The 48639-nt window shown below is 39.8% G+C and carries 49 protein-coding genes, 1 pseudogene, 3 riboswitches and 1 other annotated feature; of the genes and pseudogenes, 9 read left to right on the forward strand and 41 right to left on the reverse strand.

Going from position 1 to position 48639, the window contains the following annotated elements:
* Nucleotides 1–144: 144 nt before the first annotated feature.
* The 25 genes from C9J34_RS09985 to C9J34_RS10110 form a co-directional block, all read right to left on the reverse strand.
* Entirely contained in the window at nucleotides 145–1356 is a 1212-nt protein-coding gene (locus C9J34_RS09985) for a CbiX/SirB N-terminal domain-containing protein (RefSeq protein ID WP_107839720.1), read from the reverse strand.
* On the reverse strand, nucleotides 1353–2042 hold the full coding sequence (locus C9J34_RS09990; RefSeq protein WP_107839721.1) for a precorrin-3B methylase: 690 nt from the start codon (nucleotides 2040–2042) through the stop codon (nucleotides 1353–1355). The genes C9J34_RS09985 and C9J34_RS09990 overlap by 4 nt, the downstream gene beginning before the upstream one ends.
* Before the next feature lie 21 nt (nucleotides 2043–2063).
* Nucleotides 2064–3044: an ABC transporter substrate-binding protein gene (locus tag C9J34_RS09995; protein ID WP_107839722.1), complete on the reverse strand. Its 981-nt coding sequence runs from the start codon at nucleotides 3042–3044 to the stop codon at nucleotides 2064–2066.
* 3 nt (nucleotides 3045–3047) lie between these two features.
* Nucleotides 3048–3833: a heme ABC transporter ATP-binding protein gene (locus C9J34_RS10000; protein ID WP_107839723.1), complete on the reverse strand. Its 786-nt coding sequence runs from the start codon at nucleotides 3831–3833 to the stop codon at nucleotides 3048–3050.
* Nucleotides 3833–4885, reverse strand: coding sequence for a FecCD family ABC transporter permease (locus tag C9J34_RS10005; protein WP_107839724.1), 1053 nt, complete (start codon nucleotides 4883–4885; stop codon nucleotides 3833–3835). The genes C9J34_RS10000 and C9J34_RS10005 overlap by 1 nt, the downstream gene beginning before the upstream one ends.
* The gene (locus tag C9J34_RS10010; RefSeq protein WP_107839725.1) at nucleotides 4882–5721 is read right to left on the reverse strand and encodes a class I SAM-dependent methyltransferase; all 840 of its coding nucleotides are present in this window, start codon (nucleotides 5719–5721) and stop codon (nucleotides 4882–4884) included. The genes C9J34_RS10005 and C9J34_RS10010 overlap by 4 nt, the downstream gene beginning before the upstream one ends.
* A gap of 248 nt (nucleotides 5722–5969) precedes the next feature.
* Nucleotides 5970–6151: riboswitch (cobalamin riboswitch) on the reverse strand.
* Nucleotides 6147–7655: a cobyric acid synthase gene (locus C9J34_RS10015; protein ID WP_107839726.1), complete on the reverse strand. Its 1509-nt coding sequence runs from the start codon at nucleotides 7653–7655 to the stop codon at nucleotides 6147–6149. (Overlaps the previous riboswitch by 5 nt.)
* Nucleotides 7655–8194, reverse strand: a complete 540-nt coding sequence (locus C9J34_RS10020; protein WP_107839727.1) for a cob(I)yrinic acid a,c-diamide adenosyltransferase — start codon at nucleotides 8192–8194, stop codon at nucleotides 7655–7657. Before C9J34_RS10020 ends, C9J34_RS10015 begins: the two co-directional genes overlap by 1 nt.
* A gap of 200 nt (nucleotides 8195–8394) precedes the next feature.
* Nucleotides 8395–8958 carry a nitroreductase family protein gene (locus C9J34_RS10025; RefSeq protein WP_107839728.1) on the reverse strand — a complete coding sequence of 188 codons (564 nt, stop codon included), beginning with the start codon at nucleotides 8956–8958 and terminating at the stop codon, nucleotides 8395–8397.
* Nucleotides 8955–9719 carry a uroporphyrinogen-III C-methyltransferase gene (gene cobA / locus C9J34_RS10030; RefSeq protein ID WP_107839729.1) on the reverse strand — a complete coding sequence of 255 codons (765 nt, stop codon included), beginning with the start codon at nucleotides 9717–9719 and terminating at the stop codon, nucleotides 8955–8957. Before cobA ends, C9J34_RS10025 begins: the two co-directional genes overlap by 4 nt.
* The gene (locus tag C9J34_RS10035; protein WP_107839730.1) at nucleotides 9716–10354 is read right to left on the reverse strand and encodes a precorrin-2 dehydrogenase/sirohydrochlorin ferrochelatase family protein; all 639 of its coding nucleotides are present in this window, start codon (nucleotides 10352–10354) and stop codon (nucleotides 9716–9718) included. Before C9J34_RS10035 ends, cobA begins: the two co-directional genes overlap by 4 nt.
* Nucleotides 10351–11709: a cobyrinic acid a,c-diamide synthase CobB gene (locus tag C9J34_RS10040; protein ID WP_107839731.1), complete on the reverse strand. Its 1359-nt coding sequence runs from the start codon at nucleotides 11707–11709 to the stop codon at nucleotides 10351–10353. Before C9J34_RS10040 ends, C9J34_RS10035 begins: the two co-directional genes overlap by 4 nt.
* 11 nt (nucleotides 11710–11720) lie before the next feature.
* Nucleotides 11721–12842: a cobalt-precorrin 5A hydrolase gene (locus tag C9J34_RS10045; protein ID WP_107839732.1), complete on the reverse strand. Its 1122-nt coding sequence runs from the start codon at nucleotides 12840–12842 to the stop codon at nucleotides 11721–11723.
* Nucleotides 12835–13617, reverse strand: coding sequence for a precorrin-4 C(11)-methyltransferase (cobM, locus tag C9J34_RS10050; protein ID WP_107839733.1), 783 nt, complete (start codon nucleotides 13615–13617; stop codon nucleotides 12835–12837). Before cobM ends, C9J34_RS10045 begins: the two co-directional genes overlap by 8 nt.
* Complete coding sequence (gene cobI / locus C9J34_RS10055; RefSeq protein WP_107839734.1) at nucleotides 13617–14324, reverse strand: precorrin-2 C(20)-methyltransferase; 708 nt, start codon at nucleotides 14322–14324, stop codon at nucleotides 13617–13619. Before cobI ends, cobM begins: the two co-directional genes overlap by 1 nt.
* Before the next feature lies 1 nt (nucleotide 14325).
* On the reverse strand, nucleotides 14326–15513 hold the full coding sequence (gene cbiE, locus C9J34_RS10060) for a precorrin-6y C5,15-methyltransferase (decarboxylating) subunit CbiE (RefSeq protein WP_107839735.1): 1188 nt from the start codon (nucleotides 15511–15513) through the stop codon (nucleotides 14326–14328).
* On the reverse strand, nucleotides 15488–16618 hold the full coding sequence (locus C9J34_RS10065) for a cobalt-precorrin-5B (C(1))-methyltransferase (protein ID WP_107839736.1): 1131 nt from the start codon (nucleotides 16616–16618) through the stop codon (nucleotides 15488–15490). Before C9J34_RS10065 ends, cbiE begins: the two co-directional genes overlap by 26 nt.
* Nucleotides 16605–17282, reverse strand: a complete 678-nt coding sequence (locus C9J34_RS10070; RefSeq protein ID WP_107839737.1) for a precorrin-8X methylmutase — start codon at nucleotides 17280–17282, stop codon at nucleotides 16605–16607. The genes C9J34_RS10065 and C9J34_RS10070 overlap by 14 nt, the downstream gene beginning before the upstream one ends.
* Complete coding sequence (cobK, locus tag C9J34_RS10075; protein ID WP_107839738.1) at nucleotides 17269–18042, reverse strand: precorrin-6A reductase; 774 nt, start codon at nucleotides 18040–18042, stop codon at nucleotides 17269–17271. Before cobK ends, C9J34_RS10070 begins: the two co-directional genes overlap by 14 nt.
* A gap of 11 nt (nucleotides 18043–18053) precedes the next feature.
* Complete coding sequence (gene cobJ / locus C9J34_RS10080; protein ID WP_107839739.1) at nucleotides 18054–19694, reverse strand: precorrin-3B C(17)-methyltransferase; 1641 nt, start codon at nucleotides 19692–19694, stop codon at nucleotides 18054–18056.
* A gap of 133 nt (nucleotides 19695–19827) precedes the next feature.
* Nucleotides 19828–20005, reverse strand: a riboswitch (cobalamin riboswitch).
* 159 nt (nucleotides 20006–20164) lie between these two features.
* Nucleotides 20165–21148, reverse strand: coding sequence for a zinc-dependent alcohol dehydrogenase family protein (locus C9J34_RS10085; RefSeq protein ID WP_107839740.1), 984 nt, complete (start codon nucleotides 21146–21148; stop codon nucleotides 20165–20167).
* 1066 nt (nucleotides 21149–22214) lie between these two features.
* Nucleotides 22215–23357 carry an MFS transporter gene (locus C9J34_RS10100; RefSeq protein ID WP_107839743.1) on the reverse strand — a complete coding sequence of 381 codons (1143 nt, stop codon included), beginning with the start codon at nucleotides 23355–23357 and terminating at the stop codon, nucleotides 22215–22217.
* Nucleotides 23358–23420: 63 nt separating this feature from the next.
* Nucleotides 23421–24017, reverse strand: a complete 597-nt coding sequence (locus C9J34_RS10105) for a TetR/AcrR family transcriptional regulator (protein WP_107839744.1) — start codon at nucleotides 24015–24017, stop codon at nucleotides 23421–23423.
* Between the two features lie 189 nt (nucleotides 24018–24206).
* The gene (locus C9J34_RS21935) at nucleotides 24207–24365 is read right to left on the reverse strand and encodes a hypothetical protein (RefSeq protein ID WP_193768960.1); all 159 of its coding nucleotides are present in this window, start codon (nucleotides 24363–24365) and stop codon (nucleotides 24207–24209) included.
* 267 nt (nucleotides 24366–24632) lie between these two features.
* Entirely contained in the window at nucleotides 24633–25088 is a 456-nt protein-coding gene (locus C9J34_RS10110; RefSeq protein ID WP_107839745.1) for a VOC family protein, read from the reverse strand.
* A gap of 77 nt (nucleotides 25089–25165) precedes the next feature.
* Here C9J34_RS10110 and C9J34_RS10115 point away from each other — a divergent pair, with 77 nt between their 5' ends.
* A complete protein-coding gene (locus C9J34_RS10115; RefSeq protein WP_107839746.1) occupies nucleotides 25166–26074 on the forward strand; it encodes a helix-turn-helix transcriptional regulator in 909 nt (302 codons plus the stop codon).
* Between the two features lie 60 nt (nucleotides 26075–26134).
* On the opposite strand, the gene C9J34_RS10120 is transcribed toward C9J34_RS10115, so the two are convergent.
* Nucleotides 26135–26704 (reverse strand): YdeI/OmpD-associated family protein, encoded by a 570-nt coding sequence (locus C9J34_RS10120; RefSeq protein ID WP_107839747.1) that lies wholly within the window; start codon nucleotides 26702–26704, stop codon nucleotides 26135–26137.
* 222 nt (nucleotides 26705–26926) lie between these two features.
* On the opposite strand from C9J34_RS10120, the gene C9J34_RS10125 reads away from it, so the two are divergent.
* Nucleotides 26927–28297, forward strand: a complete 1371-nt coding sequence (locus C9J34_RS10125; protein ID WP_107839748.1) for a nucleoside-diphosphate sugar epimerase — start codon at nucleotides 26927–26929, stop codon at nucleotides 28295–28297.
* A gap of 76 nt (nucleotides 28298–28373) precedes the next feature.
* Here C9J34_RS10125 and C9J34_RS10130 read toward each other — a convergent pair whose 3' ends face one another.
* A complete protein-coding gene (locus C9J34_RS10130; protein ID WP_107839749.1) occupies nucleotides 28374–29699 on the reverse strand; it encodes an aminotransferase-like domain-containing protein in 1326 nt (441 codons plus the stop codon).
* A 144-nt stretch (nucleotides 29700–29843) separates the two neighbouring features.
* Between C9J34_RS10130 and C9J34_RS10135 the strand changes: the two genes are divergently transcribed.
* A complete protein-coding gene (locus C9J34_RS10135; RefSeq protein ID WP_107839750.1) occupies nucleotides 29844–30743 on the forward strand; it encodes a DMT family transporter in 900 nt (299 codons plus the stop codon).
* A 182-nt stretch (nucleotides 30744–30925) separates the two neighbouring features.
* On the opposite strand, the gene C9J34_RS10140 is transcribed toward C9J34_RS10135, so the two are convergent.
* On the reverse strand, nucleotides 30926–32620 hold the full coding sequence (locus C9J34_RS10140) for a putative bifunctional diguanylate cyclase/phosphodiesterase (RefSeq protein WP_107839751.1): 1695 nt from the start codon (nucleotides 32618–32620) through the stop codon (nucleotides 30926–30928).
* 473 nt (nucleotides 32621–33093) lie between these two features.
* Between C9J34_RS10140 and C9J34_RS10145 the strand changes: the two genes are divergently transcribed.
* On the forward strand, nucleotides 33094–33249 hold the full coding sequence (locus tag C9J34_RS10145) for a transcriptional regulator (protein WP_107839752.1): 156 nt from the start codon (nucleotides 33094–33096) through the stop codon (nucleotides 33247–33249).
* Between the two features lie 74 nt (nucleotides 33250–33323).
* On the opposite strand, the gene C9J34_RS10150 is transcribed toward C9J34_RS10145, so the two are convergent.
* Nucleotides 33324–34271: a tyrosine recombinase XerC gene (locus tag C9J34_RS10150; protein WP_107839753.1), complete on the reverse strand. Its 948-nt coding sequence runs from the start codon at nucleotides 34269–34271 to the stop codon at nucleotides 33324–33326.
* Between the two features lie 7 nt (nucleotides 34272–34278).
* Nucleotides 34279–35454: an MFS transporter gene (locus tag C9J34_RS10155; RefSeq protein WP_107839754.1), complete on the reverse strand. Its 1176-nt coding sequence runs from the start codon at nucleotides 35452–35454 to the stop codon at nucleotides 34279–34281.
* A gap of 55 nt (nucleotides 35455–35509) precedes the next feature.
* Nucleotides 35510–35755 (reverse strand) — a binding site (T-box leader).
* A 164-nt stretch (nucleotides 35756–35919) separates the two neighbouring features.
* Between C9J34_RS10155 and C9J34_RS10160 the strand changes: the two genes are divergently transcribed.
* Nucleotides 35920–36396 carry a GNAT family N-acetyltransferase gene (locus tag C9J34_RS10160; RefSeq protein ID WP_107839755.1) on the forward strand — a complete coding sequence of 159 codons (477 nt, stop codon included), beginning with the start codon at nucleotides 35920–35922 and terminating at the stop codon, nucleotides 36394–36396.
* Between the two features lie 104 nt (nucleotides 36397–36500).
* Here C9J34_RS10160 and C9J34_RS10165 read toward each other — a convergent pair whose 3' ends face one another.
* The 4 genes from C9J34_RS10165 to C9J34_RS10180 form a co-directional block, all read right to left on the reverse strand.
* The gene (locus C9J34_RS10165; RefSeq protein ID WP_193768961.1) at nucleotides 36501–36959 is read right to left on the reverse strand and encodes a DinB family protein; all 459 of its coding nucleotides are present in this window, start codon (nucleotides 36957–36959) and stop codon (nucleotides 36501–36503) included.
* A 370-nt stretch (nucleotides 36960–37329) separates the two neighbouring features.
* On the reverse strand, nucleotides 37330–39045 hold the full coding sequence (locus tag C9J34_RS10170) for a SulP family inorganic anion transporter (RefSeq protein ID WP_107839757.1): 1716 nt from the start codon (nucleotides 39043–39045) through the stop codon (nucleotides 37330–37332).
* A gap of 24 nt (nucleotides 39046–39069) precedes the next feature.
* Nucleotides 39070–39396 (reverse strand): ArsR/SmtB family transcription factor, encoded by a 327-nt coding sequence (locus tag C9J34_RS10175; protein ID WP_107839758.1) that lies wholly within the window; start codon nucleotides 39394–39396, stop codon nucleotides 39070–39072.
* Nucleotides 39397–39570: 174 nt separating this feature from the next.
* On the reverse strand, nucleotides 39571–40713 hold the full coding sequence (locus C9J34_RS10180; protein ID WP_107839759.1) for a 3-phenylpropionate MFS transporter: 1143 nt from the start codon (nucleotides 40711–40713) through the stop codon (nucleotides 39571–39573).
* 82 nt (nucleotides 40714–40795) lie between these two features.
* Between C9J34_RS10180 and yeiL the strand changes: the two genes are divergently transcribed.
* The gene (gene yeiL / locus C9J34_RS10185; protein WP_107839760.1) at nucleotides 40796–41464 is read left to right on the forward strand and encodes a transcriptional regulator YeiL; all 669 of its coding nucleotides are present in this window, start codon (nucleotides 40796–40798) and stop codon (nucleotides 41462–41464) included.
* A 143-nt stretch (nucleotides 41465–41607) separates the two neighbouring features.
* Here yeiL and C9J34_RS10190 read toward each other — a convergent pair whose 3' ends face one another.
* The 6 genes and pseudogenes from C9J34_RS10190 to C9J34_RS10210 form a co-directional block, all read right to left on the reverse strand.
* Nucleotides 41608–41919 (reverse strand): DMT family transporter, encoded by a 312-nt coding sequence (locus C9J34_RS10190; RefSeq protein ID WP_107839761.1) that lies wholly within the window; start codon nucleotides 41917–41919, stop codon nucleotides 41608–41610.
* Nucleotides 41919–42251 (reverse strand): DMT family transporter, encoded by a 333-nt coding sequence (locus tag C9J34_RS10195; protein WP_107839762.1) that lies wholly within the window; start codon nucleotides 42249–42251, stop codon nucleotides 41919–41921. The genes C9J34_RS10190 and C9J34_RS10195 overlap by 1 nt, the downstream gene beginning before the upstream one ends.
* A 46-nt stretch (nucleotides 42252–42297) precedes the next feature.
* Nucleotides 42298–42408, reverse strand: a riboswitch (guanidine-I (ykkC/yxkD leader).
* A gap of 38 nt (nucleotides 42409–42446) precedes the next feature.
* Entirely contained in the window at nucleotides 42447–42839 is a 393-nt protein-coding gene (locus tag C9J34_RS10200; protein ID WP_107839763.1) for a hypothetical protein, read from the reverse strand.
* Nucleotides 42840–42953: a hypothetical protein gene (locus C9J34_RS22845; protein ID WP_420799124.1), complete on the reverse strand. Its 114-nt coding sequence runs from the start codon at nucleotides 42951–42953 to the stop codon at nucleotides 42840–42842.
* An 11-nt stretch (nucleotides 42954–42964) separates the two neighbouring features.
* A pseudogene (locus C9J34_RS22375) lies at nucleotides 42965–43105 on the reverse strand (aminoglycoside 6-adenylyltransferase); the annotation flags it as partial.
* A 31-nt stretch (nucleotides 43106–43136) separates the two neighbouring features.
* A complete protein-coding gene (locus C9J34_RS10210) occupies nucleotides 43137–44012 on the reverse strand; it encodes a tyrosine-type recombinase/integrase (protein WP_107839765.1) in 876 nt (291 codons plus the stop codon).
* 307 nt (nucleotides 44013–44319) lie between these two features.
* Between C9J34_RS10210 and C9J34_RS10215 the strand changes: the two genes are divergently transcribed.
* Nucleotides 44320–45117 (forward strand): enoyl-CoA hydratase/isomerase family protein, encoded by a 798-nt coding sequence (locus tag C9J34_RS10215; RefSeq protein ID WP_107839766.1) that lies wholly within the window; start codon nucleotides 44320–44322, stop codon nucleotides 45115–45117.
* Here the strand turns inward: C9J34_RS10215 and C9J34_RS10220 are convergent.
* Entirely contained in the window at nucleotides 45114–45926 is an 813-nt protein-coding gene (locus tag C9J34_RS10220; protein ID WP_107839767.1) for a hypothetical protein, read from the reverse strand. The two genes, C9J34_RS10215 and C9J34_RS10220, sit on opposite strands and share 4 nt — an antisense overlap.
* A gap of 175 nt (nucleotides 45927–46101) precedes the next feature.
* Between C9J34_RS10220 and C9J34_RS10225 the strand changes: the two genes are divergently transcribed.
* Together C9J34_RS10225 and C9J34_RS10230 are read left to right on the forward strand one after the other, a co-directional pair.
* Nucleotides 46102–47088, forward strand: a complete 987-nt coding sequence (locus tag C9J34_RS10225; RefSeq protein ID WP_107839768.1) for an S-layer homology domain-containing protein — start codon at nucleotides 46102–46104, stop codon at nucleotides 47086–47088.
* A 168-nt stretch (nucleotides 47089–47256) separates the two neighbouring features.
* Entirely contained in the window at nucleotides 47257–48426 is a 1170-nt protein-coding gene (locus C9J34_RS10230) for an aminotransferase class I/II-fold pyridoxal phosphate-dependent enzyme (protein WP_107839769.1), read from the forward strand.
* Nucleotides 48427–48639 lie beyond the last annotated feature (213 nt).

The following is a 48639-nucleotide window of genomic DNA, read 5'->3' on the forward strand; positions in this document are numbered from 1 at the left end:
CTTTAGTTTAAAGTGAGCGGTTTTGACTTGTCTACTTTAATGGGAGTATATCAACCTGTGTTTTCGCTCATCAAAGACACAAATGCGCTCATTAAACCCAAATTTTCGCTCAGCGGAGACAGGAATTCGCTCAACCAGTCCCCCTTAATGCTGGTGATGCACTGGTCCGTGAATTCTTGCATACTCGCGGTAGTTTTCAAGGTCTTGCATACCTGTTGATGTGCCGTTGATTGCTTGCTCTGCCCGCTCCACTAATACATGCTGCAATTCAGGGTGATAACCAAAGTAGCCAGCAATGTCAATGGCTACATCTGGATACACTTCGCCAAACTGCTCGCGCATCTTTTTCATACGCTCCATGAGTATGCCTGTGAACAGGAAGTACGGTAGCATGACAATGCGTTTCGCTCCTGATTTAACACAATGCTCAATCCCATCTGGTACAGTAGGTGTTGTGACGCCCATAAAGGCACACTCTACCGATTTGACATGCAATTTTTCTGCTAATAGCTGGGTGATTTTATAAAAATCAGCCTTCGCTCCCGCATCACTGCTTCCACGTGCAATAAATAAGATAGTTGTATCGGGATGTTGGCCTGCTGTATCAAAGCCGATTTCCTCTAAGCGAGCCAATAAAATCTTGAAAATTTTGTCGTGAATGCCGATTGTTTGCCCATACGTGAATGTAATATGTGGGAAATGCTCGCGTGCATGCTCGATTTCCGCTGGGATGTGCAGCTTTGAATGCCCTGCGTGTAGCAAAATAATTGGCACAACATGCACCTCTTCTGCCCCTTTTTCCACACAGTTTTCAATGCCTTCCTCAATATCTGGTGCAGCAAACTCTAAAAAGCATGTTTCAACTAAAAAGCTGGGGTCAATTAAATAGCGTGTGCGCTCGACAAATTGGCGTACTTCTTCGTTTCCTGCTTCTAATTTACTGCCATGCCCAACGAATAAAATCGCCTTTTTAACTTTTTCTCCCGCCTTTTTCTTGCGTTTATATTTATGGATGCCTTGAATCGTTTCACGCTTGTCATTATGTTCAAACGTACCTTCAGCACCGAGGCGGTAAATAATATTTTCTTCCTCGACTTCCTCATGGACAACGGCACGCGCCACCTCATCATTTGGCACATGATACCACGTTGCATCTGGATAAGAAATGACAACACATTTATCTTTGCAGCGACCGTTACAGCGCGTTCTTGATGTATGAATTACCTCATCTAGCTTGTGCTCCGCAATTTCACGGCGGATGGCCTGTGTCACTTCCTCACCACCTGCACTTAGACATGTCGCACCATTACAAATCAACAAATGGCGCTGCGTTTTTTGTAAATTCCATGTTGTCATATCGCATTCCCCCTATATTGTTCGAGCCACGCTTGAAAGAATTGCTGACGCTTGGCAAATTTATAAAACTCTTCATTGTCTTTAGCATTTGTATTATAAAAATTGAGTAAAGCGATGAGCAAGCCTGTGATATCTTGTGCAGGCACCTTTTTTGCCACAAGCTTGCCAGGTTTCGCGTGTCTGCCCATTGGTACTGCTCCTACCCAAATATCAACCTGCTCTTGATAATAAACGAGCGCAATATCGTCATATACCGCATTGTAGCAAGCAGATGCACAGGCATTAAAGCCGATGCGTAGGCGATACTTTGTCGCAAGCCCTTCTACTTCCGTAAACAATTGTTCTGCAAGGTCTTTGGCATGTAATTCCTCACCATCACAAAAATCACACCATTTAAATGTCGCCACATTGCCTGCTGGGTAAATATATAAATCTACCTCTTGAAATGCCGCCGTCACCTCTTCTACACGTGCTGTTTCCACAGACACCAAGAGGCGATGGGCAGCTGAATATTTAATCGCCCCTGTTTCGCCTGCAAGCTGAGCAATCGTTAACAGTTGTTGCGCGGTAAAATGCTTATTGACAATACCTGGTGCAACAGATAGACAAGTATAATCACCTTGTTCTTTTAATGTAGCAAAGGTTTTCGTTGGCATCGTTGTAAACATCTTTTGCACTTGATTCATACAGCTCCCCCCTCATTTTTATTATTTAAAGCTGTTTGGATAGAACCCTTTTGCTAAAATCTCGATTGCTTCTGCAGCACGTACCCCTTCTGAAGCTGCGGATAATGGTAAAATCACAAAGTGTTCATTTTGTACAGCTGGTGTTGTGCTAAGTGCAGGGTCTTGCTTTAAGAAGTTGATTTTTTCTTCCGCCGTTGTTGCGCCATAATCAATCACAACAATCACCTCTGGTTGACGGTCTACCGCATCTTCTTTTGATACTGTTGCCCAACCACTTTCAACATCACCAAAAATATTTTCTCCACCAGCAATTGTTACAAGCTCATTCATAAAGTTTTGTGCTGCTGTAAAGACATCTTGCTCTCCGCTGTCAAATACTAATACTTTCAATGGCTCTTGGTCTGTAGGAAGCTGTGCTGTAATCGCTTCTACATCTGCTGTCATCTGTGCAACTAATGCTTCTCCACGTTCTTCAATACGGAAGATTTTTGCAATGTTACGGATGTCGATGAAAATATTTTCTAGTTTTGGTCCTAACATTGAAGAAGATGTTTGTAAATACGTGTGAATGCCTAATTCAGATAACTCCTCTGGTGTTCCTACACCTTTTTCACCAAAGGCACTTTTCCAACCACCATATAAAAAGTCCGCTTCTGCATCGATTACTTGTTCCTTTGATGGATACTGATCTGCTAATACAGGCACTTTGGCATAAGCTTCTTGTAATGGTGCATAAATTTCATCATCTAAATAAGCTGTTCCAACCATTGAATCTTCTAAGCCAAGTGCTAACATCACTTCCGTTACATGTTGGTTTAACGAAATTGCTCGCTTTGGTGCTTCCGTATATTCTTGTACTGTGTCATTATTTTCAATTGTAATTACTTGTTGTTCATTTTGTTTTGGTGTTTCTTCTTTTGTTGCTGGTTTTTCCTCGGTTGTGCCGCATGCTGCTAACACAAGTAGCATCGCTGTTATCCATAATAATTTTAACTTTTTCATCGTTTATTCTCCTTTTGATTGCCATTGTTCTGATAAAAAGAACAATTGTGGTTTTTTTGTTGCGGGATGAATCGAAATTTCCGCTGTTACTTGAAATACTTTTGCTAATAGTGCAGGTGTTAATACGTCCTGCGGTGTGCCGACTGCACATAATTCGCCATCTTTTAACACGTAAATGGTGTCACAATAGGTCGCGGCTAAATTTAAATCGTGCAGTGCTGCAACGACGGTAATCGGCAATTGACGGATTAAATCCATTAATTGCAATTGATGCTGAATATCCAAATGATTCGTTGGTTCGTCTAAAATTAATACTTGTGCTTGCTGTGCCAATGCTCTTGCAATGACAACGCGCTTTTTCTCACCTCCTGATAATGTGCTAAATTGGCGATCTGCTAAATGGGTAATACCTGTTTTCATTAGTGCTTGCTCAACAATTTGTTCATCTTCCGCCGTATCCATTTCAAACAGCCCTTTATGTGGTGTTCTGCCCATTGCGACAAGATCCTGTACTGTGAATTCAAAGAGTATAGGGGTTTCCTGTCCAACAACAGCTAACTTTTTAGCCATTTGCTTTTCGTTTTGTGCCCAAACATCTTGCTCAAATAGCAATACTTGCCCTCCAGCAGGCTTTAAAAAACGATACATGCTTTTGAGCAACGTTGATTTGCCACTGCCATTTGGCCCCACTAAGCCAATCAGTTGCCCTTCTTGCATTTGCAGGGAAAGCTGTTCGATAATTTTCTTGTCGCCAATTGCGACAGATACATCTTCTAAACGAAAAACCATTAGCTTCCCCCCTCACCAAATGTGTATTTTTGCTTGCGCAACATCCAAATGAAAAATGGACAGCCACAAAGTGCTGTTAGTATCCCAATTGGCATTTCCTCTGGTGCAATGACAATGCGGGCAAACGCATCTGCCCATACTAAAAAGATGGCCCCAATCACAGCACTCACTGGCAATACTTGACGATAATTCGAGCCGACCAGCATACGCACAATATGTGGAATAATTAAACCGATAAAGCCGATTGAACCACTAACTGCTACTAACACACCTGTCAACAGTGACACCATCACAATAATCAGCAGGCGGAATTTTTCAATGGATATGCCTAATGTAGAAGCGGATTCCTCTCCAAGCAACAAAATATTTAAGTAACGTGCATAAACACGCAAAACAGTATAAACGATGGCTAATACAAGAATCGGCAGCCAAATATTGCTCCATTTTGCACCAGCTAAACTGCCAAGCATCCAGTGCAATACCGCTTTCATACCGCCTTCCTGCTTACTCATCATCAGCATAAAATTACTAATCGCAGATAAAACGAGTGATACCGCAATACCTGCCAACAATAAGCGAATGACCGATAAGCGCCCATTTACTCGTGCCAGGAAAAAGACAACAATTACCGATAGCATCGCACCTAAAAACGCAGCAAAGGATAGCGCATAAATACCGAAAAAGGAAAATGCACCAAGTAAAATCACAGAGGTAGCGCCAACAGTTGCTCCTGAGGACACGCCAAGTATGTAAGGGTCTGCAATCGAATTACGTACGATGGCTTGAATCGCTGCACCACTAATTGCCAAGCCTGCTCCGACAGTGGCCGCTAGCAAGACTCTTGGTACACGTATTTGCCAAATAATTACTTCTTGTGAGCGACTATAGCTGCTTGTGAAAAAGGAATCGAGCCCTAGCTTCGAAAAAATTACTTGCCAAATCGTTGTGGGCGTAATTGCCACAGAGCCAACCATAACGGCGGCTGTCATTGAAGCGAGTAGCACTAGCAGCAAAATTACAACAAGTAAAGCGACATTTTTTGGTTGCCTCATTTTGTTTCTACCATCACTTTCTGTACAGGTGTCCATGTAATAATCGCCGCATAAAACGTATGCGAATAACTATATACGCCGTTTTCTTCAACAATAAATGGCGCTAGTGCTGCCTCTACATGTTCCATATTAAATTGTGCATCCAATATTTTTTTGTTTTGCGCTGTTAACAGCGCTTCTTTGCTGTCATAACGATAGGTGCGTTCTAACGGAATCATTTGACAATCCGCATAAATCCCTAGCTGGTAGAGCATATTGACAATTTCAATATAATCGCGTCGTGGAAACTTAATTGCATAGCCATATGTATCATGCAAGATATTGTAATGCGGTTGAATCGGCCCCGTTGTCATCCCAATAATTGCTTTTTTGCGAGCAAGCTCATTCATTTTTACTAATGTTGCATTCATATGGTACATGCGATAAAAACAATTCACACCAAGCACCACATCATGCTGTGCTAAAGCAAGTTGCTCAAACTTGCCATGACATAGTTTGACGCGCTTCGTTGTGTGCTGCTTTAAATACGCTAAGACGCTTTCTGAGCTATCCACACATGTGACACTTGCCACATAGCTTTCTAAAGGAAACGTATAATTGCCCCAGCCTGGTCCTATTTCCAACACTTCATCTGCTGGTGTGAGATGTGCTTGCATCGCTTGAAAAATAGTTTCAGCATAGGCATCGGTTTGCTTCGGCTTTTTCTTCGCCATCGATGCTGCCCAAAAGGCTTCCTCTAGCGCATCGTCCACCATGCGCTCAGGCATTTTCCCGTGCCAATCATGCATCCCCTCTTGCCACAATTGCTCAAAATTTATGACCAAAGGACCTTTCATTCGTAAGCCCCCTTTCTTTTTCTTCAAAATAAAAAGGTGTTAGAAAGAAAAACTTTCCAACACCTCTAGTAATTATGTTAAGGCATAATTGTGTCCAGATTTTTTTCGAACAAGCGCTGTGCAAGCCTCTCTTCAAAATCTGTGACATCCGCCAGAGGCTTTCTTTTGATTCAATTGCTGCATCAAAAGAAAAGTTTGCACAATGAATCCATGTCCATTGTTCAAAGCCCCCCATAATCCCGTAGGTGTTTGTTTTACTTGATGAGGCAGGTCTCCTGACTTATCTTCATCGCGCATTAGCTCTTCCCGATTGCTCAGTGAGTTATCCTAATTCGCTCCAAATTACAGTGGCGGGTACCGTGGCGAAATCGCATCGCACTTCCCTTTTAAGCAGCAAGCAACTTGCCGCACCTCATCACATCTCTTTATTTAATTGTATTTGTCTCATGTAAAATCGTATAAAGCTTGTCCATATCAAGATGTGCGCGCACATGCTGATCCAGTCGCTCGTAGGCTTCATCGCGAAGCTCAGCATCTGTTTTAATAGCTAACGCTAAAGGAGCTAATCCTTTTTGCACGCGTAGTTCATTAATCAAACGTCGTGTTAGGTGGCGATTATGGAAAATTCCATGTAAATACGTGCCAATTACTTGCCCATCAGCCGTTATCGCTCCATCCAGTCGCCCATCAGCCATTTTCACAAAAGGGGTTGCCCCTTCCTTTAACGTCGTACGTCCTAAATGGATTTCATAGCCTGTCACTTCTTCATTTGTCGCCAAAATAATACCTGCCACTTGCACCGTTTGCTTTTCAGGGAAAAACACGGTTTCAATCGGTAGAAGACCAAGACCTTGTGCCGTGCTGCCATCTCCTTCTATGCCTTCTGTATCAATTAATACTTCACCAAGCATTTGATAGCCACCACAAATGCCGACAATTTTCGTACCTGCTTGATACAGTGCAACAATCGCAGCATCTAAGCCTGTTTGCTTCAACCATTGTAGATCGTCAATCGTATTTTTTGTTCCCGGTAGAATCAGCAAATCAGGATTGCCTAGCTCCGTCACGGATTTGACGATGCGTACACCAACACCGGGCTCTTCAAATAATGGGTCAATATCTGTGAAATTCGAAATGCGCGGTAGCTGAATCATCGCAACGTCTAGCGCAAATTCCCCTGGTTTTGGCTTTTTCAAACGCAAAGAGGATAAGGCCAAAGAGTCCTCGGCATCGATTTCAATAGCCAAATAGGGAATAACGCCTAATACAGGGATACCTGTTTCCTGCTCCAGCCATTCTAAGCCATCATCTAATAGCTCTTTCATGCCACGAAATTTATTAATGACAAACCCTTTGACACGCGCACGTTCCGCATCATCTAGTAGAGCTAATGTGCCGATAATCGAGGCAAACACACCACCACGGTCAATATCTGCCACTAAAATGACTGCGGCATCCGCTAAATGGGCCATGCGCATATTAGCAATATCGCGTGCCTTTAAATTGATTTCAGCGGGGCTCCCCGCACCTTCTAGCACAATCACTTCATAATTTGCCTGCAAATAACGCACCGAATTTTCTACCTCTGGCATGACCTGTTCAACAAAATGACTGCGATACGTTTTGGCATTCATATCTAAATAATGCTTGCCATGTAGCACGACCTCTGACACCATATCTTGCTTTGGTTTGAGCAAAATCGGATTCATATGTGTCGTCGCTTGAATGCGCGCGGCCTCTGCCTGTACACCTTGTGCGCGACCAATTTCGCCACCATCTTGCGTAATATACGAATTCAGCGCCATATTTTGTGATTTAAACGGTACGACTTTGTAGCCATCATTTGAAAAAATGCGGCATAATGCGGTACAAATCATGCTTTTCCCCACATCAGAAGCCGTCCCTTGCACCATGATTGCCTTCGCTTTTGTCATTAAAATTCAAGCCCCTTTACAGCAGGTATGCCTTCCTCATAATAATGCTTTGTCGGTGCAATCGTTGACACTAAATCCGCCAGTGCTTCAATTGAAGGATGTGCGCTTCTACCTGTAATGACAACATGCATATGTGCTGGACGATTACGCAATGCCTCTAACACTTCACTAAGTGGTAGTACATCGTCCACTGGAAATTTTGTAATGGCTAATGCGTTATTTAATTCATCCAATACGAGCAAATCAAGCGACTCATCTTTTAATGCTTGCTTTGTTTTCAGCCAAGCATTTTTCAAGGCAACGCGGTGCTCCTCAGGTGTTTTTGTCCATGTAAAGCCAATACCAAGCTGCTCTGTTTCTACACCGAGCTTACGAAGGGCGATTTGCTCTCCATATGTTCTTTCTGGTGATTTAATAAACTGCATAAAGCGTACATTGAGCCCTCGTCCAATCGCTCTTAGTGTTACACCTAGAGAAGCCGTTGTTTTTCCTTTGCCATCACCTGTGTAGACAAGCAGTAATCCTTTTTTCGCTGCCATGCGATCCCCCCTTATCAATTACGCCTCGGCGTAATTGTGTCCAGATTTTTTCAAGCTTGCTTGAAAACTCCGCTTCAAAATCTGTGACATCCGCCGGAGGCTTTATCATGATTCAGTAGGTGTCCCGCTACTGAATGAATGGTAATGTAAATATTCATCGCACTATCTGTAGAGATAGGCGTCTCCTACTAAATACTGAATCATGATAGCCATGTTGTTTTTTCTGTATAGCTCGTGCGCTTTTTCTCCGTTTCTTTCTCTTCTGCTGGATAGCCAAGGAAAATCGTACCGACAACTTGTTGGTTTGCAGGTGCTTGAATAAATTGATGCATTGCTGGATCATGCACAAGCCCTACACCACGTGTACGCCATACGAAGCCTAAGCCAAGCTCCTCCGCTACAAGCCACATCGACATAATCGCTGTGCTGACAGCGAATACATTATCTTTCGTTGCATCTGCATCTCCCTCCACGATATCAGATGTTACTACGATGACAACGGGTGTTGTTTGCACAACCTTTAACGAGCTTTCCACTAAATTAGGTTTTGTCGGAAAACGCTCTACTAAATAGTCGTGGGCCAGCGTTTCATAATTTGCCAGTGCTTGTCCTTGCAACACATAAAAATGCCAAGGTTCACGCATGCGGTCATTTGGCGAAAATGTTGCTGCCTCTAATAAACGTTCGATTTTTTCTCGTTCGACAGGCTGTGTTGTATAATTGCGCACCGCACGTCGATTTTTTAATGCTTCAAAAATAGTCATTGCTGTTCCTCCCTTACACGCTCTTGAAACCAAGCGACTTGTTCACGAACTTGGACAACCTCTCCAACTAAAATCATCGATGGATTGCGGTAGCCATGCTCTTGGATATCTTGTGTAATCGTTTCTAATGTCCCGATTAATGTCCGTTGCTCCTCTGTCGTTCCCCATTCAATCACCGCAACAGGTGTTGACGGCTTGCGACCATGTGCCATTAATTGCTTTGTAATATGGGCGATATTGCCAACGCTCATATAAAAGGCAACGGTATCAATATGTACAAGGGATGCCCAATGTAAAAAGTCATTGCCCTTTTCTGCACGACCATGCCCCGTCACAATCGCAAAGCTTGCGGCATGATCACGATGTGTGACAGGGATGCCCGCATAGGCAGGTGCAGCAATTCCCGCTGTTATCCCTGGCACAACTTCATATGGAATATTGGCGTCTTTTAAAACAGCTGCTTCCTCTGCACCACGCCCAAAAACAAATGGGTCACCGCCCTTTAAACGTACGACAGTTTTACCCGCCTGTGCTTCTCGCACAAGCAATTCATGAATTTGCTCCTGAATTAAGCCATGATTTCCTGGGCTTTTACCACAAAAAATAAGTTCTGCCTCTGGCTTGGCATGTGATAGCAACTCCTGATTGACAAGGCGGTCATAGGCAATGACATCTGCCTGCTGAATGCATTGTAAGCCATATACCGTAATTAATTTTGGATCACCAGGCCCTGCACCGACTAAAAATACTTTTCCGTTCATGTCGATTGTTCTCCGTTTAGTAAATTTTGCAAAAAAGCTTCACATTGTTGTACATCACCTTGCTGAAGCCAGTCAAAAACTTCAGGGCGCAATGTTTGCTGCAATGCTTTGCGCTTAGCGGCTTTGTCCGTCAATGTTGCATTAATTTGCTGGCGACAATGCTTTAAAAAAGCAATATACTGTGCGTAACTTTCATCAAACTGCTCCTCTAGCTCCGCTTTCAACTTGCGTGTATAGCCTGGGCTTGCACCTGATGTTGAAACAGCGAGTATCAATTCGCCTCGTCTAACAACCGCTGGGTTAATAAAATCCACACGCCCCTTCATATCTGCACGTGAAAATTGCTGCCAGTGTTGTGTTGCTTCCTCTACCGCATCATTGACTGCCTCGCTATTTGTCGTCGCAAAAACTAAAACAGCATCATCGACATCATGCGGTGCAAATTGTTTTTCATGCCAAATGGCACGCCCTTCCTGTACATAGGAAGCCAGCTCTGCTATTAAATCAGGGCTAATAATATGAATGTTCGCCTTTGTTGGCAGTAGCGCACGCACCTTTTGTGCCGCCACATTGCCACCACCTACAACAACAACTTTTTTGTAATCAATGTTTAATAATGCTGGAAAATATGTCATGCTTTCACCTTCTTACATGCTTCAAGCCATTGCTCAACAAGCGCTGGATTCGAAGCGAAATGGAAATGCGTATAGCCTGCTACTAAATTGCCTGTCGTGTAGCCCTCTTCCTTTTGCCCAAAGCGCCCTTTTGTCTTATAGGCAGGACAATCATGTTGCCCCTCATATACGGAGTAATGAAATTCATGTCCCTTCGCTTGGTCTTCTTGACGAATAAGGAAATTGTCCGTTGCCCCTGTAATTTCACGATAGCCAAGTGCAGCTAGCTTTGTTTGCATTTTGACTTCACCAGGAATGATGCCTAACATTGGATAACAAGCCCCTGCTGTTGTTGTAATGGCTTCAGTCAAATACATAAAACCGCCGCATTCAGCTAATGTTGGCACACCACGTGCAATCGTCTCTTGAACTGATTTTTTCGTTGCTGTGCATTGTTCAAGCTGTGCAGCAAACTCTTCGGGGAAGCCCCCACCTAGATACAGCCCATCTGCCTCACTGGGCACAGGTTCATTGCGAAGCGGTGAAAAATACGCAATTTCGGCTCCCTTAGCCCTTAGTAATTCTAAATTTTCTTCATAGTAAAAATTAAACGCCGCATCCTTCGCCACAGCAATCGTCACATGTTGTGCAGGTTCTGGTTCAAATAAACGACTTGTTTCCTCAAGTTGAGGTGCTTCCGTTAAAGCAAGTAAACGCTCTACATCAACCGTTTCCGCAATCAGTTCACCTAAATGCTCAAAAAATGTCGTTAATTCTCCACGTTCAACCGCAGGAACTAAGCCTAGATGTCTGCTTGGCATAGAAAGTGTCGCGTCTTTTTTTAAATAGCCAATCACAGGGATTTGGCATTCTTGCTCAATCGCCGCTTTGACTAGCTCAAAATGGCTGACACTGCCAACTTGATTGACGATGACTGCGACAATATTTGGCGCTGTCGATAATGTTTGAAAGCCTTTGACAACAGCGGCCACACTTCTTGCCATGCTCGCGGCATTGACAATTAACACAACAGGTGACTGAGTAATGACACTGATTTCTGCCGTTGAGCCTGCATCATTTAGTGGACTTTTACCATCATAAAAGCCCATGACGCCTTCAATCACAGCGACATCTGCTCCACGACTTGCACGGCTGACAATCGTCGTTACTGTGTCATGTGTCAGCATCCAGCTATCGATATTGCGTGAAATACGTCCTGTGACAGCACTATGATAGGTTGGATCAATATAATCTGGTCCACATTTAAAGCCTTGTACAACCAGCCCTTTATTTTTTAATGCTTGCATCAAGCCGATTGTAAATGTCGTTTTGCCGACACCACTTCCTGTGCCTGCAATAACAAAACGCTTTGTCATATACTCACCTCCTAAAATGTTAAACGTGCAACAGAAATCGTCGCATTGCCGCTTTTCTTTTTCGGTAATAACAAATCTGTCGTTTTCGCATAACGCATGGCAGCAGGCTCACTCACACCATACGCTCCTGTAAATTTAAATACCGTTTCAGACGGGTTCGGTAATGGCATTTCATTTAATTGTTCTGGTGTGTACGTAATAAATTCCCAACCGTATTTATTCGTGATTTGTTGGAAGCATACTTCATCTTGTTTAATCGAAATCGTGCACAATGCTTTGACACTTTTTTTCGATAACTGAAGCTCCTGCAATGTTTCATCAATCACTGCCTCGATTTCCTCTAACGAAGTTCCTCGATTACAGCCCATGCCAAGCACAATTGATTTCGGGCGGTAGACAACACCGTTTTCAAGTAAGACCGATTCACTCTCTGTTAACAGGCGATCTGTAATAATTAATGCCGCCTGTGGTTGCACCTCGATTGCTTGTTGTATAGACGGATAGACGACTATGCTTGGTGGCATTGATGTATCATGCATCCACCAATTTTTCTCGCCCGTTTCTTGAATAATCGCCACATGCTCCTCATTGACAACAGAGGCGCTGACAGGTGTTAATTTATCCTCAGCATCCCAGCGCCAGCCGAAGCGTGCACCGAATAAATCGACAGGAATCGTTTTTTGTACATCGGAGGCAGTAGTAATAATCGCCCGTGCTTGCATTGCCTCTGCGACCTCATGCGTTAAAGCATTTGCTCCACCTAAATGCCCCGAAAGCACGCTAATGACATTTTCCCCTTTATCATCGACAACAACAACGGCTGGATCTGTCTTTTTATCAACTAAAATCGGCGCAATCATTCGTACAACAGCACCCAATGAAATAATCAAAATTAAGCCTTTATATTGCTTGAACAACGCAGGCAATAGGAGACGCACTGTTCCAGTAAATAGCTGGATGCCTCTGTCTTGCTCATCGCCTTGCTCAAATTTCGCCATATAATATAAATCAACCTGTGGAAACTTTTGCTGTAAGTCGCGTGCCATCGCCACACCATGCTTTGTAATCGCCACAAGTGCATAGGGCTTGCGCACCTCAATTTCAGGAATAACCCCTTCCTGTAGCTCAATCATCTGCTTTCACACCTTTTCTAAAGCCATGTGTAAACGTCGCATCATATAATTTCGAGCGGTATTCTTTATCATGAATTGCTGGGTCCAAAGCCCACCCTGCTAAAATCATGGCATGCTTGCGGATGCCGTTTGTGCGCATTGCTTCATCTAGCTCGACTAAGGTTGTACGAACAATTTTCTGGTCTGGCCATGTCGCGCGCTGGACAACCGCTACTGGTGTATCATCTGCCCATCCTGCTTCCTGCAACTCCTTGACAATTTTCTTCGTTAAGGTCGCACTTAAAAATAAAGCAATTGTGCAGTGATGGCTTGCTAATAAACGTAATTTTTCGAATTCTGGTACAGGTGTACGCCCTTCAGCACGCGTTAAAATCAATGTTTGCGTTAAATCTGGAATCGTCAGCTCTGCACCAACAGCCGCAGCAGAAGCAAACACCGAGCTTACCCCTGGAATGACCTCATAATCAATACCACGTGCCTTTAATAATGCCACTTGCTCCATCGTTGCTCCATACATCGCAGGGTCGCCCGTATGCATACGCACAACCTTTTTCCCAGCTAAAATATGCGATGCCATGACCTCGACCATTTCTTCTAAATGCATGCCTGCTGTGCGAATCACTTCAGCATCTGGCTTTGCTTTCGCAATCAGCTCATCATTTACTAGGGAATCTGTATACATCACGACATCAGCCGTTTGCAAATGCTGTAACCCTTTGACCGTAATTAAATCAGGGTCGCCAGGGCCAGCTCCGATAATCCATATTTTTTTCATTATTTGCGCACCACCATTAATGTTAAGTATTCTAAATCCACACCATCGAGTTGTTGCACATCCCAAATGACTTCCTCATCAGAAGTGACCTTTGTGACAACAGATGCTTTATCTAATAAGTTGAGCTCACGTAAAATCGACAACATTAAATCGATAACTTTTGCTACCTTAATGAAAATAATGGCATCGTGCTCAACAATGGCTTTTTTCATCGCCTCATAATCATCGTGTGCTGGAATAATCGCTACATGATCGTCGCCATCTGCAAGCGCTATACCTAAGCGAGATGCTGCTCCGTTTAACGAAGAAATCCCTGGTACAACTTGAATATCTACATCCGGATGCTTGTCCTGCATTAAATGCATCATATGAATAAACGTGCTATACAACAGTGGATCGCCTTCCGTTACAAACGCAACATCCTTGCCCTGTTGTAATTGTTCATAGACAAGCTCGACTGATTTTGTCCATTCACGCTCTAATATCGCCTCGTCCTTCGTCATTGGAAAAACAAGCCCCAGCATCTCTTTTTCAGCAGGATTAATATAAACATCGACAATGCGATGTGCATAGCTTTTGCTGCCTTTTAATTTTTTGGGATAGGCAATAACAGGCGATTCTTGAATTTTACGAAATGCCTTTACTGTAATAAGTTCTGGATCTCCAGGACCGACGCCTAAACCATATAAAACACCTAGCTTTGTCATGTTAAACTCCTTTTCTCGCCGTCACAATATAAATTGGATTTAGCGGTACAAATCTTGTCATATTTAAAATGGGCTTACTGCGTGATAGCTGTGCCTGTAAAATTTCAACTTGACAGCCATTCTGTTTCAACGCTGTAACCGCTTCATATAAATTTTCAATCGTGGCAATGTTCATCACAAGGCGACCATCTGCTTTTAATTTCTCCACACAAAGAGCAAGTAACTCCTGCATCTCGCCACCTGAGCCACCGATGAAAATAGCGTCTGGGCTTGGAAAGTCTTCCAATCCTGCTGGCGCTTTACTATGTATCGCCGTAAAATCTACGCGGAATTTACGCTGGTTTTGCAGACAGTTTTCAAGATCGCCTTCATTTTTCTCCACCGCATAAATCGCACCTTCTCGTGCAATTTTCCCTGCCTCAATGGCAACAGAGCCTGTGCATGTGCCAATATCCCACATAATGCTTTTCTCATGTAAGGCAAGTGCTTGAATGCTTAATGTGCGAATTTCCTTTTTTGTAATTAAGCCCTTCTCTGGCTTGCGCTGTGCAAATTCCTCATCGTCAATGCCAAGCGTATATGTTTTTGGTGTCACTGTTTGGCGCAAAATGACCACATTTAACGGTGAAAAAGTTGCTGCTTCTAATTCATCCAGTGTGTAAAAGCCGTATTTTTCCGTTTCCCCACCTAGATTTTCCGCTACAAATGCCTCATACTCATGCATGCCAAATTCCTTTAAATAACAGGCAATAGCATTTGGGCTATTTTCCTCATCCGTTAACAGTGCGACTTTCGGTCTGCCATCTATCTTTTGCGCTAACCCTTTCATGGAGCGACCATGCACACTGACAATATATGCATCCTGCCAACTGTCCTTCATTTTTGAAAAAGCAAGCTGCACTGAACTCATATACGGATAAATTTCAAGCGGTAGCTTTTTCGCTAAATAGCTACCAATCCCGTAAAATAGCGGGTCACCTGATGCCAAAATGACCACCTCACGCGTTTCACTTTGCAGGCGTGTGACAAGTGCAGATAAGCCACCTTTAATCACAACTTTCTCCGCTTGTACATCAGGGAAGAAGTCCAATACTCTTTCCCCACCAACAAGCACTTCACATGTTTCAATCCATTTTTTGTATTGCGGAAGCAATCCGTCGACGCTATCCCCGATACCAATCATCTTCATTGACTGTGGCAATATTCTCAGCCCTCCCTAATAATTCACCCTTCATTGAATACAATGAGGTAGATAGCGTTAAGCCTCCTCTAATATGGTCAAGTGAGGCATAGCAACAGCATTTACACATTTGATAAAAGAAGTCATGCAAACCACGCTCTAGCATCATATCGCCAACATGCGAGGCAGTATTGGCCTCTAGCACCTCTGCAAGCGTTGCCTCATCTGCCCCCGCTGCTTTTGCTAATTGTGCAAGAAATTCAAAATTAATCGGCGCACTTTTCGAATGCACCATCATGACACCTTGTGCGACTTTTGAAAACTTCCCCATCATGCCAACAAGTGAGACACGTTCAATGCCAAGACGCTTGCAATGCTTTAAAGTAAAGCCGACAAAATCGCCCATCTCAATAAACGCTTCCTCTGGCAAATCGGGGTACTCTGCCATTCCATACTTCTCGCTGCGCCCACCAGTTGTAATCACAACATGCTTACAGCCAGCGGATTTTGCTACACTAATGGCCTGTACAATACTTGCCATATAGGCAGAAGTCGAAAACGGTACGACCGTTCCACGTGTCCCTAAAATAGAAATCCCACCAACAATACCAAGACGACCATTCAACGTTTTTTTGGCAATTTCCTCGCCATCTGGTACAGAAATAATCACTTCGACACCGCATGTAATCGAAAACTCCTGTATAAGTTCTTCGACAACGCCTATAATCATCTTACGCGGCACAGGATTAATGGCGGCAAGCCCTACATCAACAGGCAGCCCTGGTTTTGTCACACGACCAACGCCGACGCCCCCATCTAAATGAATGCCTGGCTTTTCCACCAATCTGACTGTGCTCACAATGCGTGCCTTATGTGTTGCATCGGGGTCATCCCCTGCATCTTTAATCGTCTCACAGCGTACACTTTCTTGTTCAAACACACAGACATCCATTGTGAAGGTTGCATCTTTACCAACAGGCAAATGGATTGTCGCTGTTTCTTGCTCCTCTTTCGTTAACAAGGCGGTCAAGGCTGCTTTTGTCGCAGCCGTTGCACAAGCTCCTGTCGTATAGCCATGCCGCATTTCCTTCGGGTCTTTTTTAGGCTTTTCCATTCGCTCGTTCATCCGCTAAAATGGAGATCGCATTCAATGCCGCCACTGTGACTGTACTACCGCCTTTACGTCCGACATTTGTAATAAATGGAATTCCTTCTAATTTAGCAAGCTCCTCTTTGGATTCTGCCGCCGATACAAAGCCTACAGGCATCCCGATAATTAAATCAGGCTTCGCAATGCCTTCTTTAATAAGGCGAATTAATTCTAATAATGCGGTTGGCGCATTACCAATTGCATAAATGCCGCCTTCATTTTCACGCACTGCCTTTTGCATCGACACAACCGCACGCGTTGTACTTTGTTCCTTCGCCTCTTTCCATACGTCTGGGTCTGCGATATAACAATGCAAATCGCCACCATGCTTTTGGAATCGCTTGCGACCTGAACCACTCTCAATCATCTGCACATCTGCCACTACATGGCGTCCTGCTAAAATCGATTGAACACCCGCTTCAATCGCATCAGGTGTAAACATTACACTACGTCCTAGCTCAAAATCCGCAGATGCATGGATAACGCGGCGTACAACCTTCCATTGGTCTTCTGAGAAATTGTGCTCACCCATTTCCTCGGCAATAATCGAAAAGCTGTAATCATAAATTTTATCTGGGTCTACTGTTAATGGTGTAAAGTCTGTATTAAAGTTTTTATTTCCTGACATCTTCCATTCCTCCTACAAGTTGACTAATTTCTTCAAATGTTGAAAACTGTTGCCCATATGAAATATTCGGGCGATCAATCATAATGATTTCAATACCTAGTTCTAGTGCGGAACTAATTTTTTCATCAACAGAGCCGACTTTTCCACTCGCCTTTGTCACCATGAGTGTCACCCCATACTGCGTATAGAGTGCATGGTTTAGCTCCTTCGTAAAGGGTCCTTGAATCGCGACAATATCCTTTTGTGCTACACCTAATGCTGCACATTTCTCCATATTTTCAAGATTCGGCAACATACGGGCAATGACACGGATACCTTCTACTGGTAACAAAACCTTTGTAAAAGTAGCTAACGTTTTACTTCCCGTTGTCAGCATAATCGTGCCACCTTTATCTTTCGCTAGCTGTGCCGCTGCCTCGTAACTCGCCACTGTTGTAATCAAAGGGTGTGCATAGTCCTCTCGCGCACGCTCATAACGAATATATGGGACATCCGCTTCTTGTGCTGCCGCCATCGCCTGCTTTGATGCCTCTTCCGCAAAGGGATGTGAGGCATCTACAAGTAAATGCACACCTTCTGTTTTAATGATGTCCACCATTTGCGCGGCTGTTAAGCGCCCAATGCGATGTGGAATACTCGCCTGTTGCAAGCTTTCTGCCGCTGAAGGTGTGACAACCGTTGCCAGCAATTGATGCCCTTCCTGTTGAAGCCTGATTGCTAAATCTCGTGCATCGCTTGTTCCAGCTAAAAATAAAATCATTCAAACCACCTCTAATCCCCGCAAGGCGCAGGTTCTATTTCAATTTTGGTTGCCATATCGACATAGTCAAAATTCAAAATTTTCTTCACGCGTTTAAAGTATTTGAATAAACGCTCATTTGGATGGGCATTCGCCTTATATTCCTCTACAATCTGTCTAACAAGCGGTACAAGCTGTTCTGGCGCTAGCCCTTCAACAACAGGCTGTGCCGCATGTGCCGTCCGTCCAACAGGCTTCGCACCGATAAACAAGTCAAACTTGCTTTTACGGTAGACAATCCCAATATCATCAAAAACCGCTTTATAACAAGCCATCCCGCAACCATTAAAGCCGACATGCAATTGCTTTGGTAGCTTCATTCCGCCAAATTCCGCTTGCAGTGCCTCCGCATAGGGGATACTATCTGCCTTCTCGCCATAACAAAAATCACAAGCCTTGACATTGAGGACATCCCCAACTGGTGCTACGAGGAAATCTACCTCCTCCAAACGCTCGACAATTTGTTGTGGATTGTCTGTTGGAATTTTTAAGACAATCTGATGGTCAGGTGTATACTCCATCGTGCCATCACCTGTCAGATCTGCTAATGTCCGCATCTGCTCAGGTGTGAAAAACTTATTTGCCACACCAGGGCTTACTGCTACTTCAAAAATAGCCTCCATTTTTTGTTCGATAAATGTCGGTGTTGGTTGCACTTGCTTTGTCACAAGTGATAGTGCCAATGTTGCCATTTCGAAGGATGATTTTTTCGGTACAATTTGCTCTGGTACTTGCTTCTTCACTTCTAGCTCTTCGTAACCTGTTGCTGCAATACCTGTCTCTTGATCCAATGCCCATGGCTCCGCTTCCTTTTTCAAGCGTTGATGTGGACGCAGTGGTTGCTTCTCCTCACCAAGTGTATATTTACGCTGATAGCCACGCGGTGTAATCATTTTATTATCATAGAAAAATGTGGACGAATTGCCGACAACAACTGTTGTCAGCATTCCGATATCATGATTTAACATTTCCGCAAGTGTGGTCATGACAATATTTTGCTTCTCACGATAGGCACTTTTTACAAGCCCTACAGGTGTCGCTGGATTGCGATATTGTAATAAAATTCGCTGTGCCTCCACAATTTGGCGCGTCCGACGACCACTTTTCGGATTATAAAAGGCAATGACAAAATCAGCCATCGCAGCTGCCTCTATGCGCTTTTCAATAATTGTCCAAGGTGTTAAATGGTCGCTCAAGCTAATCGTACATGCATCATGCATAACAGGCGCTCCAAGCAAGCTCGCACAAGAATTAATCGCAGAAATCCCTGGCACAACCTCAACGGCAATTCCCTCTTTTTCTGTCCAGCCAAGCTCAATCAATACCTCATAGACAAGCCCTGCCATCCCGTAAACACCTGCATCACCACTCGAAATAACCGAAACAATGTGACCTGCTTCTGCCTGTCTTACCGCCTCCTGTGCACGTGACACTTCCTCCGTCATCCCTGTACTGACAATGGATTTCGCCGTCACTAAATGCTCAATTAGCTCCACATAAGTTTTATAACCAATAATAAAATCGCTCTGCTGCAATGCATCAATTGCACGCTTCGTAATATGCTCATAGTCTCCAGGTCCAAAGCCTACAACGAAGATTTTCCCTTTTTTCAATGTCCTAACCTCCTTCTTATACAAACAAAAAAAGCCTCTGCTCCTTTCTAGAGCAAAAGCTTTTGGCATATAAATTCACTTAACAGACAGTACAGAAAAACCCTGTCTCGCCAAAACTTCTCCCTCCGAAAAGTTGGTATCTTCATACAAAGCAGGTTTCCTGACTTATGCTTCCTTTTACTCTCACGCCTTCCCAACAAAGGTGGCTTTGTGATTTCATCTGCAATTACAGTAGCGGGGGCTGTCCCAGAATCTAACTGGCTTCCCTTTTACCTCACACGATTGTGAGCACTTTCTATGTTTCAAATATGAAATTAGTTAAACATTAATAATATAGTAAAATAGCTTGTTTACCCTTTTAATCTGAAAATATTTTTTACTATGTATTTTCAAACTATATCATAATCATTTTTGTTTATAAAGCTTTTCTTACTAGCAAGAAGCATTGAGCGCATTCAAAGCTTGCCTACTCAAACTAAAAAAACTTTACCCAGCCGATTTTTCATGGTTTCCACATGGTGCACAGCTTCTTTTACATCGACTAAATTGTACTCGGCAGTTGCTGGCATGAATGTTAATTGTTGTTGTTCAATTAATGTAATGAGCTGTTGAAAGGTATTTTGCCAGTGTGTGATGGATATCCTTTTATTCCAATGACGCAAATGGAAAATTGCCGCATTTACTTGAGCTTCCTTTGCAATCTTTGTCCAGTCAACTTGGATGCCTGATAGCAACCCAATCGTTAAAAATTGTCCCTCTGGGCGTAAAGAAAATGCTAGCTCGGTGCCTGCTGTGCCACCGATTGAATCAATTGCGGCAGTTGCGCCTAATCCGTTTGTTAAAGTCAGTACTGTTTCTCGTACAGCGTCTTCTGAACAAATGACATCAGAAGCCCCTAATGCTAGTAACTGCTTCGTATGTATATTATTACGTGTAATCGCGATTAAACGGAAACCTAGCACTTTCGATAATTGGGCGAAAACATGACCAATTGCAGAGCCACAAGCATTAACGACCAACAAATCTGACGGCTTTAAGTTTAATATCTCTGTACAAATGACCCATGCGGTTACGGGGTTAATATACATTTGCGCTGCTGTGAAATTGTCAATCGCTTGTGGAATTCGGATGGCAAGATTCGCTGGTGCTTTCACATATTCTTGCCAAGTACCTTCACCTCTTAATGGTAAGACACGTTGACCAATTAAGCTTTTAGAAACGGCCGCACCAACCTCCTCTACGATGCCAACGCCTTCATAGCCAGGAATCGTCGGTAAAGAAATACGATGTGCATAAGAGCCTCTAATCGGGATTAAATCAGAAGGATTGATTGGTCTTGCTAACATGCGTACTAAAATTTCATCCCTTGCCAGTGGCTTAGCTGCTGCACAGTGAACCTCCAATACCTCTTGTGGCTTGCCAAACTGATGGAATATAACATATTTATTCATCATGTCACACCCCTATTTTGTTTTTTTTATATAAAAAATAATTATATATGAAATCGAATATTGCAATGAAATAGGCTGAACTAACAAATAATAATATGGGAGAATCGTAACTATAATAAATAAAGTCTTGTAAATGTAGATAAAAGAACCAAAGTGTTGTAGTGACGAAAAGAGAAATATCGTAAGCGATACTTAGTCGGCGTTTAATCTTTTTTAAAGCGAAATTAAAAACGACAACTCTGAAAAAAACAAATAGGAATAAAAAAATAAAATAAGCAGATGTAACATAAATAATTGATGGCTGTATTGATTCTGGTATCGTCATCAGCATAAACCCCTTTAAATAGTTTATAAAAGAGTAGCTACAAGCTAATCTCTAGCATTTTTTGCATCGTACTTTTTCAAACTTTCCTCGTATTCCGCTATAGACTGTCGAAGGTACGATTTATCTATTGTGTATTTTATCGGCTTATCTTGATACAAAATTGCTCACTCATCATTCTGCCCCATCAGAAGGGTACAGAAATCGTCTTATGGCTTAGGTTAAACTTCAACACTTTAATCTTATCCTAATGGGATTTTTTTGTACATTTTTTCTTTCGTCACCGAAAATCGTATTAAAGCTTTATATATCAACGCTTCAAAGCATTTTGGAAAAATGACGTTCATTCTATAAGAAGAAACCGTAAAGCTTCGAAACAAAAACAAAAACGCTACTCAAAAAGTGGCGTTTTTTATCGCTCCATGTGCTTGTTTCGCTCTCCAACTTGTTTAATTGCGCTGGCGTCAAATATCCTCGCTCTGATCCACGTACCAAATCGAAGCCAAGTGATTGCATATATTTTGGATATTCTTCTTGCAGCCATAGCAACTCTCACCCATTAAACACATTTTCCCCTTGCCTATCCCTGTTTATTTTTCTATCCAACCCAATAAAAATTCTACATTATTCATATTTAATTGACCTCTCACAACACAAATCCCCTTTATACATAACATCACTTTTTTAGAAAGGAGTATTGATATAAACTTAAAGAATACATGTCAGAAAAGAAACGCAAGATATAACTTAATCTCCCTCGTTTTTAGATACATATGGAAGCAATGAAATCAACCCTAGAATAGCTAAACAAGCTCCAATCCACAGTGGAGATACAAAGCCATATCCTTTACTGATTCCTAGACCACCTAGTGACGAACCAATAACAATTCCAAGGGTAATAAAAGAACTATGAACCGTATTAATCATCGTTCCATTACTAGCCGCTTTCATTACTCTCGTAACCATAGCTGGGTTCATTGCTACACCCGTTAAACCAATAAAAATAGTAGAAATAACTACAATGTATTTATTTTCTGCACCAAAAGCAAATAAAGACAATGCTGCTATTAATATCATCAAGCCACCTGTAAGTATGCTCATTGTAAATTTATCAGCAAACTTACCAATTACTATATTTCCAACTACCGTTGCACTCCCATAAAGAGCAAGTAAATATGGAACACTTGCGTTTGAAAAGCCCGTGACATTTGTAAAGATAGGCGTGAAATAACTAAATGCTGCAAACGTACCACCAATGATAAACATACTTGTTACATACGCTGCCCAAAGATGAATATTTTTAAAGCGCATGAGTTCATCTCGCCAATTTACTTGCTCTTTATTGGTCAATGATGGTAGCAACCATTGAATCATCATTCCTGATACTAGTACAAGAACAGAAACGACGCCAAAACTAATACGCCAGCCAAAATATTGTGAGATAACAGTTGTGACAGGTAGACCTAAAACAGTTGCAATCATTAAACCTGCGAGTACAATTGATGCGGCTTTCCCCCTTGAATCAGCGTGAACTAATGCTGCAGAAAAGGAAATCGCAACGCCAAAAGCTGATGCTGAAGCAATACCAGTTATAATACGAGAAATCATCATAATATCATAGTTCCACGCAATAGCTCCAAGCGATTGACCAATTAAAAATACAAACATTAAAACTAATAATGCTTGCTTACTAGGTATTCGTAAGAGAGCCGCAGTTAAAATGGGGCCACCTATCACCATTGCCCCTGCATAAGCTGTAATTAAATAGCCAATTGATGATACAGAAACTTGAAATGCAAGAGCAAGTTCATTCATCATACCTGCAACCATAAATTCTGATGTAGTCATACAAAAAATCGCTAAAGCTAGCAAATAAATAACAACTGGCATGAAAACACTCCTTATCAATTATTGTAATGTTCGGTACAAAAATAATGAGAAAAAAAGAGCGCACTAAGCGCCAAAAATAGATTCCATTGTTCCTTTGACAACCTGTTCAGCCAATACTCGGTCTTGCATAGATACATTAAGAACACGGAATCCGTAATAACTGCTTAAAAATAGACTAGCTAATTCCTCAGCGGATTGCTTTTTTAAAATTTCACCAGTTCTTAATCCTTCCTCCATCACTTTTTCAATAGCTTGTTTAAGAGCCTCAACATGCCGCGAGAAAATTTCTTGAACCATTAAATCATTATTAGCTCGTTCCAAACTTGCCTTAATCAACAAACAGCCTTTTTGATCAATATTATCAAAATCTTCATTTAATGCCCATTCAAAAAAATTACTTAACCGTTCTCTAACCGAAATGGGCGTATCTAGCAATTTTCTCTGTTCTCGAATCCCCGTTTCATGATAGCGTTCTAACACTTGCTTATATAGTTCGTGTTTACTACCAAACGTATTGTATAAACTGCCTTTCCCAAGTCCTGTATCGCTACATAGATCTTGTGTAGAGCACCCCTCATATCCTCTTATCCAAAATGTTTTCATTGCAACATCTACAATTGTGGAATAATCAAACTCTCGGGGTCTGCCGCGTTTGTTCAATGGTATTCTCCTCTCATTTTAAATGTAGTATTAGTAGCATACTGTTTTTGTACCAAGCAGTCAACAAATTAATTTATTAATGAATATGTCATCTCTTTATTAAATAGAATAGCTTCACAAGAAATATTTAGATGAACTTCAAATCTTTTACCTTTAGCTACATCTTTATCTCTTATGAAAACAAATCAATTACGCCTCGACGTAATTGTGTCCAGATTTTTTGAGCTCGCTCATAGTGGAAGTTAACCTAAAAGCGTCACCTCCTGTGACAACGGTTAACTGACCTGCATCGTGCAGGCCTCCCTTCAAAATCTGTGACACCTGCTGAAGCAGGTCTAATGCTGGCATTCATCTCACCACCTATAGAGGGGGTTTTCTGTATCTGCCGCTTTGCTTTCGATACAAAAAGAATTTGCTGAACTAGGATAAATTCTAATGAAAATCAAGACCTTTCACCTGTATGCTCAGGCTTTCTAGTAACTTTCCTGTAAATATAGAAATAAAACAAGCCCTGAAATTACCAATCAAAAAGGTACTTCAGGGTCTGTTAATAATGTTTTTATGTGGGTATTTAGTAAAAATTTAAAACGGGACACCCACTCTGATAATACAAATTTAATCTACGAAACCATTTAGAAATTGACTCGCATCACTATTAAACTTCCACATCACCCCAAATTTATCAACTAGCATTCCAAAACTTGCTGACCACGGTGTAGAGGATAACGGCATAATCACAGTACCACCTTCTGAAAGCCCTTCAAAACATTGTTTATTCATATTCGGATTAGCATCAATAATACTGATTAAAACGGTATTCCCACTGGTGATTTCGCCTGTCGCAGCTTGCATAAAAGGCGGAATATCAGAGATCATTAAAATATTCCCTGAAAACTCAATACGAGATTCCATAATCATATTTTGTTCTTCTTCCATTAATAAGACATTCGGATCTTGACTAAAAGCACCAAACCTCACCATTTTTACATTTGTTGCTTGTAATGCCTTTTCATAAAAGGCTAACGCTTCTTCTGCTCTTCCACCAAATTGTAGATAAGATATTGCTTTCATAACTTAATTCCTCCTTTTCATATTTGAAGTATAATAGGACATAGGCGACAAGTGTATGTCGTATATAGGAGGGAAATATGAAAAAAATAGAGCGACTTATCTCAATAATAATGATCTTGTTACAAAAAGAAGTTGTTTCAGCATCAGAGTTTAGCCGGCTTTTTAATGTAACAAGACGGACGATTCAACGTGATATGGAAGCATTAAATTACGCAAACATCCCTATTTACGCAGAATATGGTTCTGAAGGGGGATATGCACTAATGGAAGAGTATAAATTTGATAAACGATTACTAAATCACAAGGATATTGAAAATATACTCATTGCTTTAGGAGGTTTTGAGGGACTAATTACGAATCAAGAGATCCAAATGACTATTCAAAAAATCAAAGGAATGACTAGCGCAGCTATATCTCCAAAACTGGATTTAACATTTTATGATTGGGTAGGAAGAAGTCAAATGAAAGAAGATATTTTATTTATCCAGCAAGCAATTGAACATAATTGGTTATTAAAGTTTGAGTATGTTGATCAAATAGGAAACATAACTTACAGAGCAGTAGAACCCTATAAGTTACATTTAAGTGAAATGCATTGGTATCTTTTTGGTTATAATTTAGAACGGGAAGACTACCGAACATTTAAATTGACGAGGATAACAAATATCCAAAAAGACGGTTTTTTTGTCCCGAAATCCGATAAAGTATTTGAAGAAAAAAAACAACATAATGAACAACTAAATTTGATTAGCGTACAGCTACTGATAGACGTTGCTGTAAGAGATCAATTTATCGAGAGATACGGAAAAAATGCAGTTACAAAAGTAACTACAAGAAGTTACCTTACGACAATCGAATTGCCTGAGAATCAATTTGCCTACCAATTTTTAGCTGGATTCGGTAATAAAGTTAAAATTATAAAACCAGAAGATTTTATTTCTAAGTATTTAAATTTTTTAGAGGAAGCAATGAAACTCTACAAATAACATGTTTTAGGTCAGCTTTGGAAATTACATGATGGATATTAAAAGCTCCATTTCCTTTCCTCAATAATTGATTAAGCGGCCATTATCATTCCACTGACCATACATTTTATTTTCTCTTGTATTTTCAATAAACTTATTTAGCCTTTTACTAAAAATATCAGGCTCATTTCTATAACTTTGTATTGTATCAATCCTAATCCTGCTATACAGTTCAGGAAAATTAATGAAGTTCTGATATAATTGGTCATCTTCTTTCAGAAGCGCTTCGATATCTTTATCTATAGTAAAGGATTCAGGTCGCATATCAGGAAGAATTCTCAGTCCCTCTTCTTTCATTAAACCTAATTTATCTAATCTCCTTACTCTTTCCTTATTTAATTCTGTCCAATTACTTTTTTTCTTTCTTGGAGAAAGCCTTTGAGCCAGTTCAGTATCTGATATTTTCTTCTTTATACCATCAATCCAACCAAAGCATAATGCTTCCTCAACTGCATCTAGATACTGAATGACTTCTGTTTGTTCACCCACGCTCACTATTACCCAACAAAACCTTGCTGTAATTGAATTTTCTTCAAGCCAATCTCGCAACTCCTGTCTTGTCTTAACTCTAATTAAATTCTCAATTTCCATTTTTGAATATATCCTTTCTAAGATGTTATCTTCCACAATCTGGCCCTTTATTTGATTTATGGGCATGTCTTAAAGGAGCTAGTCCAAAAATCCATACGGCTATTTAGTCAAAGTTTAAGTAGATAGAGCTAAAAGTGGGGCTATTTTCTAAAGAGTATTGAACCACGGCACTTTCCTACACATTTATACTATTACAGTATATAATAACTTAGGGGGTTCGTTATGCTAAAAATTAAACAAATCGATTTTATAAAAACCATTTATGATGACTCAATGTCACATAATATTTTTTCTATCTCAAATATTACCTTTTCAAATTATGAGCCTATTCATGGCGCTTTGTTATATTGGTGTCGCAATACAACTGATAGCGAGTATACACCTGAAGGAGATTATAAGTTTTTCTATGATATGGCGAATGTCACGTATTTTGCTTCTGTGAAATTTCCAAAGCATGTGCGCTTGACGCGTGATCAAAAGCAGGAGCTCGCCTATATATTGTTAGAGGAACGTGGTTCAATCGGATCGTATAGCTTCTCTACGCATGTAAATCGACAAAAATATGATATTCAAAAGGAATTTGAAGCGCTCGCTTTTCCGGAAAATTTCAATCCGACGATGATAGAGCCAATGCTTAATCAAGTAACGATCAAGCAAGTGTTAGAAATTCAGCTGCAACATCCGTATTTCAGCAAACGCTTCATTAGGCAATATATTCAGTGGCGTTCACGTGCGACACAAATGCATTTAAATGATTTACAACCATATTTACATGCAATTAGCTTTGAGCACCTGTGCTTAACTAATCCATATTTAACAGAGCAATATTTAATCGAGCACTTAGATCAACTTGCAGCAACATTGCAATACAATTATTCCGTTCTAAATCGTTTAACTAGCTCCTTTAAGCGCTATTTGGTTGATTTTTTACGAGTACAACAAGTGCCATTAAATGAGGATTTTGCTCATAAGGTAGAGCAGTTTATTGAAGACGATCATTTTTATGCACATAAGGAAATTCGCGATTTTGAGTTTGAGGAATTTGAGGAAGAAATGGACTTACAATTTTTCGAATATGATGTGGGACCAAATAAGTGGAGCGGTAGCGAGCATTTAGTAAAGGGTATACCATCTTTAGCGTGTCAAAAATATGATCAATACGGCTTTAAAAGAAAGACAAATAAAGAAATGGACGAGATGATCGCTTCATTTAGTGATGTACAATTAGACTTGCTTTGTGCTGTTTTAGAGCCACATTGGCTGCACCGCTATCGCAATCAATTAAATTGGACAAAAATTTGCCGATACAATGGCTATTTAGCTGAGGATTTTATTGTTGCCCATATTAAATTTATTGATTTTGAAGCACTTGGTGAGCATACAAGCTGTCAATTGTCTGAGGATTTTATGTTGAAATATATGAAGCGTTTTAATCATAAAAATCCTGTACCGCTTGTACTGCGTCATTTAACAGTCCCTCTTTATGAGGCGTATAAAGATACGATTAAAGTAAATTTACAGCTCTTGCATGAATATCGCACCTTAATTGCGGAGGAACAGCTGCAACAGCTTCAACAATTACTGTCGGAATAAAAAAAGTGAGAGTATGCATTTCGCTACTCTCATTTTTTTATTATCTAAAATTATTGGATGCAATACTTCTTTCCAGCTAAAGTATTTTACTCGCTTCTATCGCTTCCTGAATTAATTGAACGCCTTCATCAATCTTATTTTCTGGGATACTTGTAGTGTTTAATTTGAGAAATTTATGATTCTGTTTATAGCCAGCTATATAATTTGTTTTGTAATCGTCTACTAAAACATGTCGTTTAGCCAATTCTTCATAAAGCTTATTCATATTTATTTGCTTGGGTAGCTTGATGACTGTATGCATTTGATGGTTATCATTAAATTGGTAATCAGAAAAGTAGGTTTTCAATACATCGCGCAGTGTTTTGGCTTTTTGCTGATGTCTGAATACGATTTTATCTTTATGGTGTGCATATAGCCCACTTTCCATAAATGTCTGCATAATCACTTGACTTAAAGAATTCGTATGAATATCAATGATTTCTTTAAAGCTTTGGAAAGGCTCAATCAATTCTGCTGGTAAGACGGCCATACCTAACCGTTGCCCAGGAAACATAATTTTCGAAAAGCTCTTTAAATAAATAACTCGCTGATTCATATCCATTTCATACAGCGTTTTATAGCTAGTGTTTCCTTCAAAATCACTTAAATAATCATCTTCGATAATATAAAAGTGATACTTTTTCGCATAATTTAAAAGGGTATATTTTTCTTCTTCGCCCATCGTAGTACCGAGCGGATTATGCAGCCGTGGCATCAAATAAACATAGTCGGGACGCTTGTTGGTAATTGTTTCTTCCAATTCCCTCATATTGATTTTATCTAAATCCCGATAACAGGTAACATAATTCAAATGCAGCCGTTCAATCAGATTAATCATCTGATGATAGGTTGGCTGTTCGATTAGAATAGATTCCTTCCTAGTCATTATGATTAAAGCCAGAATATGTAGAGCCTGCTGCGTACCACTTGTTATCATAATTTGTTCTTTTTTAGTGAAGATTTGATTTTCTGCTAATAATTTTTGAAATAAGCTTTTCAGTTCCCCATTACCAGTCGTTTCCCCATAAGTGAATAATTCTGTTTTTTCATTTTGAATAGCGCTTTCCAAACATTGTGAATAACTGTCTAATGGAAAGTCCGTCCACGAAGTAGAGGCAGTGGAAAAATCATATACACCATTAAAAACAGTGGAATCTGTTTTTCTAGTAATAATAAAATAGCCTACGTTTGGCTGAGCGTAGATCCTGTTCATCTCAACCAAATGTTGCAATGCCTGCGTTATCGTCACTTGACTCACACCAAAAATATCCATCATTTTTCTTACAGAGGGAAGACGCTCTTTATATGCTCCCTGTTCGATATTTTGTAGGATTTTATTGGCCACTAATTGATGCTTCCTCATGTGATCCCTCCTCTATTTATAGAATACCATGAATCTATTGAAGCAATGCTTTACTTCGGTTTAATTGTATCGATACACAAATAAAAATAAATTTATTGTAGATGCTATTTTTCCTTTATTCTAAAAAAGAAGGAGGAGGAAATTATGAGAAAAAATAGTGCGTTATTGGCAGCTGTCGTTTATTCCATCATTATTGGACTGTCATTTATGTTTGTTAAAATTTCTTTAACATATGAAGGTCAATTACTTATATTGGCACAACGATTTACATTCGCCTTTCTAGGGTTACTCATATTTTTAGCAATCAGACCGATTAACTTAAGGTTAAATCGGAAGGAAATTCTGTTGGTTTTGGTGATTTCCCTGTTTTATCCGCTTGTTTTTTTCAGCAGTCAAATACTTGGACTTAATCAGATAACCGTCACAGAGGCAGGAATCATCCAAGCGATTGCTCCTGCTATAACAGTTTTATTAGCAAGTTTATTTTTGAAAGAACAGGTTCAAAGAATACAAGCGCTGGGAATCTTTTTGAGTATTGCAGGCGTTGTGTTTTTACAGCTAATGAATAGCTCAGGAGGCTATGAATTTCATCTAATTGGTAGTCTGTTTATTATAGTATCTATTCTCGCTACTGCCATCTGGCAAGTGTTGTCCAGAATTGCAACAAAAACCATTGCCCCAATCCAAATTACGGTATATACGATGTTTATTGGCTTGCTATTTTTTAATGCGATCTACTTTATAAGTGGCGGATCTGCAAGTGATTATGTGAATTCTCTAACAGAAATTCCCTACTTGATGTCCATTTTATATTTAGGCGTTTTATCTACATTTGGTACTTCTTTATTGTCTATTTATGCCATATCAAAGCTACCTGTTATTCAAGTAAGCATATTTAATAATGTCGCTACGTTGGTTACCATTCTTTCCGGCATTCTGATTTTAAATGAGCAATTTCATTATTATCATATGATTGGTGCAATCGTAATTATTTGTGGTGTCATTCTCGTCAATGTAAAAAGCATGTCAAAGCAGCCCACTTAAAATCATTACTCCTGAAATTTAAGTTATCTGCTGTTTCAATTGATAGGCTGTAAAACTCCATTCACTTTGTTAAACAAAAATCCTAACCACCGTGCTTTTGTGGTTAGGATTTTAGAAACTTATTGAACTATTCTTCTCGTCTTTTTAACTGAACTGTCGTATACCATGATGTGAGAGATGCTTCATGTTCCCTCTATTAATTTCGTTAAATTTTCCACTGTTAATGGCTTGCTGAAATAGTAGCCTTGTACGGATTTACAATTATGTTTTTTTAATATTGCAAGCTCTTCAGGTTGTTCAACACCTTCAGCAACAACATTTAAGTTCAAAGCATGCGCCAATGAAATAATAGCCGCTACCATCGATTCACCAGAAGGCGTCGTTCGGATATTTTGAATAAATGTACGGTCAATTTTTAATGCGTCAAATGGGAATTGACGTAAATAGCTTAATGAGGCGTAACCTGTACCAAAATCATCCAGCGATATTTCAATGCCCATTTTTTTCATTTCTTTTATTTTTTCGATTAGCTCATCTGTATAATCCATCATGGACATTTCTGTAATTTCGATTTCTAAATGCTGTGGATTTGCTTGCGTTTCTGCTAATATTTTCTCCAATCGCGAAATAAACGTTGTTTCTGCAATATGGATGGGCGAAATATTCACTGCAACACGTAAATTACTATTATATGTTTCGTTCCATTTTTTAATTTGCGCGGTTGCTTGACGTAATACCCATTCCCCAATCGCCGTTATTAAACCACACTGCTCAGCGAAAGGAATAAATTGATCTGGTGGCATGAAACCTAATTCTTCATCATTCCAACGAATCAATGCCTCCATCCCTGTCATTGTATTATCCTGGATATTATATTTCGGCTGGTAATGGAGCTCAAAGGCATCGTCTCGTATAGCTTGATGTATTTTTGTTTCAAGATGCAGCCAGCGATCATCGATACCTTTCATATTCGATTCAAATACAACGTAGCTATTTCTACTCTTGTGCTTTGCCGCATACATCGCAATATCTGCACAGCGTAGCAATTTGGATATCGTATTGCCATGATCCGGAAATATACTAATGCCCATGCTGACGCTTATATAAAATTCATAGTCATAAAAGCTAAAACTCTCTTTACAAGTATTGATAATTTTTTGTGCGGCTTGTTTAATTTGCGAAATATCATTTAAAATATAAACAAATTCATCACCATTTAGTCGAAAAACAGCATCTTTTTCGTCATCAATATGACTTAAGCGCTTCGCAAAAGCCTGTAAGAACATATCTCCCACTTTATGTCCAAGCCCATCATTGATATTTTTAAAGCGATTAATATCAATAAAAAACAGGGCAAATTGTGCTTGATTTTTTTCCGCAATCTCCATGCGCTTTTCCAATGTTTTCAGTAGGCTACGTCGGTTTGGTAAGCCTGTTAAATCATCGTGAAAAGCAAAATGCGTATATTTTTTTATATTTTTTTGAGCTGTTATATCCGTACGTATCGAAATGTATTGATATGGTTTTCCCTTGTCATTTAAAAATGGAACAATCGTTGTTTGTACCCAGTAAAGCGTACCATCTTTAGCTCTGTTACAAACTTCCCCGCTCCATGTTTCCCCTTTGCCAATCGTGCGCCATAATTCTTTAAAAAAAGCTTTGGAATGATGTCCAGAATTTAAAATACGGTGATCTTGTCCAATTAGTTCAGAACGACTATATTTGGAAATTTGGCAAAAGCGATCATTCACGTTCGTGATGACCCCTTTACCATCTGTTACAGCCACAATTGCTGATTGATCTAATGCCGCTTTTATATCTTTAAGCTCCTCATAGGTAAGCTCCATATTCGTTAAAATATGAGAGTCATTCGTCATTATAAGTTTCTCCCCGTTCCTAAGTTACTCAACTATCGAGATATCTAGATCAATTACGTCTCGGCTAACCCTCGTCTAGATTTTTTCAAGAGAAGTTAACCACAGTTAACTCACCTGCACCGTGCAGGGACCCCTTTCAAAATCTATGACATTCGTTGGAGGCTTTATCTTGATTTAGGTTTAGATAAATGCTGAATCAAGGTAAAAATACACTATATATAAGTATAATCTATTGCCTTTGTACTATTCAATAGCGATTTGAATGTGAGTTTTATATTCATAATAGTCAGTCGATTGCATAGACTTAATATGGAATTTTAAAAATATATAGGGACTTAATTTAACAATAATTATATTATGTAAACTTTATTGATGAAAGAATTTTCTGAAATAAATTGCTTGACATACAAATTCAACTGTACTATATTATATTTATAAAATTAATTCTGTTATAATACAAAGGAGTGGTATTCATGTCGATGTACCGTGAAGGGTATGAGCATTATTTAGAAAAGTGTGAGCAATTTGGAGTAGAGCCTGTTAATTTCCATTTTTATTTATTGCAGTTATCTCAAGAACAGCTTACTTCATTGACAGAGCAGGCACGCACACTGCGAGCGGGTATTTAATATGAATAATCCCGCCGTCGCCCAACAAAAATAAACCAAACTTTATGATTCGGTGCATAAAGTTTGGTTTTTATTTAGCGTAAATTATTTAATGGATTATTCTCCATTACTTCTTGAATTTGTTCATCCTCAATATGTGTATAAATTTGCGTTGTCGCAACGCTTGAATGCCCCAATATATGCTGTAAACTACGAATATCGGCGCCAGCACGATACATTAATGTCGCAGATGTATGGCGCAGCTTGTGCGGTGTCAGCTTTTCTTTATTCAATGTTGCCTTATTTAACCGCTTGACAATTTTAGCAATCGACTGCCGTGCAAAGCGCGTCCCCTTTTGCGATACGAAAAGCGGCTCTGCTCCTTCTCCTTTATACGTATGACGTGTCAGCAAGTATGCTTGCAATGCCTCGTAGCAGCTTTCGTTCATAAATACGATGCGCTCCTTATTTCCTTTTCCAACGACCGTAATATGACGCCCTTGAATTGATTGTAAATTCAATGAGCAAAGCTCCGTTACACGAATACCTAGATTCAAGAAAAATATCATCATACAATAATCTCGCTCGCTATACTGCTGCATTGTTGTAGCAGCAATAAATTGCTGCGCCTCCTGCAAATTCAAATACACAGGTGTCTTCCGTCCGATTTTCGGTGTTTCTAACTCATCGGCTGGGTTTTCTTCTATTAAACGGCGCTTGCCCTTCAAATATTTGAAGAAGGATTTCAATGTCGCCACTTTACGCGCACGAGCTGCTGGTGAATTTCCTCTCTGCACTTCGCAATATTCCATAAATAAATATAAATCTTCGAGCGTAATTTCTTTAATTTTATCAAGCGTAACATCTGAAATATTGATCTTTTGTAAATCAGCAATCGCGATATCTTGCTCGATTGCCTTTAAAAATCTAAAAAACAGCACTAAATCATATTCATATTCTTTACGCGTTCGCTGTGATTTTCCTGTAATGGTCGTTAAATAAACTAAAAAATCTTTTAAAATTTTCGGGAGCACAACATTCACCTCCTCCTCAGTATACAGCACTTCGACGCTTGATGTAATAAGCTCCGTATAATAATGTAAGCCCCCATAACAAGCCGATGCCTAATAATATGAGCACGCGTAATGATAAAATTTGCGTTCCAACACTAAATAATACCAAAGCTATGAGTGTACCAATCGCTTCAATTAGGCCAAAAATAGCGGTAAACCTTCCTAAAATCATGACTGGCAATGCTTTTTGAATATACGTTGTAAAACCAACATTTACAAAGCTAGTGGCAAAGGATAAAATGAAAAATCCGAGCGCGGCCATCCACCAATGTTGAGCTAGCCCATATAATAAATAGCCAACACTCGCAAACAGCACGCCATAAAACATAGCTGCTAACGGCTTGACTAGCCATTTTATATTACAAATTGAACCAGCAATAAACCCGACACCCGCTACGCTTACCAAGAGCCCATAAGCGCTTTCTGAGAGCTGCAATGTCCCCGTAGCAAAGGCTGCCTCTAGCGAATCAATCGCCGTTAAACAAACAATCAAAAGAGCATTCAAAATGAAAATAAAACAAATCGCAAGGTGCTTGCGTGCGTATAAATATACAGCATGCCAATCAGACTGAATTGTCACAAACGTAACTCGCTCTTGTTTTATTGCCCCGCTTATATTAGGGCATTTTCCAAGGAACAGTGCCGCTACTATTAGAGCGATGCTATTTGCGGCAATTGCTAGGCTTGCTGTACCGATAAAGAAAAATGCGCCAGCAATCATCGGACCTATTATAAATCCAGAGGACTGTGTCATACTTCGCCAAGCATTAAATCGTTGGCGCTCATTTTCAGGAATCACTTTCGTTGAATAAACAAAGACGGCATTCGCATAAATGGCTGTCAATAATTGAATGCAAAATGTCAATGCATAAATTGCTGCCATATGCATCGTCATAACGAGCAGCAGCATCAACACAGCCCGTAAAAGATGTAAATAAATAAGCAATTTTTTAATATTGACGCGGTCAATAAAAGATCCCACCCAGCTATTCGTTACGAGCATCGCAATCGGAATAAACATATAAAGAATCGTAACACTTGCTGGTGAATTGGTAATCGCTAAAACGATGAGATTCAAGGCAATAAAATAAACCCACTCACCAATATTGGCAATAAAAAAACTAATGAGTAAATAGATTTTCGTTCGTGTCATAAAGTCTCCTCCTTATTTTTGGCAATAAAAAAATCCCACCCCCTAAGATCTTCATCTTAGGGACGGAATCGACTTTGCGACACGTGTTGCCACCCTATTTCACATAATTATCGCTAACTATGCCTCTATCAGTACAATCATACTGTGTCTCGATAACGGGAGAACCCGTCACATCATCATATGTTCAATCCGATGTGCTACTCCGAGCCTTGCTTCAGCTTCAATCCACCTGCTCGCTTGCACCATCCCGAGCTCTCTGTTAAGGCTTCCTAAAACTTACTCTTCTCTTCAATGTATTCCAAAAATTTTAGCATAATACTATTATAGCTGTCTAGCATATTTTAAATATTCAGCAAAAATATTTGAAAATATAGGTGGATTTAGTTAATGCTTGGTTGATTATGATATAATGATTCCGTCTCAATCGTTAATCAATATTTTGGATACTGAGAGGAGAATACTAGCATGATTACATTAAGAAAAATTACATTGGAAAATCGTCGTGCCATATTTAATTTAGAAGTTACAGAAGAGCAACGTCGTTTTGTTGCATCTAATCTATCAAGCGTAGCCTCTTGCTATGTCCTTGCAACGAATGGTGGACATCCATTTCCGTTAGCGATTTATGCAGATGAACAGCCAGTCGGTTTTGTTATGATTACTTACGGAATTACTGGATACGAGCTTCCATCTATTGCGGATGAGAGCTATTGCATTTTACGTTTAATGATTGACAAGCACCACCAAAATCATGGCTATGGTCGAAAAGCAATGGAAAAAATCTTAGAATTTATACGCACTTTCCCTGCTGGTCCTGCACGATATTGCTGGATTCCATACAGCACCGATAATCCTCAAGCTAAAAAACTCTATGAAAGCTTCGGCTTCCGTGATAACGGTGAAGTTTGTGATAATGAACCGATTACCGTCTTACAGCTCTGATTTACAAATTTCATTACATACAAGCAGCACAGACAAATATGTGCTGTTTTTATTTTTCTTTAATAAAAAAGTTCCCAAATATCAATTTGGGAACTTTTTTGACACTATGATTTAATCATTTCTTTCATTTGTGCCAAATGATGCAAATCATGCTCCATTAACCCTTGAAAATAGCTACACAAAGTTAGCTTGGATTGATTGATTTGTATTTCAGCTACCCACAACTCATTAGGCATCCCCTTTAATATTTCCACTAATTGCGTGCGACCATCCGAAAATTCAGCAAGAACAATAGCCACCGCCCTTCCCCTAGCACTCGCTGCAGCTCGTTCATTTAAAGCTGCAACATCAGGTCCCGCCAGAAAAGTATTTTCACTAAAGAAATATGGTATTCTATCACGCAGTATAAATTTATCCCACACAATCAAATGACCAATAATTTCTACGATAGACCATTTCCCTTCAGTGATGGGCTTCCGCAATAACTCCTCATCAAAAGCACGCAAAACACGAGCGAACTCTATAAAATCAAGATGATGCTCCATAATTTCGGTTTTATCCATTAATCCCCCTCCTAAAAGAACACTCGTTCTACTTTTATGAAATCGCATTTTAACGAAGTGAAAAGCGTTCGCATGTACAATGATACACCTCACTTCGTCTGAGCGCACTTTTCAAATAGACACCCATCCTATATTTTACATGATAAATTTGTATGATAAAATAGAAAAAGCTGTATGTTGAAAGGAGCTTCTACAATGACAAAACGAACAAAGGCTATTTCAGCGGTAGCTGTGATTTTATCTGTCGCCGCAATCCTCGATATCGTATATAAAGGTTTATTTTATAAACTTCTTACGAAAATTTTTTAAATGAAAAGCCTAATTTCTCGATTTACTGAGAAATTAGGCTTTTATCTTTACTTTCACAACACTATTGTCTTACACCCTTTGACAATTGCGTACACTCCCTAAAAGCAAAATGCTGACAGCCGATGCATTTTTTGCGATCTAAATAGCGTAATGCAGCATCAATCGCTTGCCCTGTATGCTCAAAAAAGTGTTCCGTACCAATTTCATCATACAATCCACTTTTTTTCATCGCTGATTGCAGGCGCGGTTGTAAACCCGTTACAAGAATGACACCTTGAAATTGCTGTACGATGTTACTGAAATAAGCTTCTCCTGTCGTATCCATAAATGGCACTTTGCTCATGCGTAAAATTAACACATTCGCTCCCGTATCAATATCCGATAAAATCGTTTCCTCAAACATTTGCGCTGCTCCGAAAAATAACGGACCTTCCATTGTATAAATGCTGATTTGTGGACAGTCGTGCTTCGTATTTACAACATACGGCTGTACCTTTGCATTTTTTCTTGAATGATCAGGTAATACTTTGAAAATAGCAGGTGCATCCATCATTTGTTTTGTAAACAAAATAAGCGCCAGTCCTAAGCCTACTTCCACCGCAATTGTTAAGCTCGTCAATACGGTCAATAAAAATGTGACAACTAAAACAAGTGAATCCGCTGATTTCAACTTTAAAATATGCATAAAATGATGGCGCTCACTCATATTCCAAGCAACGACCATTAAAATAGGCGCCATACTCGCAAGCGGAATATGGGATGCATGCGGCGCAAACAATAAAAGCACGAGCAATACAAAAATACCATGTATCACGCCTGACATCGACGAGGTCGCGCCACTTTTAATATTTGTTGCCGTACGTGCGATGGCTCCTGTTGCGGGAATTCCCCCGAATAACGGTGTTACAATATTTGCTATCCCTTGCCCAACTAGCTCTTTATTACTATTATGTCGCGTTTTTGTCATCCCATCTGCTACGACTGCTGATAGCAGAGACTCAATTCCACCAAGCATCGCAATGACAAAAGCCGGTCCAATTAAACGTTCAATGCGCACCCATGTAATCTCAGGCATTTGAAACTGTGGCAACGCATTCGGAATTGCACCGTATGCCGAGCCAATTGTCGGCACTTGCCCTGAAAAAAAGAGGATGGCTACAATCGTTGAAATAATAATACCAGCTAATGAACCAGGTACTTTCAGGAAAATTTTTGGCGTTACTAAAATAACCGCTAAACAAAGCGCCGCAACGACAACATTATAAATATTTAGTGTCGGCATATTTATCACAAGCTCATTCATATTGGCAATAAATTTTTCATGCTTTTCAACGCCCGTTAATCCTAGAAAATTTGCGATTTGCCCTGTAAAAATAAGTACCGCAATACCTGATGTAAAGCCAATCGTGACAGGACGCGGAATAAATTGTATGAAGGAACCTAATTTAAATAAGCCCATCAAACACAGAAGAATTCCAGCCATTAAACCAGCGAGTAATAAATCCTCATAGCCATAGGCGAGTACAATTCCTAATAAAATCGGAACAAAAGCGCCTGTCGGTCCACCGATTTGATATTTAGAGCCACCAAATAACGCAATGATAATGCCTGCAATACACGTTGTATAAATCCCATATTCCGGTTTTACACCAGATGCAATCGCAAAGGACATTGCAAGTGGAATTGCCACAATCCCTACAATCAGTCCAGATAAAAGATCCTTCCGAAAATGCTCGAACGAATACCCTTTAAACCTTCCTAGTTGCAGCTTCTCCATTTTAAACCCTTCTTTTCATTTTAGTTATTGATCATCCAGTTCCTCAAGCATCGAAATCGTATCGATCAGATGATTATTAAAAATCTTCTTCGCTACGATAAGCAAATCTAAAATCATTGGGTCTCTAAGAGAATATAAAACGCGCTTGCCATCCTTTATACCGACCACAATATTTTTCGCACGCAGTACACTGAGTTGCTGTGAAATAGCTGAGCCTTCTTTATTAAGTGCATCTTGAATTTCTTGCACACTCTTTTCTCCATCTGAAAGTATTTCAAGAATATGTATGCGTAAAGGATGTGACAACGCTTTAAAAAAATCCGCTTTAAACTGTTGAAGTTCTCCTCCCATCCTATCACCCCCTGTTATTTACAATATACATATTCAAAACTTTGAATATGTATATATGATACGCCTTCTTTGTTGAATTTTCAATATACTTAGAGGAATTATTAAAGCCAGACTTCTCTATAAAATATAGGGAAATCTGGCCTTTTAAATATTATGAGAGGTTTTAATACCTAGCTATGCTTTTTTCCTTAAATAAAGCGCAAGGAATAACGCTGGCACTGTACAAACCGTCATGCCTAAAAAAGCTAAGCGCGGTTCCATTTCATATAAGAAGCCACCGAATAGTGTTAAGATAGCTGTGCTCCAGCCCATCGCGAATGCATTATACATACCTTGTGCATTTGGAATTTGCTCCTTTTGCAAATTTTGTGTGAAAAATAAAATAACAGCAAAATGCGCTAAGGCAAATGAAACGGCATGTAATGATTGTGACACAATAAATATCGGAATCGTCGGCACAAGCGATACCATTAACCAGCGTAAAGTCGAGCCAATTGCCGCCACTAGCAATAAATTTGCTGGCTTCCAATGCCCGAATAGTCGATCTGATTTAGCGAAAAATAGTATTTCAAAAAACACGCCAATATTAATAATTAACCCAATATAATATTTCGCAACACCTAGCTCCTGTAAATAAATATAGCCATAATTATAATAAGAAGCGTGTGCCCCTTGCAATAAAATCGCGATAATTAACACAATTAAAAAATTTGGTGCTTGCAGCAATTTCTTTACTGAAAATTTATTGGCACTAGCTCCCTTTGGTTTTTCTAATAAAACGGCAGGTGCAGGACGCGTATTCAACAGCACGAGTAAAATTAATCCACCTAGCAATAACCATAATATAGCCATGTCCCCAAATTGCCCCGTAACAACACTAGCAATGAGTACCATAACAACAAAGCCTAATGAACCATAAGAACGACTTTGCCCGTAATGTAATTGACCATGCTGAAGTAATATTCCCGCAACGCTGTCTAGCGCTGGCATCAATGCAGGGAAAAAGAAGCTGAACAATAGTGTAACAACAAGCAGGCTGCTAAAGGAACTCGCCGGAATGAACAATAACATAATGAGTAATGATAAAATGGCAAATAGATCAAGCACTCGTTTACTGCTCCATTTACGTGCAATATAAGGGAAGGCAAACAATGTCGAAATCCCTCTAATTGCTAAGCTACAGCTCATAATTAAGCTTGCTTGGCTAATTGTTAACCCTTTTGCTTCTACTAAAAAACCTGTCCAATATGGTAAAAAGATGCCCCATGTCATATAAAAAGTAAAGAAGTTTTGTGACATCCAGCGCTGATTATTCATAATTAATCCCTCCATCTGTCTTGCATCATAGCACGCTTTCTTTTAAAATAATGTGAGATATCTCATATTTAGGTGGTTTTTCATGCAAAATATACAAAATGAAGAGAAACAATATTATCTGGAGCATTTTCCAATTCAGCATTTATTTTCGTTTGATATAATGAATTTAGTAGAAGTTCACTATTTTGAGCGAGGCGAATGGATCATTAAGGAAGGCAACTTCCCCCAATATTTGTACTTTTTAGCCGAAGGAAAAGCAAAAATTTATATGACACAAGAAAATGGCAAAGTCGCATTAATTAGCTTCGCACAGCCAAATGCCTTTATCGGTGAGCTGGAGCTATTAGATGAGGATTATTATTCAAAGGGCGTACAAACAATGACAACAACAATCTGTTTAGCGTTACCTATCGCCAAATGCAAAAACGAGCTATTAGCTGATGTCGTTTTTTTACGCTATTTATGCACATTTTTAGGTAATAAAACATCTTTAATGACCGCCAAATTTTCAAAAAGCCTTGCCTATCCACTCGAAAACCGGCTTGCTGAATTTATCATCCTTTCAGCACATAACGATATTTATAAAGAAAAGCATACAGAGGTATGCGATTATTTAGGGGTGTCCTACCGCCATCTTTTACACGTCCTATCACAATTTTGTGAGCAAGGCTTACTGGAAAAACGCGGACGAAGCTATGTGATTATCGATATGGGGGCATTAAAAAAACGAGCGATAACAACCTCTATCTAGGCCAATTATCACTCGTTTTACTTTGTACATCGAAGCAGCAACTTTAATTATTAAAGTTTTTTGACATACTGACGCTCTTCTAATATCGCTGGCCGTTACTGCGACATCAAAAGCACATCCTGTTCATTAATTAAATTTTTACTTTACATCAACTTCAAGCCGATTGCCGCACCTAAAATCATCGTAATAAAAATAATGCGTCGCCAATCCTTTGATTCACCGAATACAATCATGCCGAGGACAGCACCACCAGCAGCCCCAATACCTGTCCAGATGGCATAGGCAGTTCCCATCGGTAATGATTTCATTGCGATAGCTAACAAGACAAAACTCATGGAAAATGCGACAACCATATAAATAAATGACGCAACATTGCGTTTTTGATACATACGCCCAATCATAAAGACGCCTAACATTTCACATACCCCCGCTAAAACTAATACAATCCATGCCATTATGCCTGCTCCTCCTTTTCACCAGATACAAGCTTCAAACCGATTACGCCTGCTAATAAAATCGCAATTAACAACAATTTTCCTACATGTACAGGCTCATCAAAAATGACCATATCAGATATAACTGTTCCTGCTGTGCCTAATCCAACAAACACCGCATAGACAGTTCCAACAGGTAGCTTGCTTCCAGCTTGAATCATTAAATAAAAGCTAACGATAATGCAAACGACTGTCGCACCCCATTCAAGTGGTGTCGTTGCATGCTTTAAGCCAATGACCCAACCCACCTCAAAAACCGCTGCAATAATTACTTGAAGCCATGTTAAATTCATTATAAAATCCTCCTTAAATGACAAAAAACCTGAGAGAATGATTGCATTCTCCCAGGCTTTTATCCTTCCGTGTAACACACATATGCTGTGTGCGCCTTCTCTCGGACCAGACTAGCAAATGCAAAACATTTACTACGGAACCCTAGAAAGCTTGATGTTTTTTATTATTTCACATCATAATTAATTTTGCAAGTGCTACACAAAAATATTGATTGTTTCTCCGTTACGCTCGATTTTCCAATTGGAGGAAATGAGTGTGGCAATGGCTTTTTCCGTTTCCTCGTTCGCTGGTACATTGTACGTACCGAATTCTTGCAGCTCATATTGATGTTCATCAATGCCAAAGCGCATACGCAAAATATTTTTCAAACCATTAATCGTTAAAAACTTCACTTGATAGCCTGTCGTATAAGCTTCTTTAAAAAGCTCTTTATCTGTATCAAAAAGCTGCTGTAATAATGAAAAATCAGATTTCATCTCCGCAAATAAAGATAAGTCCTTGTTTTCAAGCTGTGCTGCTACTTGCTCATAGCTGTAATTTTGTCGTAATGATTCAATTAAATAAGCTTCCATCAATGAAATCGCCATTTAGTCGTTCCCCTTTTTATATGTATTTTCAATCCATGCTGTTATATTTTCATCATAGTTTGGGTAAGAATAGCCAAGCTTTTCAGCCACTTGACGGGACGCGTCACGGAACATTTGACAGCATTAAAACTAATATCATAATCTTGATAACTATCTTTCGGGATATTAGCATTTGTGCGCGATCCCTCTAGCACAGAAATACGAATGCGCTCGTCCCCCATGGCAAAATCCGAAAAAATTTGAAACATCTCAGCTTCTGTACGCATTGTATCTTCCCCCTTCTGTTATTATAGCATTTTACTCGGATTTTTCCATACGAGTAGCCCGCTCCTGTAATACACCTTTTCTAGCGTAGCCATATTTTTCATATAAATCCTCGGTAGCATGTAGCTCCTTATCTAAATCTTGTTGAATAGCTGTGTAGCGTACATTTGTCGTTGTGACCGAAAAACCTACCTGTTGTGATACATATGAAAATAAGCGCTCAATCGTTTTTACCGTAATTGGCTCCCCCTGCTTATTGCCTAAGCCTAACCATATATCATCTACCTCTTGCGCAACTGTAAACTGTTTCATGGTTTCCTCTTTATAAAATTGCAGCACATCTAATAAAGCTTGTGGCAATGGCAAATCACGATAGCTACGCTTACTTAAAATGCGAATAACATCTTGATGCACATGCGACCATTTCATGCGTACGACTTCACTCGATTTAATGCCTAGCTCTGCAATCACACGCATAATCGTATAATTACGCAATGCCATCCACCTAATATCTTGTTCCTCTGCTGCTTCGTAGGAAATGAGCCAAATATGCAAAGCTTGACGCATTTGCCCTATGGATAATGTTTTCAGCTCATTTTTTTCAATGGCGATTGGGCTAAATAAATCATCTGGCAATAATGGAATGACTTCACGTGCTTGTAAAAAATGAATAAAGCTTTTTAAGCTTGCGAGTTTTCGATTGACACTTTGAATAGAACTGTAATGCTGCTGCAGCCATTCCTTATATGCTTGAATAGTTTCGACCATCAACATTTCACAATTTTGCTCCTTCATAAATTTCACGAACTGCGCACTATCTAAGCTGTATTGTTTCACCGTATAATTAGATTTCGACTGACTGACTAAAAATGCTTTAAAACGCGCAACATAAATCGAATAATCTGTCATCAGAAGCACTCCTTATAGATTTGGCGTAAAATAGCTATTATTTCCTAAAAAACTTGTGGCGTGTTATTTATTGTTTTCTAAATCACAGTGTCGTATAATATGTTTTTTTATTAATCACAAGAAAGAGAATGTTTGTTCTTATTATAATTGAAGAGACGGCTTTGTTCAACCGCGCATATGCTACGTTATTCGCAAAACCTTTGTTCAATATAACATGCATTCGTTCTTTTATGTCTTATTTCGCACTTTCACATGATTTTAAGCTATACTTTCATTAATTCGATCTACAGAAACGGAGGGCTTCCTTGTGCAAATACAAACGGTGCGCTTACATGACGAAGATGCAAAGATCATTTATCAGGAAACAGCGGGCTTAGCCATTATTACGATTCATCGCCCACAAGCGAAAAATGCATTGACAGCCAAAATGTGGCGAGAGCTCGCATCCCTTGCCTCACAATCCTTGCAAAATCCTAAAAACAAAGTGCTTATATTGCGTGGCGCTGGTGAAAACTTTTCAGCAGGCTCTGATATTAAAGAATTCCATGCGATGTCGCTCGAACAAGCAGAGCAAGCATTTATCGAAATGGAACGAACAATTTCTACCGTTGAAAACTTGCCTTTACCAGTAATTGGTGTCATTAATGGCCCTGCAATGGGTGCTGGCTTGGAATTAGCGCTGGCTTGCGATATTCGCATCGGCTCAGATAAAGCAAAAATGGGGATTCCCGTTGGCAAGTTAGGCATTACGTTGAACAATCGCTTCGCTAAACGCCTTGTTGACTTAGTTGGTCCTTCTGCTACAAAGGATTTTGTCTTCACAGGACGCATGTATAAAGCAGAGGAAGCATTTCATGCAGGCATGCTCAATTATTTAGTAGCTGAAAAGGATTTAACAAAGTTTATGATTCGCATGGGAAAGCTTGTTGCAGGCATGTCGCCCGATTCCCTGCTAGCAGTAAAAAAGTCCGTTCAGCAATGCACGGAGTCTACACCTGCTTTATGGCAAGGTGCTACTCCCTTTGTCTCACAAAATGATTTCGCTGAAGGTGTGCGTGCCTTTGTTGAAAAACGTCAACCACAATTTAAACGCCCTCAAAGCTAAGAGGGCGTTTTTTTCAACCCTTTAACAGCTAAATGAATCCATTCAGGCTGTAATTCAAATGTTTGTTGAAATGCCTCGGTAATTTCCTGCTGCAAGCCGCGCAACCCTCCAGCGATATCATCATGAATCGATGCCTGTACAATAACTGTCGCACTAATTTTAGGAATCGTCGCAACATTAAATTGAAGCTTTTCCACCTGTGCGACAATTGGATTCCGCTCGATAACATGCAATAAGACATCACGATAAACTTGCTTATGAATCGTCACGGTTTCATGATGAAAATCCGGCTGAACGATTGTCGTCTCCCCTACCTTGACACGATTGCCTACGAAAATATCTCGCCCTTTTCGCACTAAACGTTTAAAAAAGTTTTGCTCTACTTGCTCATATGGTACAGGCATAACATGCTGCCCCTTCGTCTGTCGAATAAAACGAGCAATTTGTATTTCACGTGCAGAGCGAATGTTTTGTACTTGATAAAAATGAGTGATTGGCCCTAATTCAAGCTGCTCAGCAATTTTTTTCGTCATTTTATCCGATGTACCGATAATTAAAATGGATGAAAGCTCGGCATTTTTTATCGCAGCCTGCACTTCCTTGCGATGTATTGCCTCCTCAAAAATTGCCCTTCTAACTGCCGTAATCGTATTCTTTTCGAATTTTGCACTGATCCCAGCCTGCTTCCTTCCATTAATAATTAATAAGCCATCATCGATGATTCCTTCAATACCTTTCGCATAGGCAAAATGTAAGGCAGATGTACTTTTTCCTGTTCCACTTGGCCCACTTAAAGAATAAATCTCCATTCGCTCTCTCCCTTCCTTTATAGAGAAATATACACGATTTCAATCAATAGGTCATAGGTTATGTGGAAAAAAGGGGGTAAACCGTTTATTATAAATATATTGCATTTGTTATTTAGAAAATTACCATTTCTATCGAAAGACACTATCTACTAATCATGAAGAGAGGTAATTTACAATGAAAAAAATAAACTTATTTATGAGTACAGCGATTGCGATTGCCGCCGTTAGTACCGTTACAGCACCGCTACAAACAGAAGCAGCAACTAAAAATTTCAGCGATGTTTCACCGAAAAATGATTATTATCACATTATTAAAGAAATGGTAGCGAAAGAAGTCATTACAGGCTATCCTGATGGAACGTTTAAACCAAATGAACTAATGACTCGTAAACATGCCGCTGCTTTAATTAGCCGCGCATTCCCAACACTGCCAGCCTATCATAAAGGAATTTCGTTAACAGATGTAAATAAGGACAACCCTTATTACAAAGATATTAGACGTGTACTGGAAGCAGATATTATTCAGCACACTAATAACTTTGATTTTAGACCAAATGACATTATAACGCGAGGTGAAATGGCACGAGCGATTGCGTTAGCATACAAACTATCAAGCAATGAGCAGAAAAGCCCATTAACCGACGTTTCGCCACAGCTCGCTTCCTATGTAGACGCTTTGTATGCCAACGACATTACGACAGGCTTTGAGGACAAAACATTCCGTGAAGATAAAGGGCTAACGCGCGTACATTTTGCTGTTTTTATGTACAGAGCAGAACAAGCCATTCAAAATAACAAAGTTGTTACAGCCTACAACGCTAGTAAATTTCATAATATGAAAGAAACCGACATTCAGTATCCCACAAAATATAAAAATGCTGCAGAAGCAACAGAAGCCTCTAAAAGCTCTGTTGAAACGCTTCTAAGTAAAAGCGATGAAATGACTTCGATTACTTTACAAAATGAAAAGGAATATAATGCTTTTATAGAGTCCGCTCAAATAATGTTGAATAAATCTGCACAGCAACTAGACGACATCATCTATAAAGTTTACAGCACAGGCATAGCTGAAAGCATACCATCTCAGAACAATCAGCTTTGGGTTTTATGGTACGATTATAGCGAAAAAAAACTATTCAAAGCGATTATCAAAGAAAAATAACATCATTTCCTTGTGAGTGGCACTTCAAAAAGCCGCTCACTCTCTTTAAATTCTCCGTTATCTTCTCGTTTAGAAGAATATATACTATTTTCCGAATTATCGAAATACAAAATGCTAGGTTTATGCTAAAATAGAATGAAGTTTTAACAGGTTAAAGGAGTGTTCTTTTTGATTATTGAGCCATCATTAAAAATGTCGCTGTTTACAGAAGCGATTTTTGGAAAATTGAAAGCATTTGCCGCACAGCAAAAGCAACAAGGAACGGAAATTATCGACTTAAGCTTAGGAAGCCCCGATATTCCTCCCGCCACTTTGCTGCTTGACCATATGGCACAGCTTGCAGCTAAACCTGAATCCTATCGCTATACATTATCAGGTGTCCAAGCTTTCAATGAGGCTGTTTGTCGCTATTATGACAGAGTAAACAATGTCAAGCTCGACGCACAAACAGAAGTTGTACAAACGATGGGCTCTCAGGAAGGATTAGTCCACTTACCAATCGCCTTTTGCAATCATGGCGATATCGTCTTAACAACAAACCCTGCCTATGTCGCATACGACGCAGGCATTCATTTAGCAGGTGCAACGCCCTATTATATGCCACTCACAAAGGAAAATGGTTATTTACCAGACTTAGCAAGCGTCCCAGTCGAAATTGCAGAAAAGGCGAAGCTGCTTATTTTAAATTTACCGGGCAACCCTGTCCCAGCAATGCCCTCTACAAAATATTTCGAAGAGGTTGTTGCATTCGCTAAAAAATACAATATCATCGTGTTACATGATGCCGCATATTCTGAGTTTTATTTTAAAGGTGATGCGCCATTAAGCTTTTTAGCAACAGCTGGTGCTAAGGAAGTAGGAATCGAAATTAATTCCTTATCGAAAAGCTTTAGCCTTGCAGGCACACGCGTTGCTTATATCGTTGGTAATGCTGAAATCATTCAAATTATCAAGCAATTAAAGTCCAATTTAGATTTCGGTATTTTTGAGCCAATCCAGCTAACTGCGGCACTTGCGTTAGACCATGCGGAAGAAATTACAGCTAGCTTACGCACAACCTTTGCGGAGCGCCACCACGTATTAATGAGTGGCTTACAGCAAATTGGCTGGGAAGTTGCCCCTTCTAATGGTGGGATGTTCGTCTGGGCAAAATATCCATATCATCTGACAAGTGAGGATTTCGCCTTCAAAGCAATTGAACAAGCAGGAGTCGTTATGGTACCAGGCACTGTATTCGGTACTGCGGGTGAAGGTTATGTACGACTAGCGCTTGTACAAAATACTGAGCGGCTAACGCGTGCAGTTGAAAAATTGGGTGCTATCAAATTAAGCGAATAAATTCGTTCGTAAATTTCTAAAACACGCCAGCAATTAATGTTAAGTTCTTGCGATGCTATTGCATGAAATCGGCAACGGCACAAATTTTATTATCGATACAAGTAACACCTACTCCTATGCTTAAATGCAAGGAATAGGTGTTTTTTATTTTTCTTTAACATCAATTACGCCGAGGCGTAATTGCGTCGGGATTTTGAATTGTGCTTGCACAAT

Source organism: Metasolibacillus meyeri (genome assembly GCF_003049505.1).
Classification (GTDB): domain Bacteria; phylum Bacillota; class Bacilli; order Bacillales_A; family Planococcaceae; genus Metasolibacillus; species Metasolibacillus meyeri.

What these genes read in the sequence shown, in the direction of transcription:
- C9J34_RS22845 (WP_420799124.1), bottom strand. Translation starts at nt 42,953, where the DNA reads ATGTTCCGTGACGCGTCCCGTCAAGTGGCTGAAAAGCTTGGCTATTCT.
- C9J34_RS10115 (WP_107839746.1), top strand. Translation starts at nt 25,166, where the DNA reads ATGAAAAAAATAGAGCGACTTATCTCAATAATAATGATCTTGTTACAA.
- cobM (WP_107839733.1), bottom strand. Translation starts at nt 13,617, where the DNA reads ATGAAAAAAATATGGATTATCGGAGCTGGCCCTGGCGACCCTGATTTA.
- C9J34_RS10155 (WP_107839754.1), bottom strand. Translation starts at nt 35,454, where the DNA reads ATGACACGAACGAAAATCTATTTACTCATTAGTTTTTTTATTGCCAAT.
- C9J34_RS10130 (WP_107839749.1), bottom strand. Translation starts at nt 29,699, where the DNA reads ATGAGGAAGCATCAATTAGTGGCCAATAAAATCCTACAAAATATCGAA.
- C9J34_RS10160 (WP_107839755.1), top strand. Translation starts at nt 35,920, where the DNA reads ATGATTACATTAAGAAAAATTACATTGGAAAATCGTCGTGCCATATTT.
- C9J34_RS09990 (WP_107839721.1), bottom strand. Translation starts at nt 2,042, where the DNA reads ATGAATCAAGTGCAAAAGATGTTTACAACGATGCCAACGAAAACCTTT.
- C9J34_RS10170 (WP_107839757.1), bottom strand. Translation starts at nt 39,045, where the DNA reads ATGGAGAAGCTGCAACTAGGAAGGTTTAAAGGGTATTCGTTCGAGCAT.
- cobA (WP_107839729.1), bottom strand. Translation starts at nt 9,719, where the DNA reads ATGAACGGAAAAGTATTTTTAGTCGGTGCAGGGCCTGGTGATCCAAAA.
- C9J34_RS21935 (WP_193768960.1), bottom strand. Translation starts at nt 24,365, where the DNA reads ATGCCAGCATTAGACCTGCTTCAGCAGGTGTCACAGATTTTGAAGGGA.
- cobK (WP_107839738.1), bottom strand. Translation starts at nt 18,042, where the DNA reads ATGATTTTATTTTTAGCTGGAACAAGCGATGCACGAGATTTAGCAATC.
- C9J34_RS10190 (WP_107839761.1), bottom strand. Translation starts at nt 41,919, where the DNA reads ATGGCATGGATTGTATTAGTTTTAGCGGGGGTATGTGAAATGTTAGGC.
- C9J34_RS10125 (WP_107839748.1), top strand. Translation starts at nt 26,927, where the DNA reads ATGCTAAAAATTAAACAAATCGATTTTATAAAAACCATTTATGATGAC.
- C9J34_RS10025 (WP_107839728.1), bottom strand. Translation starts at nt 8,958, where the DNA reads ATGACTATTTTTGAAGCATTAAAAAATCGACGTGCGGTGCGCAATTAT.
- C9J34_RS10165 (WP_193768961.1), bottom strand. Translation starts at nt 36,959, where the DNA reads ATGGATAAAACCGAAATTATGGAGCATCATCTTGATTTTATAGAGTTC.
- C9J34_RS10200 (WP_107839763.1), bottom strand. Translation starts at nt 42,839, where the DNA reads ATGGCGATTTCATTGATGGAAGCTTATTTAATTGAATCATTACGACAA.
- C9J34_RS10010 (WP_107839725.1), bottom strand. Translation starts at nt 5,721, where the DNA reads ATGAAAGGTCCTTTGGTCATAAATTTTGAGCAATTGTGGCAAGAGGGG.
- yeiL (WP_107839760.1), top strand. Translation starts at nt 40,796, where the DNA reads ATGCAAAATATACAAAATGAAGAGAAACAATATTATCTGGAGCATTTT.
- C9J34_RS10045 (WP_107839732.1), bottom strand. Translation starts at nt 12,842, where the DNA reads ATGATTGAGCTACAGGAAGGGGTTATTCCTGAAATTGAGGTGCGCAAG.
- C9J34_RS10140 (WP_107839751.1), bottom strand. Translation starts at nt 32,620, where the DNA reads ATGACGAATGACTCTCATATTTTAACGAATATGGAGCTTACCTATGAG.
- cbiE (WP_107839735.1), bottom strand. Translation starts at nt 15,513, where the DNA reads ATGAAGATGATTGGTATCGGGGATAGCGTCGACGGATTGCTTCCGCAA.
- C9J34_RS10225 (WP_107839768.1), top strand. Translation starts at nt 46,102, where the DNA reads ATGAAAAAAATAAACTTATTTATGAGTACAGCGATTGCGATTGCCGCC.
- C9J34_RS09995 (WP_107839722.1), bottom strand. Translation starts at nt 3,044, where the DNA reads ATGAAAAAGTTAAAATTATTATGGATAACAGCGATGCTACTTGTGTTA.
- C9J34_RS10015 (WP_107839726.1), bottom strand. Translation starts at nt 7,655, where the DNA reads ATGACAAAAGCGAAGGCAATCATGGTGCAAGGGACGGCTTCTGATGTG.
- C9J34_RS10085 (WP_107839740.1), bottom strand. Translation starts at nt 21,148, where the DNA reads ATGATGAATAAATATGTTATATTCCATCAGTTTGGCAAGCCACAAGAG.
- C9J34_RS10145 (WP_107839752.1), top strand. Translation starts at nt 33,094, where the DNA reads ATGTCGATGTACCGTGAAGGGTATGAGCATTATTTAGAAAAGTGTGAG.
- C9J34_RS10000 (WP_107839723.1), bottom strand. Translation starts at nt 3,833, where the DNA reads ATGGTTTTTCGTTTAGAAGATGTATCTGTCGCAATTGGCGACAAGAAA.
- C9J34_RS10180 (WP_107839759.1), bottom strand. Translation starts at nt 40,713, where the DNA reads ATGAATAATCAGCGCTGGATGTCACAAAACTTCTTTACTTTTTATATG.
- C9J34_RS10020 (WP_107839727.1), bottom strand. Translation starts at nt 8,194, where the DNA reads ATGGCAGCGAAAAAAGGATTACTGCTTGTCTACACAGGTGATGGCAAA.
- cobI (WP_107839734.1), bottom strand. Translation starts at nt 14,324, where the DNA reads ATGACAAAGCTAGGTGTTTTATATGGTTTAGGCGTCGGTCCTGGAGAT.
- C9J34_RS09985 (WP_107839720.1), bottom strand. Translation starts at nt 1,356, where the DNA reads ATGACAACATGGAATTTACAAAAAACGCAGCGCCATTTGTTGATTTGT.
- C9J34_RS10135 (WP_107839750.1), top strand. Translation starts at nt 29,844, where the DNA reads ATGAGAAAAAATAGTGCGTTATTGGCAGCTGTCGTTTATTCCATCATT.
- C9J34_RS10120 (WP_107839747.1), bottom strand. Translation starts at nt 26,704, where the DNA reads ATGGAAATTGAGAATTTAATTAGAGTTAAGACAAGACAGGAGTTGCGA.
- C9J34_RS10100 (WP_107839743.1), bottom strand. Translation starts at nt 23,357, where the DNA reads ATGCCAGTTGTTATTTATTTGCTAGCTTTAGCGATTTTTTGTATGACT.
- C9J34_RS10070 (WP_107839737.1), bottom strand. Translation starts at nt 17,282, where the DNA reads ATGTCAGGAAATAAAAACTTTAATACAGACTTTACACCATTAACAGTA.
- C9J34_RS10005 (WP_107839724.1), bottom strand. Translation starts at nt 4,885, where the DNA reads ATGAGGCAACCAAAAAATGTCGCTTTACTTGTTGTAATTTTGCTGCTA.
- C9J34_RS10175 (WP_107839758.1), bottom strand. Translation starts at nt 39,396, where the DNA reads ATGGGAGGAGAACTTCAACAGTTTAAAGCGGATTTTTTTAAAGCGTTG.
- C9J34_RS10110 (WP_107839745.1), bottom strand. Translation starts at nt 25,088, where the DNA reads ATGAAAGCAATATCTTATCTACAATTTGGTGGAAGAGCAGAAGAAGCG.
- C9J34_RS10035 (WP_107839730.1), bottom strand. Translation starts at nt 10,354, where the DNA reads ATGACATATTTTCCAGCATTATTAAACATTGATTACAAAAAAGTTGTT.
- C9J34_RS10220 (WP_107839767.1), bottom strand. Translation starts at nt 45,926, where the DNA reads ATGGAGATTTATTCTTTAAGTGGGCCAAGTGGAACAGGAAAAAGTACA.
- C9J34_RS10040 (WP_107839731.1), bottom strand. Translation starts at nt 11,709, where the DNA reads ATGACAAAGCGTTTTGTTATTGCAGGCACAGGAAGTGGTGTCGGCAAA.
- C9J34_RS10065 (WP_107839736.1), bottom strand. Translation starts at nt 16,618, where the DNA reads ATGGAAAAGCCTAAAAAAGACCCGAAGGAAATGCGGCATGGCTATACG.
- C9J34_RS10210 (WP_107839765.1), bottom strand. Translation starts at nt 44,012, where the DNA reads ATGACAGATTATTCGATTTATGTTGCGCGTTTTAAAGCATTTTTAGTC.
- C9J34_RS10195 (WP_107839762.1), bottom strand. Translation starts at nt 42,251, where the DNA reads ATGAATTTAACATGGCTTCAAGTAATTATTGCAGCGGTTTTTGAGGTG.